Origin of the sequence: Stenotrophomonas sp. (genome assembly GCF_050737075.1) — a bacterium.
Taxonomy (GTDB): Bacteria; Pseudomonadota; Gammaproteobacteria; order Xanthomonadales; family Xanthomonadaceae; genus Stenotrophomonas.
In genome coordinates this window covers 1-46,091 of record NZ_JBOHXV010000030.1, presented here as the reverse complement: position 1 = coordinate 46,091, position 46,091 = coordinate 1, and the positions used below count along the sequence as shown (strand labels likewise).

Here is a 46,091-nt window from a genome sequence, read left to right as displayed (position 1 = left end):
CTCGATGCGGGCGCTGAGCGCGAACCCGCCGACCACGGCGGTGAGCAGGGCGATCAGCCACAGCACCAGCACCAGCGCGGCACCGCGCGTACGGCTCACGAACGCGCCCCGCGCGACTGGGTGAGTGCGGCCACCATCGGCGGCCACGCAACGCCCTGCTGCGGCGTGACGCGGATCTCCACCAGTGTCGGCAGCCGCCGCGTGTCATCCCACCGCGTCTGCCACTCGCCGAGCTGCCCGCTGCGCGGGTCCACGCCACGGTAGCGGAACGCCACCTCACGCAGGTCGTCGGCCAGCGGTTCCGGCGCGCGCGGCGGGGTTTCCTCGATTCGCTCGCCGTTCTGCACCAGAGTCAGCGCCACCTCCAGCCGCAGCGCTTTCCCGCTGCGCTGCACCTGCAATTCATGCACATACGGGCCACCACGACCGAGATAGCCCGGCAGTTCCGACACGAACAGCATGCGTTGCGGTTCACCGAGGAAGTGCACCGGCTCGCGGGTGGGATCGGGCGGTTCGGTGGCGGTGGGCAGCGCCATGCTCAAGCGCCGGCGCAGGAAACCCTCCACCGCGCGCATGCGTTCGTTCTGCGCGGCCACGCGCTCGCCGCGCTGGGCGATGTTCATGGCCGAGCGCACTGTCGCGAAGGCCAGCGCGAGGCCGCCGACCAGCAGCACGGTGGCCAGCAGCACTTCGATCAGGGTGAAGCCGCGCATGCGCTGCGGGTGCGTCATCGCGTCGCCTCCGCCACGGTGTTCGGCAGCAGGCGCAGGCTGCGCCACTGCAGGCGATCGCCCTCGCGTTCGCCCCAGGACACCTGCAGGGTCAGCTGGGCGAGGGTCGGGCCGCTGCTGGTGGCGGCCGGCGCCAGCGCCGTGGCGCGCGGCTCCACGTACGGCTCGACCTGCAGGTCCCAGCGGTAGCGGCCGTCCTCCCACTCGCCCTGCTCGCGCCCGACCTGCAGCGGCGCCTCCACGCCGGTGACCGCCAGCAGCGACTGCGCATGCAGTACCGCGCGCGTGCGCAGGTCGGCGGTGTGCACCTGCCGCGCCGCGCCGGACAGGCTGCCCAGCAACAGGGTAAGCGCCAACGCCAGCAGCGCGAAGGCGACGATCACTTCCAGCAGCGAATAGCCGCGCTGCCGTTTCATTGCGCGCCCCGCACCGGGCCCGAGCGCACTTCGCCGGTGACCCAGCCCACGTCGATGCGCCACACCGCGCCGCGCACGCTCAGCTCGATGGTGCCGCCGCTGGAACCGCCGTCGGGGTGGAACGCGATGCCGCCCTGGTCCGGCGCACTGGCCACCTGCGCGGCGCCGTGGAAACGGACGTCGAGCGTGTCGGGCAGGCTGCCATGGCGCCCGTTGGCGCCCTGCCACGTGCGTGCGCGGGGATCGATCAGGAAGCGCTGGCGTTCGCCGGTCGCAATGGCCTGGGTGCGCGTGTAGCGCAGCTGGCTGGCCACTTCCTTGCCGGCGTTGCGCAGGCGCATGCCGTCGATGCCTCCGTTCATCGCGTTGACGGTGATCAACCCGACGATGGCGATCAGGGCCACCACCAGCAGCATCTCCAGCAGCGAAACGCCGCGCACGCGCTGCCGTCGCGGCACGGCGCGAGGCGGCGGGGTGCGGCAGGACGCGGAGGGGGTGCGCAAGCGCGGTTACTCGTACTTGATGTCCGCGTCGTAGCTGCTGCCACCCACCTTGCCATCCTTGCCCAGGCTGATCAGGTCGAACGGCTGGCCTTCGCCCGGTGCGCGGTACTCGAGTGCGTTGCCCCACGGATCGTTGAGTTCGGCCGGCTTGGCATACGGACCCAGCCAGCCACTGCTGCCGCCGGGCTGGGTGACCAGGTCGTCCAGCTTGGCGGGCAGCTTGCCGGTGTCGAGCTGATAGTTCTCGATCTTGCCGGCCATGGTCTGTACCTGCGACTTGGCGATGTTGGCCTTGCCGCGATCGGCGCCGCCGAGCACGCGGCTGCCCACCAGGGTAAGCACCGCGCCGATCAGCACGATGACGATGATGATTTCCAGCAGGCTCATGCCCGACTGGTTGCGCGGCGAGGACAGGCGATACTGTTTGCGACGGTGGATCATGGAAGCTCCTTGCAACATGTCGGAAGGACGTGCGCCACGGCGGTCAGCCGATGGCATTGGTCAGGTCGTACAGCGGCACCAGCACCGAGATGATCACCAGGCCGACCACCGAGGCCAGCACCAGCGTGATCACCGGCACCAGCGCGGACAGCAGGCGGTCGATCGCGCGCGCGGTTTCCTGTTCGAAGGTGTCGGCGGTCTTGAGCAGCATCGCATCCAGCGCGCCGGACTCCTCGCCGACCTGGATCATCTGCAGCGCGAGGCGCGGGAAGCGTTTGCCACGTGCCAGCGACGCGGACAGCCCGTTGCCGTTCTTGACCTCGTCGCTGGCTGCGTCGACGTCGGCGGCCAGCGCGCGGTTGCCCAGCACATTGCGCGCAATGCCCAGCCCGGCCAGCAGCGGCACGCCATTGCGCAGCAGGGTGCCCAGCGTGCGCGCCAGCCGCGCGGTCTCCAGCTTGGCGATCAGGCCGCCGATGCCCTTTCGGCGCAGCAGCCAGGCGTCCATCGCCAGCCGGAAGGCGGGCTGGCGCAGCTTGCGCTCCAGCACCAGCAGCGCCAGCGAAGGCACCACGATCATGCCCAGCCAGCCCTCGCGCACCAGCAGCCCGGCGCCGAGCACCCACTGGGTGAACCACGGCAGCGCCACGTCCAGGCTCTCGTACATCAGCGCGAACTGCGGCACTACGTAGCCGAGCAGGAACATCAGCGCGCCCCCGACCACCGCCAGCAGGATGGCTGGATAGATCAGCGCGTTGATGACCCGGCCCTTCAGCTCGCGGCTGCGCTCCAGGTAATCGGCCAGCCGCTGCAGGGTGTCGTGCAGGCTGCCACCGGCTTCGCCGGCGCGCACCATGTTGATGTACAGCCGCGAGAACAGGCCATGCTGGCGTTCCAGCGCGGTGGACAGCGCCGCGCCGCCGCGCACCACGTCGCGGATGTCGGTGATCACCCGGCGGCTGCGCTCGTCTTCGGGCAGTTCCAGCAGGATGGTCAGCGCGCGGTCGAGCGGCTGCCCCGCCCCCAGCAGCGTGGCCAGCTGCTGGGTGAACTGCACCAGCGCGTTGCCGTCGAACGGCTTGCGCCGCAGCAACGCGGTCCACGAGGTTCCCCCGCTGCTGCCCTCGCTGGCCAACCGCGCCTCCATCGGCAGGCTGCCCTGGTCCTGCAGGCGCGCGGCCACGTCGGCTTCGCTGGCGGCCTCCATCTGGCCGTCGAACAGTTCGCCGTGTGCGTTGAGCGCCTTGTAGCGGTACAGCGGCATGCTCAGCGGCCTGCCTGCGAAGGTGCCGGGGCGAGGCGCATCAGCTGTCCTCCGTCACGCGCAGCACTTCTTCGATGGTGGTGTGGCCCAGCAGTGCCTTGCTCAGCCCGTCCTCGTACATGGTGCGCATGCCGGCGGCGCGTGCGATCTGCTCCACTTCGCCCATGCCCGCGCGGCGCATCACCGCGCGGCGCAGTTCGTCGTTCATCACCAGGAATTCCATGATGGTGGTCCGCCCCAGGTAGCCGGTCGGCGCCAGCGCGGACGGCTGCGCGCGGTACAGGAAGATCTCGCCCTCGGGCTGCAGCCGGCGCAGGCCGAACTTTTCGATCTCCTCCGGCGAGGCCGGATAGCGCAGCGCATGCTGCGGCTCCAGCCGGCGCACCAGGCGCTGGGCGAGGATGCCGTTGATGGTGGAGGTGAGCAGGTAGTCTTCCACGCCCATGTCGAGCAGGCGGGTGATGCCACCGGCGGCGTTGTTGGTGTGCAGGGTGGACAGCACCAGGTGGCCGGTCAGTGCCGACTGGATCGCGATGCGCGCGGTTTCCAGGTCGCGCATTTCGCCGATCATGATGATGTCCGGGTCCTGGCGCACGATGCTGCGCAGCGCGTTGGCGAAATCCAGCCCGATCTGCGGCCTGGCCTGGATCTGGTTGATGCCCTCGATCTGATACTCGACCGGGTCTTCGACGGTGATGATCTTGACGTCGGCGGTGTTGAGCTGGCTCAGCGCGGTATACAGCGTGGTGGTCTTGCCCGACCCGGTGGGACCGGTGACCAGCAGGATGCCGTGCGGCTGCTCCAGCACCTTGCGGAACTGCGGCAGGAAGGTGTCGGTAAATCCAAGGCGGTGGAAGTCGAACACCACCGTGTCGCGATCGAGCAGGCGCATGACCACGCTTTCGCCGTGCGCGGTGGGCATGCTGCTCACACGCAGGTCCAGCTCCTTGCCCTGCACGCGCAGCATGATGCGGCCATCCTGCGGCAGCCGGCGCTCGGCGATGTTGAGCCGCGCCATGATCTTGATGCGACTGATCACCGCGGCGGTGAGGTTGACCGGCGGGCTCTCGCCTTCGATCAGCACGCCGTCCACGCGGTAACGCACCTTGAGCCGGTTTTCGAACGGCTCGATGTGGATGTCCGACGCGCGCAGTTCCACCGCGCGCTGGATGACCAGATTGACCAGGCGGATCACCGGCGCTTCGGAGGCCAGGTCGCGCAGGTGTTCGATGTCGTCGACCACGCTGCCTTCGCCGTCGGCGGTTTCGATGATCGCGCCCATCGCGCTGCGGCCCTGGCCGAACCAGCGTTCGATCACGTCATCGATCTCCGACCGCAGGCCGACATGCAGGCGCAGCGGCACCGCCATCGCCAACCGTACCGCATCGGCGGCATAGGGCTCCTGCGGATCGCCCAGCCACAGGTCGAGCACGCCGTCGTGCAGCGCCAGCGGGCAGGCATGGAATTGTTTGAGAAAGCGCAGCGACAGCGGCAGCGCATCCAGCAGGGATTCGGGGGGCGCCTCGGCCACGGCCTTGCCTTCCAGCAACGGCAGCGCCAGCACGTCGGCACACGCCTGGGCATGGTCGCGTTCGGACACCAGGCCCAGCCGCACCAGCAACGGCAGCAGGCTGCCGCCGGCTTCGCGCTGCAGCGGGCGTGCACGGGCCAGGTCGGCGTCTTTCAACCTTCCGTTGCGCAGCAACAGCGCCACGATGCGGGATTCCGCATCCAGCGGGGCTTCTTCAGCAAGATGGTGGGCTACCGCATTCACGAAAGCTCTCCTGGCGACCCGGAGACTTTAGCAGTTCGCCGTGGTGCTACATGCAGTCGCCACCGTCTGAAAACGGGAGCCCGTCACATGACGGGCTCCCGCGGGTACGGCCAGACCGTTACTGGACGGCCTGGATGGTCACACTGTTGTATGCGGATTCACCCACCAGCTTGATGTAGTAGGTGCCCGCTACAGGTGCGGTGAAGCGCACGGTTTCACTGTTGCCGGGACGCGCCGACTTGGCACCGAAGTCCGTCGTGGTCGGCTCGGCGCCGGCCTTGACGTACAGCGACACGTTGCCGCTGCCACCATAGGTGAGGAAGCTCAGCGTCTTGCCGGCGGTCGCCTCGAAGCTGTACAGCACTTCATTGCCACCGGCGCCGCTCAGGCCACCCACGGCCACGCGGTTGGTGAGCGGGGTCGCATCGGGGGCGCAATCCACGGTGCACGGCTCTTCCAGGGCCTTGGCCAGCGCGGCCTTGGCGTCGACGATGCCGCTGCCGATCGGGGTGGCGGCCGGGATGGTCACCGGGAAGGTACGCGCGGTCTGCTTGAGCAGGGCTTCCAGCTGCGCCGGGGTCAGCGGGTCCTTGCCGGCCGAGGCCAGTGCACCCTGCACCAGCGCGGCCACGCCGGCCACGTGCGGCGAGGCCATCGAGGTGCCGCCCATGCCCATGTAGCTGTAGGCACCGGAGGTCGGCGTGGTCAAACCGTTGTAGCCGGCCTGCCAGACGTAGCCGCCCGGATTGCCGTCCACACTGCCACCGCCGCCCGGACCGGACAGATCCACCGCCGCGCCGAAGTTGGAGTAATAGGCGATGCCGCCGGTGATGCGGGTGGCACCCACGGCAACCACGTTGGCGCAGCTGGCCGGGCGGAAATTGGCCGCGTTGCCGGCCGAGTTGCCGGCCGCCACCACCACGGTGGTGCCACGCGACACGGCACCGTTGATCGCATCCTGGTAGGCCGCGTCGCACGCGCCGCCGCCGCCCAGGCTCATGTTGATCACTTCGGCCGGGTTCGCATTGGCCGGAATGCCGGCGACGGTGCCACCGGATGCCCAGGTGATCGCATCGGCGATATCGGACAGGTAGCCGCCGCACTTGCCGAGCACACGCACCGGAAGCACGCGTGCCTTGTAGGCTACGCCGGCCATGCCGACGCCATTGTTGGTCGCTTCGGCAATCGTGCCGGAGACGTGGGTGCCGTGCCAGGAGCTGTCATCGGCCAGCGAGCCGGCGTAGCACTCGTTGTCATTTTCAACCCAATCGCCGTAATCGAGCGCACCGGGTACGCGGGCATCGGTGGGACGGCGCGAGGTCTCGGCGTCGCTGATGAAGTCGTAGCCCTGAAGCAGGGTGCCGGCGGCGAAGTCCGGGTGCCCGGGCAGGATGCCGGTGTCGAGCACGGCCACCACCACGCCCTCGCCCTGGGCCACGTCCCACGCGGCCGGCGCGTTGACGCCCCCGGTGGCGCTGCTCAGGTGCCACTGGTACTGCGCGTACAGCGGGTCGTTCGGCACCAGCTGCGGGGTTTCCTTGGTGCGCACATCGGCGCGCTGCAGCTTGACGTCGGCTTCGGCGTACTGGACCGACGGATCGGCCTGGATTTCCTTCAGGACCTTCTGCAGTTCGGCCTGGCTGAGCTTGCCCTGCAGGCGGATCACGTCGGCACCGGTGCCAAGGCGACGCAGGTGCTGCGGGCTGGCCGCCGCGCTGCGCGCGGCCGGGGTGGCCAGGCTCGCGCGCGACACTGCCGAGGTCACTGCGGCCAGCTTGGCCGAGCGATCGGTGGCGGCGGCGGTGCCGGGGAGGTACTTGACGATGATGCGTTCGGAACCCTGTTGGGCAGTGCTGGCCTGCTGCGCGGGTTCCTTGACCGGCAAACCGGCGGCATAGGCGCTGGCGCCCACGGACAGCGACAGCACGGCGGCTGCCAGCACGTTGATGCGAAGGTTCTGCTTCTTGGTCACGGTGTAATCCTCTTCAAGGTCATGGATCAAACGACTGTTCAGGCCAACACTCCATGCGGAAACCCCGGCCGGCCCTGGCCAGGGTCTCCGTGACCCGCCCCCTCAGGCCTTGCATTGCATACGTGGGTTACCAGCCGAAGCCGGCACCCACGCCCACCGAGCTGTCATCGCTGCTGAACGCACCACCGACAGTGACGGTGGCGCGGTCGCTGATGGCGCGCTGATACCCCAGCGACAGCGCCGATTCGCCGCTCTGGAAGCCGACGCCGACGCCGACGCGGTTCTGCGTGCGGATGCCGGCGGCACTGGTGGCCATGTTGAGCATGGCCGCGTTCATCGCCCCCTGGCGGTCGATCCGACGGTCCTGGTGACGCAGGCGCTCGTCGATCTCGCCCTTGTAGATGTCGAAGGTGTCGGCCATCGCGCTGTAGCGCTGGTCGGTGTAGCTGTTGGCGGTAGCGATGCCACCGTCCAGCTGGCCCTTGTTGACCGCATCGGTGGCGGCGCTGCCGGCGGCGACATTGGTGACCTGCCGTTCGGCACCTGCGGCACCCACCGATACCGTGTCGGCGCGGTTGGCGACCGAGCCCTGGCCGAGCGCCACCGAGTTGGCGGCCGTGGCGCTGGCCCCCTGCCCGATCGCGGTGGCCGAGGCACCGCTGGCCACGGCACCATCGCCCATCGCCACCGAGGTGACCGGCGCCACCGCAGCCACCGGCTGCGCGGTGCCGACACTGGCGGCGGTCGGCGTGCCCTGTACCACCGGGGCGGCGCTGGCCACGCTGGCCGATGCGACGCTGCTGGCAGCCGGGGTCGCGGCGGTGTCGGCCGCGTCCGGTGCGGCCGCGACGCCGGCGCTGGAGACCGCCGCCGTCCGAGCCCGCGCCGTGCTGCCGCTGCCGCTGGCCACGCGCTGGTCGAGGTCGGTGACCTTGCGGTCAAGCGCGCCCAGTGCATCGCCCACGTTGTTGTACGTGCTGCCCTGGATCACGTAGTTCGGTGCGACGAACACGCCCTGCATGCCCACGCTGGCGCCACCGCCGAGGAAGCTGGCGGTGTCGGTCAGCGCCTGGAACAGCTGGCCGCCGTTGATGGCCTGGCGGCTGCCGCTGGCGATCGAACCGGTGGCGACGTTGTCCAGGGTGGTGCCCTGCAGACCCGACAACGTGAGCTTGTCGCGGCTGCTGTCGTCGTAGCTCACCGCATTGGCGGTGACGCTCTCCACCGAACCGATGCGGTCGTCGATGTCACCCACGCGGGTTTCGACCGCGCCGACACGCTGGTTGGTGGTGTTGAGCTGGCCACCGGTGACCGCATCGGTGCTGTTGGCGGCGATGCGACCGGCCGCGACGTTAACGATGCGCCGGGTGGCGGGCGCATCGGTGCCGTTGCCGCCACCGACCGAGACCACATTGGCTTCCACCGCGCGCGAGCCCGCACCCAGCGCCACCGAGTTGGCGCCGGACGCACCCGCGCTGGCGCCGATGGCGATACCGTTGGCACCGTTGCTGACGAAGGCGCCGTTGCCGACCGCCACGCCGTTGGTGGCATTGGTCGAGGCCAGGCGGCCGACGACGGTGCTGTTGTCGCCGCGTGCCGACGCATCGGCGCCGACGGCAGTGGCACCGGTCGCCGAGGCGGTTGCCGCGGTACCCAGCGCGCTGCTGCGGGTGCCGCTGGCGGTGGCGCCGGAACCGGCCGCCAGCGCATCGGTGCCGCTTGCGGTGGCTACACCACTGCCGCTGGCCTTGAAGCGCGCGCCCACCGCATCGGCGGTCGCCGCCACGCTGTCCAGCTGCGCCTTGTTCACCGCGTCGTTGGCATTCACTGCCGCGCCGACGTTGGTGATGCGGCGCGTGGCCGGACCGGTGGTGCCATTGCCGCCGCCGACCGACACCACGTTGGCTTCGGTGGCACGCGAGCCTGCGCCCAGTGCCACGCTGCCGGTGCCGTTGGCCCAGGCACTCTTGCCGAGCGCGGTGGCGTTGATGCCGCTGTAGGCGTAGCTGTCCTGGCCGATGGCGGTGGAGCCGGCCGAGGTCGCCCAGGCCAACTGGCCCACGGCGGTGGTCTGCGCCGCGGTGGCCCAGGCGCTGGCGCCGCCGGCGAAGCTGTTGGCGCCGCTGGCCTGCGCGCTGTTGCCGATGGCGATGCCATACGCGCCGGACGCGGTGCTGCCCCAGCCGAACGCCGAGGCGTAATCACCGCTGGCGTCGGCGCCGTAGCCGAGCGCGGTGGTGCGCACGCCGCTGGCGGCACTGAACGCACCCACGGCGGTGCTGTAGTCGCTGCCGGCTTCGGCGCTGTAGCCGAAGGCCGACGACTGCACACCGGCCGAGGTCGCGCCTGCACCGCTGGCGGTGCTGAACGCGCCGGTCGCCTGTGCACCGGCACCCAGTGCGGTGGCACCGGTACCGCTGGCAATGGTGGCCTTGTCGAGCAGCACGTTGCCGTTGGCATCTTCGTAGTACAGCGCACCGCCGACGGCTGTGGCCGAATCGGCGGTGGCCGACGCGTTGTAGCCGGACGCCGAGGCGTAGCGGCCCGACGCGAGCGAACCGCTGCCGTAGGCCGATGCGCCGGTGCCGAAGGCGTTGGACGCCTCGCCCGCTGCCGTGGCGTAGGTACCGTCGACGTAGCTGCCCACGTCGTCGCCGTTGCCGCTGCCGGAGGCCTTGAAGTAGCGGTTGGTTTCCTCGGCGGTATCGGCCACGGCGCTGAGCTGGTCGAGGTTGACCGCGTCGGTGCCTTCGGTACCCGCCGCCACGTTGGTGATCTGGCGCTGCGCATTGGCGGTGCCGACCGAGACGCTGTTGTCGCGGTCCGCGCTGGAACCGGCACCCAGTGCCACGCTGTTCACGCCGGTGGCGGTGGCGCTTTCACCCAGCGCGGTGGCGCTGGCCGCATCGGCCCACGAATTCCAGCCGATCGCGGTGGCGTAGTCGTCGGTCGCCCAGGCACCGGCGCCGAAGGCCGATGCACCGGTGCCCGATGCGCGCGCCGGGATGAAGCCGAAGAAGGTGCTGCCGCCGATGGCGACGCTTTCATCGCCGGTGGCCTCGCTGAACTCACCCACGGCCACCGAACTGGCGCCGGACGCGGTCGCTGCCGCGCCGACTGCCGTTGCATAGGCGTTGGACGCCACTGCCCCGTAGCCGAGTGCGGACGACAACTCGCCGGTCGCTTCGCTGTAGCCGCCGAAGGCCGACGCACCCGCTTCGGACGCGCTGGAGCGGAAGCCGTTCGCGGTGGCCTGCTGGCCCGACGCGATCGCCTCACTACCGTTGGCGGTGCTGTACGCACCCGAGGCCTGCGCACCGTTGCCGATGGCGCTGGCGCCGATCTCGCTGGCCGCCGCACCCGTGCCGACCGCCACGCTGTTTTCGCCGGTGGCCTGGGCATCGCTGCCCAGTGCCGCCGCGCCTTCGCCGGTGGCCAGTGCGTTGAAACCGATGGCCGTGGCGTTGTTGGCCAATGCATTCGCACCGCTGCCCAGCGCGCTGGCGCCATCGCCGATCGCGTTGGATGCTTCGCCGGCCGCCAGTGCGTTGTCGCCTTCCACATACGCGCCTGCGTCGCTGGCATCGCTGCCGCTGGCCTGGAAGTACTTGCTGGTGGTGGCCGCCGTTTCAGCCACCGCGTTGAGCTGGTTCACGTTGACCGCATCGGTGCCGTCGGTACCCGCGGCGACGTTGGTGATCTGCCGCTCGCTGCCGGCACTGCCCACCGACACGCTGTCGTCGCGGTCGGCAATCGAATCCGCACCCAGCGCCACGCTGTTCACCCCCGAAGAGGTGGCGGCGTTGCCCAGGGCCGTGCTGTTCAGGCCCGGCGACCATGCGCCGCCGCCCACGGCGGTGGAGTAGTTGCCCGACGCTTCGGTCGGCAGCAGGCCGAACAACGCACCGCCGATGGCCACGCTGTTGGTGCCGCTGGCCAGGCTGCCCTGGCCAGTGGCGGTGCTGTACGCGCCACTGGCTTCGGCGTCGCCACCCAGCGCGACACTGTTCGAGCCGGTGGCCTGGGCGAAGCTGCCCAATGCGGTGGCGTTGAAGGCCGTGGCAGCGGCGTAGCCGCCAATCGCGGTGGTGTAACCGGCGGTGGCTTCAGAGGCGAAGCCATAGCCGGCCGACAAGGTGCCGGTGACCACGCTTTCAGCGCCGACCGCGGTCGCGCCCGTGCCGCTGGCGGTGCTGTAGTAACCCAGCGCCACCGATTCCTCACCGGCGGCTTCGGACAACGCACCACCGGCCAGGCTACCCGCGCCCGAGGCGACGCTGGCCGCACCGGTGGCGGTGCTCTGCTCGCCCGAGGCCAGGCTTTCGGCACCGCTGGCAGTGGCGTATTCGGCCGTCGCCTGCGCATCGGCGCCGGTTGCCGTGGCGCTGCCCGCGCTGGCCAAGGCGTTGAGGCCGACCGCGGTAGCGGCATCGCCCAGGGCGAATGCGCCGCTGCCCACGGCCGATGCGCCGGTGCCGCTGGCGAAGCTGCTGGAACCGATCGCCGTGGCGTAGTCGCCGTCGGTGGCGGCGTTGGAACCGGCGGCCACGCTGTCCTCGCCACCGGCAACCGCGACGCCATCGCCCGTGGCCTGGAACGTGTCGGTGGCCGCGGTTAGCTGATCCACGTTCACCGCATCGGTGCCTTCGGTACCGGCGGCCACCTGGGTGATCTGGCGCTGCTGATCGTCATTGCCCACCGAGACGGTATACGCACGATCGGCGCGCGCGCCGGCGCCGAGCGCGACGGCATTGGACGCACTGGCATTGCTGCCCGCACCGATACCGATCGCGCTCTCACCGCCGGCCACCACATTGGTGCCGATGGCGATGGTGTTGATGCTGTTGCCCAGCGCCTGGTAGCCCACCGCGACGCTGTTGTCGCCGTAGCCGAACGCACCGCGGCCGAGCGCGGTGGAGCTGTTGCCACGCGCCCAGCTGTTGTAGCCGACCGAGGTGGCGCCGCTGCCATCGGCCCATGCGGCATAGCCCACGGCGGTGGCGTTGGCATCGGTGGCCCATGCGCTGGAGCCGAAGGCGGTGGCCCCGTCGCTGGTGGCCCACGCATACGCGCCGGTGGCGGTGCTTTCGCTGCCGCTGGCGAAGGCGTTGTCGCCCTGCGCCACGCTGTACTCGCCGGTGGCGCGCGACTTGTAACCCTGCGCCAGGCTGTTGTCGCCGGTGGCCTGTGCGCCGCTGCCGAAGGCATTGCTCACCGCGCCGGTGGCCTGTGCCCCTGCGCCCACGGCGACCGCATCCTGCGCGGCGGTGGTGCCCACCGTCACCGCGTTGCCGTCGGCATCCACGATCGGTGAGTTGTACTGGTCGTAGGCCTGGCCAACGCCGCCGATGGCGACGCTGCCAGTACCGCTGGCAGCCACGTTGCGGCCGACCGCGACGGTGTCGTCGCCCACCGCGGAGGCGCCGTTGCCCACGGCCACGGCACCGGCGCCGATGGCATTGCTGGCCTCGCCGGCCGCGACCGCACCATCACCATCGGCGAAGGCGCCCACGTCGCTGTCCTGCGAATCGTTGGCCTTGAAGCGGTAGGCGGTGCCGTCAGCGGTCTGCGCCACGGCGTCGAGCTGCGCCTTGTTGACCGCATCGGTGTCTTCGCTGCCGGCGGCCACGTGGGTGATCTGGCGTTCGTTGCCGACATCGCCGACCGACACGGTGTTGTCGCGCACCGCCGTCGAGTTGGCGCCCAGTGCAACGCTGTTGGCGCCGCGTGCGGTGCTGTAGAAACCCACCGCGGTGCTCAGGTCACCACTGGCCCAGCTTTCCGCGCCGAGTGCGGACGCGCCTTCGCCGGGTGCGTAGGCGAAGTAGCCCAGCGCGGTGGCTTCGGTGCCGGAGGCTTCGCTCAGCGTGCCGTTGGCCACGGCGTAATCGCCGCTGGCGATGGCGCCGGCGCCCACGGCCGTGGCGGCTTCGCCACTGGCCTGGGTCTGCACGAAGAAGCCCAGGCCCGGAATCAGGTCGGCCGGGCCGCCGATGGCGGTGCTGCTGGTGCCGGCGGCCACACTCTGGGTGCCGACGGCGGTGGCGTAGTCGCCGGTGGCATTGGCCACCGCGCCGAACGCAGAGGACTGTGCGCCGGCCGCATACGCGCCCACGCCATACGAAGAGGCGGCGAAGCCCGACGCTTCAGCGCTTGCGCCGACGGCGGTGCCGCCCACGCCGGCGCTGGTGGCGCCGGTGTCGACCGGCACGCCACCGTTGGTGATCAGCGGGTTGCCATCTTCGTCCACGGCGGCGCCGCCGACCGCGACACTGCCCGGGCCATTGGCCTGCGCATTGGTGCCGAACGCGGCGCTGTTCTGGCCGCTGGCCAGCGCGTTGTAGCCCACTGCGGTGGCGTTCTGCGCCACCGCGGTGGCGCCGCTGCCCAGCGCGGTCGCGCCGTTGCCGAGTGCGTTGCTGGCTTCGCCGATGGAGGTGGCGTTGTCGCCGTCCACGAACGCACCGGCGTCGCTGTCGGCGCTGCCGCTGGCCTGGAAGTATTTGCTGGTGGTCTGCGCGACATCACCGACCGCATCGAGCTGCGACTTGTTCACCGCATCACCGGCTTCGGTGCCGGCGGCGACGTTGGTGATCTGCCGCTGCAGGCCGTTGTTGTTGCCCACCGAGACGGTGTCGACGCGATCGGCGTAGGAGCCGGCGCCAAGCGCCACGCTGCCCACCGCCACCGCGGCGGAATTGGAGCCCAGTGCGGCGCTGAAATCGGCCACCGCTGTGCTGAAGGCACCCACTGCAATCGACGCTTCACCGCCGCTGCCTGCACCACGGCCGAGCGAGGTGCTGCCCGCACCAATCGCGAGTGCGCCACCACCGATGGCGGTTGCACCATCGGCACTGGCTTCGGCCAGGCCGCCAATGGCGGTGGCCGCGCCATTTTCGCTGGCGGCGAATGCGGAGGCGCCGAGTGCCACGTCGCCAAGCCCGAACGCCACTGCGCTCTGGCCCACTGCGACGGTGGCATCACCGATCGCCAGACTGTTCTGGCCGAAGGCGCTGCCGCCGAGGCCGGCGGCAATGGCATCGCTGCCGACCGCCGTGGTCGCGTTGGCCAGCGCCTGGCTGTTGTGGCCCAGTGCGCTGGCGCCGTCGCCATCGGCATTGGCACCGGCGCCGGCCGCGAGGGCGCCTTCACCGTCGATGCGTGCGGCGTCGCTGTTGTTGTTCGCGCCGTCCGCCTTGAAGTAGCGCGTCGCGCTGGCGGCGGTGGCGGCCACGGTGTCGAGCTGCGCCTTGTTCACCGCATCGGTGGCGGCAGTGCCGGCGGCGACGTTGGTCACCTGGCGTTCCTTGCCGGCATCGCCGACCGACACCGTGTTGGCGCGTGCGGCACGCGAGCCGGCGCCGAGCGCCACACTGTTGGCCGCCGAGGCGGTGCTGTTGCTTCCGATCGCCACGGCGTTCGCGCCCGATGCGGTCGCGTTGCCGTCCACCACGCAGCTGTCGATCACGTTGCTGTTCAGCACCACGCAATTGGCGTTGCCGCCCACTTCCACCGACTGCGCATGCGCGTCGGAGACTGCCCCGCCCATGCCCAATCCAAGCGTCAAGGCGATGGCGGCAGACAGCACGGCACCGCCGCGCGCGTCGGAAGACCGTCGCTGATCGATGACCACGCCCGGGGTCTGGCTGCTGGCCAGTTCGGAGGCAACGACCATCTGCCCCAGTGCTTTGTTCCAGACCTTGCGATAAATCCGATTCATCGATGCGACTCCTGGTTGGCTGGTTTTGGGCAAAGCGACGCCAACGCCAGGCCGCGTGGCCCAACGTCCCCTGGGGGCGTTTTTCGCTTGATTTACTGCGTTGTGCCGGATGGCGCGCTAACGGCGCGATCGACGAACAGAGAACTCGCCATCCTTGGGGTTACTTCCGAACTGAACACTTCCAAACTGAGAACTCAGTGTTAACGCAGGGTTTTCATGACGTCAAGACTTTGACAGTTCAAATTGCGCTAACGCGAGAGGCGTCACACATTCGACTATTCATGCAACCAAGTTGTTAGGTGCTTGTGAGGTTTTTTCATCACGCGTGAAACGCGCTGTAACTCATTGCCACGCATTGATTCGTGCGCACTGCACACGTGTATTTTTCACGTGACCTTCACCGAAATACGATGCGCAAGCGGTTTTTCCATACGCCTGCGTCGCGAAAAACGCGCACGCAGACGATTGCGCGCTGCGGCAGCGGCAACGTGTGATGTGAAGACGGAAATGCGCGAATAAAGGGGTGATTTGCGCGCGCGGGCGAACGGCCGAAGCGACCGTTTTCGGCGTTCCGCTGCGTTACCGGATGTTGATGTGGTGAGGGCCGTCGTCTGGCGACCGACGCTACCAGCGCCGATACCTTCGGAATGAAGTACCGCCGGCTGTCGCCGGCGGTTGGGTCGCATCCCAATGGACCGAACGCGGATTGCCCGCGTTCCACCCGTGCGTCAGTTGCACCACACCCGTGCGTTGCGGAACATGCGCAGCCACGGCGAGTCGCCGTTCCAGTCGGCCGGGCGCCAGCTCAGGTTCACCGCGCGCGGGGTGCGCTCCGGGTGCGGCATCATGATGGTCACGCGGCCGTCGGTGGTGGTCAGGCCGGTGATGCCGTCGGGCGAGCCGTTCGGGTTGAGCGGGTACTGCGTGGCCACGTTGCCGTCGCCATCGACGTAACGCAGCGACACGCGTGCGGCCGCCTGGTCCACCGCGCTGGCGAAGATGGCCTGGCCTTCGCCATGCGCCACCGCCACCGGCAGGCGCGAACCGGCCATGCCGCGCAGCAGGATCGACGGCGACTCCACCACTTCCAGAAGCGCGGTACGCGCCTCGAACTGCTCGCTGCGGTTGCGACGGAACTGCGGCCAGTGCTCGGCACCGGGAATGATGTCCTTGAGCTGGCTCATCATCTGGCAACCATTGCACACGCCCAGCGCGAAGCTGTCCTGGCGCGCGAAGAACGCGGCGAAGGCATCACGCAGCGCGCTGCGCTCCAGCACCGAGGTGGCCCAGCCGCGACCGGCACCCAGCACGTCGCCGTAGCTGAAGCCGCCACAGGCCGCCAGGCCGGTGAAGTCGGACAGGTCCACGCGGCCTGCAATCAGGTCGCTCATGTGCACGTCGTAGGCGCTGAAACCAGCTCGTTCGAAGATGTTGGCCATCTCGATCTGGCCGTTGACGCCCTGCTCGCGCAGCACCGCCACGCGCGGACGCGCGCCGGTGTTGATGAACGGCGCCGCCACGTCTTCGTTGAGGTCGAAGCTGAGCTTCGGCTTCAGGCCCGGCGCGTTGAAGTTGCGTGCGATCGCACGCTCCTGGTCCGCATTGTCCGGGTTGTCACGCAGCTTCTGCATGGCATGGGTGACCGACCACCAGGCGTCGAACAGCGCTTCCCAGCGCCACTCGACCAGGCTCTCGCCCTGCAGCGACACCCGCACCACCGGCGCGGTGGTCGGGCGGGCAATGCGCTGGGCGCATTCGGTGAGCGCATGGCGCTCGACCAGGTCGGCGAACGCGGCACGGTCTTCGCGGGCGATCTGCACAACCGCACCCAGTTCTTCGTTGAACAGGCTGCGGAACGGATCGTCACCCCAGGCATCGAGGGTGATGTCCAGGCCGAGGCGCGAGGCGAACGCCATTTCGCACAGCGCGGCAAACGCGCCGCCGTCGCTGCGGTCGTGGTAGGCCAGCAGCAGACCGGCCTGGCGCGCATCGCGGATCAGTTCGAAGAACGCGCGCAGGCGCTGGGCATCATCCAGATCCGGCACCGGACCGGCGAAGGCCGGCAGTGCGCTGTGGTCGGCGTGCACCTGGGCCAGGATCGAACCGCCCAGGCGCTGCTTGCCGGCGCCAAGGCCGATCAGCCACAGCTCGCTGTCGGTGTCGCGGTCCAGCAGCGGGGTCAGCTGGGTGGTGGCATCGGCCACCGGCGCGAAGGCCGAGATCACCAGCGAGACCGGCGAGACCGACTTGTGGGCCTGGCCGTTGTCATGCCACTGCGCCTGCATCGACAGCGAGTCCTTGCCGACCGGAATGCTCAGGTCCAGCTGCGGGCACAGTTCCATGCCAACCGCGCGGACCGCGTCATACAGCAGCGCGTCTTCGCCGTTATGGCCGGCCGCGGCCATCCAGTTGGCCGACAGCTTCACCGTCTCCAGCGCGTCCACCGGGGCGGCGCACAGGTTGGTGATCGCTTCGCCGACCGCCATGCGCGCCGACGCGGCGGCGTCGAGCAGGGCCAGCGGGGTGCGCTCGCCGATCGCCATCGCCTCACCGGCAACGGTATCGAAACCGGCCAGGGTGATGGCGACGTTGGCCAGCGGCAGCTGCCACGGGCCGATCATCTGTTCGCGTGCGGTCAGGCCGCCCACGCTGCGGTCGCCGATGGTGACCAGGAAGTTCTTGGACGCCACCGACGGGTGCGCGAGCACGCGCAGGCCAGCCTCGTGCAGGTCCAGCCCGTTGGTCTTCAGCGCCGGCCAGCGCGGTGCCGGCGGATGCGCGGTGTCGCGGTGCATCTTCGGCGCCTTGCCGAACAGCACGTCCATCGGCAGGTCGATCGGGGCATCGGCCGGGATGTTGCCGACGGTTGCGCCGTAGGCGACCACCAGGCGCTCCTCGGCCGTGGCCACACCGACCGCGGCAAACGGGCAGCGCTCGCGCGCGCACAGCGCGGCGAACTCGGCCAGGCGGTCCTGCGGCACGCCGAGCACATAGCGCTCCTGCGATTCGTTGCACCACAGCTGCATCGGCGACAACGACGGGTCGTCGGTGGGCACCTTACCCAGGTCGATCACGCCGCCCACGCCGGAGTCGTGCAGCAGCTCCGGAATCGCGTTGGACAGGCCACCGGCGCCGACGTCATGGAACCAGCGGATGGGGTTGTTCAGGCCGAGCGCGACGCAGCGGTCGATCACTTCCTGGCAGCGGCGCTCCATTTCCGGGTTGTCGCGCTGCACGCTGGCGAAGTCGAGGTCTTCGGCACTTTCGCCGGAGGCCACCGAACTGGCGGCACCGCCGCCGAGGCCGATCAGCATGGCCGGGCCGCCAAGCACGATGACCGCATCGCCCGGCTGCAGCTTGAGCTTTTCTACCTGGACCTGGTCGATCGCGCCGAGGCCACCGGCCAGCATGATCGGCTTGTCATAGGCGCGGGTCAGGCCCTCGCCCTCCGGCAGCTCGAAGCTGCGGAAGTAGCCCAGCAGGTTGGGGCGGCCGAACTCATTGTTGAAGGCGGCGCCGCCGAGCGGGCCCTCCAGCATGATGTCCAGCGCCGGCGCCATGCGCGGGTTCAGCGCGCGCGGCGCCTCCCACGGCTGCGGCAGGGTCGGAATGCGCAGGTGCGAGACCGAGAAGCCGGTCAGGCCGGCCTTCGGCTTGCCGCCACGACCCGTGGCGCCCTCATCGCGGATCTCGCCGCCGGCGCCGGTGGAGGCGCCCGGGAACGGCGCGATCGCGGTCGGGTGGTTATGGGTTTCCACCTTGATGCAGAACGCCGAGTTGACCACTGCTTCGCTGCGGTACTCCCCCGTGGCCGGGTCGGGCCGGTAACGCGAAGCCGGCAGGCCGGCCACCACCGCCGCGTTGTCGCTGTAGGCGCTCAACGTGTGCTGCGGGGTCTGCTGGTGGGTGTTCTTGATCATGCGGAACAGCGAGTTCGCCTGGTCGGCGCCGTCGATGGTCCAGCTGGCGTTGAAGATCTTGTGCCGGCAATGTTCGGAGTTCGCCTGGGCGAACATCATCAGTTCCACGTCCGACGGCTTGCGGCCCAGTTCGCCGAAGCGCTGGCGAAGGTAGTCGATCTCGTCCTGGGCCATGGCCAGGCCGAGGCGGCGGTTGGCGGCCTCCAGGTCATCCAGTGCCACGCGCTCCAGCTCGCCACGGGCCGGCGCGGTGAACAGCGCCTGGGCCTGCGCGGCATCGTCCAGCACGGACTGGGTCATCGGGTCGTGCAGCGCGCGGATCACCGCGTCGCGGGCGGCGGCGTCAGCCGGCCAGCCGGCCAGGTCGATGCGCAGGCCGCGTTCCACCCGGCGGATCGGCTGCCCGGCGCCACGCACCAGTTCGGTGGCCTTGCTCGACCACGGCGACAGCGTGCCCAGCCGCGGCACCACGAAGCGGGAGATGGCCCCGGCTTCCTGCGGCGCCAGCGCGGGCTGGGCTTCCAGGATCCGGCTCAGGATCGCCGGGTCCGGGGTCGCATCGCCCTCGGTCTGGATGAAGTAGACGTGCCAGGCACCGGTGATGCGCAGGTCGGCGGCCAGGGACTGCAGGCGGGATTCAAGACGTTCGCGGCGGAACGGCGAAAGGGCGGATGCGCCCTCGAGGACCATCATGTCCGGGGAACCGTGGTTGGAGACGGGGCCCACTATTGTACCGGTCCCCGCCGGCCGGTGGTCGCTGCCCGGGTCGGTTCCGGCCCGCCCGCCGCGGGCCCATCCGAAACCGCCGGGGCCCCGAACCTTGCGCTGGCGCACGGATTGGCCGGGAAAACCATGACAACGTTGCCACTACCCGCCCGGCGCCCTGCCAGGCGGGCCCTGCGTCCGCCCCCTCTGCTGTTGCCGGCCTCTCTCACCGGCCCCGGACCTGCTGCAACGCTGGCCGACACCCTGCCGCCCAGCGCCCATCACCTGATCGGAGTACGACCATGGCTGACCCGATTGCGCGCAGTACGGTGACATCGTTATCTCCCCGTCCCCCGGCCCGGCACCGCCGCTGGCTGCTGGCCGCGGCCCTGGCCTCGGCGACCCTCGCCCCGGGCCTGGCCCAGGCCGCCAGCTGTACCGGCGTACCGGAGTGGAACGGCAACGTGATCTACCTGTCCGGCTCCACCCTGCAGAAGGGCGGCGTGCTGTACCGGGCCAACCAGGACATCTGGAACGCCCCGCCCGACCATCCGGCCGGCGCGCCGTACTACACCAACCTCGGCGCCTGCGACAGCGGCGGCAGCAACCAGGCGCCCAGCGTCAGCCTCACCTCCCCCGCCAACGGCGCCAGCTTCGCCGCCGGCAGCACCATCACCGTCAGCGCCAATGCCAGCGACGCCGACGGCACGGTGAGCAAGGTCGAATTCTTCCGCGGCGGCACCTCGCTGGGCATCGACACCAGCGCGCCCTACAGCGTCACCTGGGCCAACGCGGCCGCCGGCAGTTACACCTTCAAGGCGGTAGCCACCGACAACAACAACGCGGTGACCTCCTCGGCGACCGTCAGCGTGACCGTCAACGCGGCCAGCAATGACACCACCCCGCCCAGCGTGCCCGGCGGCCTGGCCTCGCCGTCGAAAACCGCCAGCACGGTGAGCCTGGCCTGGAACGCGGCCAGCGACAACAGCGGCGGCAGCGGCGTGGCCGGCTACGACGTGTACCGCAACGGCAGCCTGGTCGGTTCGCCCAGCGCCACCACGTACACCGACGGCGGGCTCGCCGCCAGCACCGTCTACACCTACACCGTGCGTGCCCGCGACAACGCCGGCAATGCCTCGGCGCAGAGCGCGTCGATCAGCGTCACCACCGCGGCGGGCGGCGGCAGCGGCGGCAACAAGCGGGTCATCGGCTACTTCACCCAGTGGGGCATCTACGGGCGCAATTACCGGGTCAAGAACATCGACACCAGTGGTTCGGCGGCCAAGCTGACCCACATCAACTACGCCTTCGGCAACGTGCGCAACAACCGCTGCGAAGTGGGCATCACCCAGGCCTCCGACCCGAACACCGGGGTGGGCGGCGACGCGTTCGCCGATTACACCAAGGCCTTCCAGGCCGGCGAGAGCGTGAGCGGCAGCGCCGATACCTGGGACCAGCCGCTGCGCGGCAACTGGAACCAGCTCAAGCAGCTCAAGGCCAAGCACCCGAACGTGAAGGTGCTGATCTCGCTGGGTGGCTGGACCTGGTCGCGCGGCTTCTCCAGCGCGGCACAGCCGGCCAACCGCCAGGCCTTCGTGGCCTCGTGCGTCGATGCCTACATCAAGGGCAACCTGCCGGTGACCGACGGTGCCGGTGGCGTGGGCGCGGCGGCGGGCGTGTTCGATGGCATCGACATCGACTGGGAGTACCCGGTGGCCTGCGGGCTGAGCTGCGGGACCCCGGCCGACAACGCCAACTTCACCGCGTTGCTGGCCGAGTTCCGCCGCCAGCTGGATGCGGTGCGCCCGGGTCTGTTGCTGACCGTGGCGGTAGGCGCGGGCATCGACAAGATCCGCGTGACCGACCCGGCGACGTATCACGGCTATCTCGACTACATCAACGTGATGACGTACGACTTCCACGGCGCGTTCGATCCGATCACCGGGCACCACTCGGCGCTGTTCAATTCGCCGGCTGACCCGTCCACCGGCGATACCAAGCTGTACAACAGCAACGATGCGATGGAAGCCTTCATCGCCCGTGGCGTGCCGGCCAGCAAGCTCAACCTGGGCATCGGCTTCTACGGCCGCGGCTGGACCAACGTGCCCAACGTCAACAACGGCCTGTACCAGAGCGGCAGCGCCGCTGCGGGCACCTACGAGGCCGGCATCGAAGACTGGAAGGTGTTGAAGAACCTCAACCATCCGATCTACACCGATGCGAATGCGCGGGCCACCTGGAGCTACAACGGCACCACGTTCTGGAGCTTCGATACGCCGGCGCTGGTGACCGAGAAGATGGGCTACGTGAAGACCCAGGGACTGGGCGGCGCGTTCTTCTGGGAGTTCAGCGGCGATGACGCACAAGGCACCCTGGTAAACACCATCAGCACGGGCCTGAAGTAAGCACAAGGCGCCCGGGGCCGCACGGTCCCGGGCGTTGCGCGCCGCACAGCTTCTGATCAGGCGCTGCGCACGCTGGGATGAGCACAAACTGAAAGCGGGTTCGAACCCGTGCAGGCATTGTGGCGGCCTTGAACCGACACAGCTGCTCGCCCAGCACCCGAGGCCACCTTGCGGATACCTTCAGCCATCCTCAGCATTGGCGCCTTCTTCGGCAGCAGAAGCGCGAAAGCCGAGCTCTCCGCACGCCATGGCCTGCCCACCCTCATTCGGGTCCACAACCACAGCGCTTCCGGCATGCGGAGCAATGCCGATGCCAGCGTGCCTACGCGTTCCACTGTGTCGCGCCCGTGGTCGTGCGCTCCGGCGACCATCTCCAATGTTGGTCTCGTTGGCACGTCTCAATCGCTGAAGCCGCTCTGGGCCATCGAGAACTTCTTTGGCCAAACCAGCAACGTCCCGCCGTCATCGGCTGCGCCGACACCGTTGCTGGAAACATGCAATGCCACACTCATCGCGCACAGGTGCGCAGGGCCGACCGCCGTGCGTGACACGCGGGTGGGCGCCTCGGAAGCGACAACGGCAGAGCCGACGCCCCCTGTAACACCTGTCACCGACGACCTGATTTCAGCGTTCATCGGTGCACAGCCGATGACACCGTCCGAGATGCTGAAGGCAGCGCTGCACCTGCGCCGGGAGGGTGAAGACTACGCCTCGCTCAGCAAGCGTCTCGACCTGGTGCCCTACCACGAGCGCGTTGCTGTACCGATGCCTGGAGCAGCCTCACGATCAGCGCAGGTGGAATCGCTTCGGGCCTCGCTGAAGCTGGAAATGAACGCATTCGAAGAAGAACTCGATGCGGACCTTGGCCCGTGCACGATGGAATCGCCGGCGTCGACACCCTCGCTGATGGACGGCATCCGCAGCTTCAACCGTGAGACGGGATTGCGAAAGACTTCCACTGCCACCCCGGAAATCGACTCACCGGCAGCGCGGCGTCCGCCTGGACTTCCCGGCCTCTTCAGCAATGCAATTGACATGCTTGAGCGCCACCAGCTGGATGGCTCGCACACGCGTGGATCGATGGATGGCGAAAGCGAAACGGATTCCGGGCTGGGCAGCGCAGCCTGCAGTGAGCCCTCCGACTGGGACGACGACTGAAGGCAAAGAGCAGGGCTTTGGACGCAGCAATCGGGATGACGCGCAACGGCGCCGCCTGCAAGGGATGGTTGCGTCACCACCACCCAAGAGGCGAGCGTTTTGTGAAAGTCTGCCGGGGGATTGAAACAACAATGGTCAGGCACTTCTTTGATGCCCTTGGAACCACATGACCACACTCAGCATATCCAACGCGTTCCGTCACATCGCCGCCGCGTTCGGTAACGAACGCGCACAGCAGAAGCTCGCGCAGCAGAAGGAAGACCGGGCAGCCATCAGGTTTCTCAGCCACAAGCCCATCGACAGGGAACGTATGTACCCCGTCCCCGCAATCTCGCCGGTGCTCTCGGGGCGCACCCGCACGACCCCGCAGGAGGTGAAGAACCTGCTGGCGCCGGTATCCATACAGCTGCAGACCAAGGGGTCGACACCGCCGCGACCGCGCGTGACCGAGCGCTCACGTGACACGCCGGATCCCCGGCCGCGCAGCGCCCCGACACACGAGATCACGCGTGCGGCGGTGCCGCCGAGCCGCGTCGCCGCCCGGTCGACGCCTGCCAACAGGATCACCGCCGCATCCACGCAGCAGGGTGGCTGGCTGCATAACCACTGGAAGCCCAGCGCGGCAGGCGTTGCGGCGCGGGCGGGCCACCTCGACACCCCCGACGCGCCGAAGGCCTCACCCGCTGCGGCTACGTCCGCGAGCACCACCGCACGGGAGGAATCCGGCGCCGCCCGGACCTTTCCAGTCCCCGCCTGGACGCTCCGCTCAGCACTGACAACCACACCGTTCCGGATCCCCCGACCGACATTGACGATAATGGGGGCCGGCAAGGCGGCGACGCCTCCTGCGCCGCCCCAAAAGCAGAGGCTGGCCGCGAGAACCGACAAGGTCCTTCAGGACAAGGGCGTGCCGCAAAAGCGGCGGCAGGCACCGCGCATTCCCGTCGCCCCGCAGGAAACCATTCGTGTCGCGACGCACGCTGCCCTGGCGCCAGCTCAACAGAAGGCCCCTCCGACAGTGGTGGCACAGCCCGCGATGGTGACTACAACGAAGGTTCCGGATGCGCCGCCGCCACCGCCACCGCTGCCGCAGGACGTCAGCCCCAAGCGTGTTGTTGCCGGGTCAGGCGCAGTATTCGCAGAACTGAAGAGCCGCATGTTCGCAACCACCAAGTCGCTCGACGATAGCGCGACGGAGACGTTTGGGACCGGGTCGGAACGAACCGGAGATGCGGCAAAACGCGCCTCGTTGGACGCGGGTCGCCAAGGCGTCAACCCGGCCAAGGCCGCCGCGCAGAGCCTGCAGTCCGAGCTGGCCCTGGCGATGGAGAGGCGTCGCAAACAGCTTGGCGAGAAACCGGCAAAGACCAGGATCGCCTCTGAAGGACCTGCGGCCATCCGGCCTCAACCCAACGCTGCAGCCAAGGCTGACACGCTGATCAAGCCGAGGCCTGTGGCACTCGGTCCGCAGTTGATCAGCAAGCAACAGAAGGCGAACGTTTTCGAGGAACTCCAGAAAGCACTGGCTGCGCGCATCCCGCAACGCGCCATGTAAAACTGGCTTGGCAGGCCGGAGGCATTGCCTCCGGCCTGCACAATCACATCACTTGGCCTGGCGCTCCAGCGCCTTGGCAAGCTGGGCCGGCGTGAGATAGCCGCCCAGCTGGCTGCCGTCGGCGGCAAAGATCGCCGGCGTGCCGCTCACGCCTACCTGCTGGCCCAGCGCGTACTGCATCGCCACCGGGCTGGTGCAGTTCTTCGGCTTCACTGCCTGGCCACTCTTGGCGGCGGTCAGCGCCGCGCGCTTGTCCACGGCGCACCACACCGAGATCATGTCCACGAAGTCCTGGCTGGCCGGGCCCATGCGCGGGAACGCCAGGTATTCCACCGTGATGCCCTGGCGGTTGAGCTCGGGAAGGTCCTGGTGCAGCTTGCGGCAGTAGCCGCATTCGATATCGGTGAACACCGTGATGGTGTGCTTCGGGTTGGGCGCGGCAAACACGATGCGCTCGCTGCGCGGCACCTTGTCCAGCAGGGCCTTGCGGTAGGAAAGCAAGCCGGCGCTGCTGGCCGGGGTGCGGTTCTGGATGTCGTACGGCTGCGACTGCATCAGGTAGCGGCCATCATCGGACACATACAGCACCTGCCCGGACACCAGCACCTCGCGGAAACCCGGGAACGGTGCGGCGCCGACGTAATCGGGCTTGAACTTCGGGTCGAGGCTGATCAGCGCGGTGCGCACCGCCTGATCGGCAGTGGCATTGGACGCGGGGGCCGCGTTGGCACCCGGCTTGGCCGCCGGGGACGCGACCGGGGCGGCCGGCTGGGCGCAGGCAGTCAGGCTGAGCGCACCGAACAGGGCGACGGTAAGGACACGAAGCATCAGGTGTTCCACGGTGAGGGATAGCGCGATTCTCGCACAGCCACCGTGGCGAAGCCTGCACGCCCGCGGCGGGGTGAGCGAATGTTGAAAGCCGCCGTACACGCACGTGAGGAAGATGGTTGCCCCGAAGGGACTTCATTCCGACATGCGTATTTCCCCCGCGCTCCTCTGGCTCAAGGCCCACCTCACGGGTAGCGTGGCGGCACGGGTGAAACTGAGCATGCGCTCGCCCAGCGACGGGCTTCGCTTCAGCACGGCGGTGGTGGCGCTGCACAACCGTGAGACCCGCCTGACCAGCCAGTGGCGGCGGGGCGACCTCACCCTTGACCAGCTGATGGAGCGCAGCCGCCGCTTGACCGACCTGCGCCAGGCGCTGATCCATGTCAGCTCGCCCACAGCGTTCGCCCGTAGCCATGACAATCTGCTGGACCACGTCCGGGATCCGCATCCCCCGGCCGGCACGCGGGCGCTTGCGGGCTCGCTGGAGTCGCTGCTGTCGCCGGACCAGTGCCGCGAACGCGTCGTTTCGGTGCTGGCCGATGCGGTGTGGAGCGGCAGGCTGAACTCCCTCCACACGTTGCGCGCCGAAGTCCTTGCTGCGGCCAGGATCAGCGCCAGGGGCGAATCGCCCCCAACGCTGAGCGACGCCGTCGCCAACGTGTTCGATGCACTGCAGGCGCGTGCACCCTTGGGAGCTTGCCTGAGCGTGGAATGGGGCGTGGTGCGACACCTCAGGACAGAGATGCTCACCAACCGTGAGGGTCCAGACGGTCCCGTGGGAACCAACTGCCTGCCACTCCCGGCAGCCCTCCGCGATGCAGAGCGCTCCGGATCACTTCCCACGCGCCTATCACCGCTGACGCTGGATGGACCGCCCAAGCCGCGCCGGGCGACAAGCCTGAAACCACAATGGCGGCCCGGCGCATCCAGCTGCTGACGCCTGCACCCTATCCGCGTGGATGATGCCGGGCATGCAGTTTCTGCAGGTGCTCGCGCGCTACCAGCGTGTAGATCTGGGTGGTGGACAGCGAGCTGTGGCCGAGCAGCATCTGCAGCGCGCGCAGGTCGGCGCCACGGTTCAACAGGTGGGTGGCGAAGCTGTGGCGCAGCCCGTGCGGACTGATCCGGACCGGGTCGATGCCGGCCAGCACCGCGTACTTCTTCACCAGCACCCAGAACTGCTGGCGGCTCAGCCCGTGCAGTGAGGGCTCGAGAAACAGCGGCACCGCGCCATCGCGTGCGGCCGGCACGGCACGCTTGCCGGCCAGCTGCGGGCGCGCTTCGGCCAGGTAGCGTTCCAGCCAGTGCTGCGACTCCTCGCCCAGCGGCACCAGCCGCTCCTTGCTGCCCTTGCCGGTGACCCGCAACACGCCCTGGCGCAGGTTGACCGCATTGGCCGGCAGGTCGACCAGCTCGCTCACGCGCAGCCCGGCGGCATACATGAGCTCCAGCATGGCGCGGTCACGCAGCCCCAGCGGCTGCTCCACATCGGGCGCGGCCAGCAGTGCGTCGATCTGGCTCTCGGCCAACGCCTTGGGCAGCAGGCGCGGCAGACGCGGCGGATCGAGCAGCGCGCTGGGGTCTTCGGTGCGCTGGCCACGGCGCAGCGCGTCGGCGAAGAAGGCGCGCAGCGCCGACAGCAGCCGCGCGTTGCTGCGCTGCGACCAGCCATGCCGCGTGCGCCAGGCCAGGTAGTCGAACAAGCCGGCCCGGTCGATGCCGCCCAACCCGCCCGCCGCGCCATTGCGCCAGCGCGCCAGCCCTTCCAGGTCGCGCCGGTAGCTGTCCAGGCTGGCCCGGGCCAGGCCCTGTTCGGCCCAGATGGCGTCCAGGAAGCGCTGGATCAGCACATTGTCGCCATCGCGCAGTTCGGGCAGGTGCTGCACCAGTTGGCGACGCGCGGCGGGGGTGGGCGTTTCGGACATGCACACAGGATACGGAGCCGGGGCGGCGGCGGCCATCCAACGCGCGCCGGCGCAGGTATGCTCGGCGCATGAGCACGCCCACTGCCGCCGTTACCGACACCGCCCGCCCCGCCACGCTGCTGCTGTGGCGCCTGCTGGCACTGGTGTACGACTTCTTTCCTGCCCTCGCCCTGTGGATGCTGGTCGGCGCGCTGTTCACCGCCGGCTACGCGGCTGGCCACGCCTCGCGCGAGAACATCCACCCGTTCAGTGCCCTGCAGTGGGTGCTGTGGGGGTGCTGCTGGGGAGTGACCGGGCTGTATGCCGTCGAAAGCTGGCGGCGCGGCGGCCAGACACTGGGCATGCGGCCGTGGCGGTTGCAGGTGGTGGGTGCCGATGGCACCGCGCCCACCCGGCGCCAGCTGTGGTTGCGTTACGCAGTGGGCACGCTGTCCATCCTGCTCGGCGGCCTGGGCCTGTGGTGGGCATTGATCGACCGCCAACGCCTGACGTGGCATGACCGGGCGTCCAACACCCGTACCCGACGGTTGCCGAAGCCGGCGGGTTGACCCGGTTCCCGGGTCAGCCCGATTTGCGCCGGAACAACATGCCCGACACCACCAGCATCACGATCGGTGGCAACGCGTACGCGATGCGGTAGTCGAACTTCAGCGCGCCAGCCATGCGCCCGAAGAACAGCTGCAGCAACCAGAAGCCCAGCGCGAACAGGATGCCCAGGAACAGCCGCTTGCCCATGCCGCCACTGCGCAGCGAACCGAACGCGAACGGCACCGCCGCCAGGCACAGCGCCAGCACGTTGACCGGGTAGAACCAACGGCTCCAGTAGATGTCTTCGTAATCGCGGGCGTCCAGGCCATTGCGCTTGCGGTATTCGATGCTGGTGCGCAGTTCGCGCGCGGCCAGGTTGCGCGGTTTGGACATGCCGGTGGCCAGGGCGGCCGCGTCCAGCCGTGAATCCCACTTTTCCGATTCGGCCGTCGTGCGCGTTGCCGAGCGCTCACCGAAGGTATCCCGGCGCACCTTGCGCAGTGTCCAGCCGTCTGCACCGTGCTCGACCGTGCTCGCATGGGTCAGCGAGGCCACATGCCCGTCTTCGGCGATCTGGTACAGCCGCACGTCATTGAGGACCAACCGCGTACCGCCGCCTGGCAGCAACTGCTCGTCGCCACTGGTCGCACTGAGGAACGTGTCGCCCTCGCGCACCCAGATGCCCGAGTAGCGTGACGAGGCCAGGCTCTGACCCGACTTGGCACTGGCCCGGATGTTGTCCGACCGGTCCTGCGCCCACGGCGCCAGGGTCTCACCGTTGATCACCATCACCGCGGTCATCAGCGACAGCGCGATGGCCACCGAGGCGCTGAGCCGCTTGCGCGACAAGCCCAGCGCGCGCAGCGCGGTCAGCTCCGAGGTCGCCGCCAGCTGGCCCAGGCCCATCAGAGAGCCGATCACCGCCGCCGTCGGGAAGAACGTGTAGGCACGGCGCGGCACGGTGTAGAGCACCGAGGCCGCCGCATGGCCCAACGTGTAGGAACCCTTGCCGACGTCCTTGAACTCGCCGGAGAACGCCATGACCACGTCCAGGCCAACCAGCACGGCCCAGGTGAGCAGGACGGTGCCGAACACCGCCCGGCCCAGGTACAGATCAAACCGCATCGGGTGAAGCTTCATGCGGTCCTCCGCGGGCGCGACAGCTTGCCGTCACGCAGGTACATCCAGATGGCCAGCGCCAGCAACGGCAGGCTCAACCACCACAATCCCAGCGTCCCCGACACCTTGCCGTCGGCGATCCAGCGGGTACCAATGAACATCAGGTTCATGCCGACCATGTACGCCAGGAACGCGAACATCATCCGCCCGTAGCGCTGCTGGCGCGGCGAACTTCGGGCCAGCGGGAGGGTCATCAACGCGAACGCCAGCGCGATCAGCGGCGGCGTGATGCGCGAATGCAGCTGCGCCTGCGCCTCTGGCCGCGCGTCGCCGAACAGCTGGGTCGTCGGCATCAGCTCCGGATCGTTGGTGTCGCGGGTATCTGCGCCGTCGGGCAGCGCCACGTCGTTGCGGGCGAAGGTCATCAGCCGGTAGTCCAGCGCGCCGTTCAGCGGGCCTTCGATCTGGTGGCCGTCCTGCAGCTGCAGGTAGCGCTGGCGGTCGCCCTCGAAGAACATCTTGCCGCTGTCGGCCGACACCACTTCGACCCGGTCGCCGCGGACGCGCTGCAGGAAGACCCGGCCCAGCCCGCTGCCGTCGGCCGATATCGAGGACAGGTAGACCACCCCGCCATTGGGCAGCGCGGTGAACTTGCCCGACTCCAGCCCCGCCATGACCAGGCTGCGGTTGGCCTCCAGGATGAGCCGTTCACTGGTGCGGTCGGCCCAGGGGCCCAGCCACAGCGAGCACAGGGCGATCAGCCCCACCACCGGCAGCACCAGCATCAGCACCGGGCGCAGCAGGCGCTTGGGCCCGACCCCGATGGCGGTCAGCACCGCCATTTCCGAGTCCCGGTACAGCCGGGCGGTGGCCAGCAGCAGGCCCAGCATCAGCGCCAGCGGCAGGATCAGCGGCATGTAGACGATGAACTGCAGGCCCAGCTGGGAGAACAGCAGGCGGGCGGGCAGGCGGCCATCGGCGATGTTGCCGAGGATGTCCACCAGCACACCGCCGACACTCACCACCAGCAGGACAATGAGGGTGGCCAGGAAACTCTGGACGAAATCACGCAGGAGATAGCGATCGAGCTTCGACATGGGGTGGTGGTTTAAACTCTCGGATTCGTTCGCGGTGCTGCCCAGTCTACTGACGGGACGTAAACAGCTCGCGATTGTACGGATTTGCCAACGGAATCTGATCAATGGCCCTGGAATTCACCCTGAACCACGCAACCCCGGCCTCGGCCGAGGTCGACTGCATCATCGTCGGCGCCTACGCCGACCAGACCCTGAGCCCGGCGGCACAGGCCCTGGATGCCGCTTCGGGCGGCCGCCTGGGCGCCCTGGTCGCCCGCGGCGACGTCGGCGGCAAGACCGGCGCCACCACCCTGCTGCATGACGTTCCCGGCGTCGCCGCCCCGCGCGTGCTGGTGGTCGGGCTGGGCGAGCCGGCCAAGTTCGGCGTGCCGCAGTACCTCAAGGCCGTGGGCGATGCCAGCCGCGCACTGAAGAGCGGGATCAACCGCCACGCGCTGCTCACCCTGTCCGAGATCGAGGTCAAGGGCCGCGACGCTGCCTGGAACATCCGCCAGGCCGTGATCACCGCCGACCACGCCAGCTACCGCTACACCGCGACCCTGGGCACGAAGAAGCCCGAGGCCGCCGGCCTGCTCACTCTCGCCATCGCCGGCAGCGACGCCCAGGCCCTGACCCAGGGCCAGGCCATCGCGGCGGGCGTGCAGCATGCCCGCGAGCTGGGCAACCTGCCGCCGAACCTGTGCACCCCGGCCTACCTGGCCGAGTCCTCGGTGGCCTTCGCGCAGGCCCACGCCGGCGCCGAAGCGGAGATCCTGGACGAGACCCAGATGGAAGCGCTCGGCATGGGCTCGCTGCTGGCCGTGGCCCGCGGCTCGGCCAACCGCCCGCGCCTGGTGGTGCTGAAGTGGAACAACGGCGGCAACGCCAAGCCCTACGTGCTGGTCGGCAAGGGCATCACCTTCGACACCGGCGGCGTCAACCTGAAGACCCAGGGCGGCATCGAAGAGATGAAGTACGACATGTGCGGTGGCGCCAACGTCATCGGCACCTTCGTCGCGGCGGTCACCGCCAAGCTGCCGCTGAACCTGGTGGTGGTGGTGCCGGCGGTTGAAAACGCCATCGACGGCAATGCCTACCGCCCGTCCGACGTGATCACCTCGATGTCGGGCAAGACCATCGAAGTGGGCAACACCGACGCCGAAGGCCGCCTGATCCTGTGCGACGCCCTCACCTACGCGCAGCGCTTCGAGCCGGCCGCGCTGGTCGACGTGGCCACCCTGACCGGCGCCTGCCTGGTCGCCCTGGGCCACCAGACCGCCGGCCTGATGACCAAGCACGACGACCTGGCCAACGAACTGCTGGCCGCCGGCGAGCACGTGTTCGACCGCGCCTGGCGCCTGCCGCTGTGGGACGAATACCAGCCGATGCTGGATTCCAGCTTCGCCGACGTCTACAACATCGGCGGCCGCTGGGCCGGTGCGATTACCGCCGGCTGCTTCCTGTCGCGCTTCACCGAAGGCCAGCGCTGGGCGCACCTGGACATCGCCGGCGTGGCCAGCGACGAAGGCAAGCGTGGCATGGCCACCGGCCGCCCGGTCGGGCTGCTGAGCCAGTGGCTGCTGGACCAGGTCGACCGCGCCCATGTCACGGGCTGATTTCTACCTGATCGCCAAGCCGCGGTTCCTCACCGAGCCGCTGCGCCTGGTCTGCGAGCTGGCCCGCAAGGCCAACGACGCCGGGCTGTTCACCCTGGTGCTGGCGCGTGACCAGGCCCAGGCCGAGGAGCTGGACGAGCTGCTGTGGTCGTTCGACGCCGACGCCTATATCCCGCACCAGATCGCCGGTGAGGACATGGACGAGGAAGAGGCGCTGGTGCTCATTGCCGTGCCCGGCACCGAGGCCCCGGCCCGCCAGCTGGTGATCAACCTGCGCGACGACCCGTACCTGGCCAGCTGCGACCGCGTGCTGGAAGTGGTGCCGGCCGACCCGGAAGCGCGCGAACCGCTGCGCGAGCGCTGGCGCCAATACAAGGCGCTGGGCTTCGACCTGAACAAGTACGACATGTAACCCGCGCGGCGCCCATCCGGTCGCCGCCGCCCCCGGAGACCCTTGATGCGCCTGTTGATCGCCCTGATCTTTCCCTGGTTCGCCTTCTTCACCATCGGCCGCCCGATCGCAGGCATCCTCTGCCTGATCCTGCAGATCACGCTGATCGGCTGGCTGCCGGCCGCGATCTGGGCCGCCTACTCGGTCTCGCAGTTCCATACCGACCAGAAGATCCGCCGCGCCCTAGGGCGCTGAGCTTCCGGCACCCCACCTTCCGTATTCGATCCTGGTTCCCGCATGACCCAACTCGCCTCCAGCTACGACCCCAAGACCTTCGAAACGGAGCTGTATGACTCCTGGGAGAAGGCCGGGCACTTCAAGCCGTCCGGCAAGGGCGAGCCGTACACCATCCTGCTGCCGCCGCCGAACGTGACCGGCACGCTGCACATGGGCCATGCCTTCCAGCAGACCCTGATGGACGCGCTGGTGCGCTACCACCGCATGCGCGGCTACGACACGCTGTGGCAGGTGGGTACCGACCACGCCGGCATCGCCACCGAAATGGTGGTGTCGCGCAACCTGGCGCTGGCCGGCAACGGCGAGAGCCGCGATTCGCTGGGCCGCGACGGCTTCATCGAAAAGGTGTGGGAGTGGAAGGGGCAGTCGGGCGACATCATCGAGCGCCAGATGCGCCGCATGGGTACCTCGGCCGACTGGTCGCGCAGCACCTTCACCATGGACCCGCAGCCGTCCGAGGCGGTGCTCGAGGCGTTCCTGCGCTGGCATGAGCAGGGCCTGATCTATCGTGGCCAGCGCCTGGTCAACTGGGACCCGGTGCTGAAGACCGCCATTTCCGACCTGGAAGTGGAGAGCGTGGAAGAAGACGGCTTCATGTGGTCGATCAGCTACCCGCTGGCCGACGGCAGCGGCAGCCTCACCGTGGCCACGACCCGCCCGGAAACCATGCTGGGCGACACCGCGGTGATGGTGCACCCCGACGACGAGCGCTATGCGCACCTGATCGGCAAGAGGGTGAAGCTGCCGCTGACCGACCGCGAGATCCCGGTGATCGCCGACGATTACGTCGACCGCGAGTTCGGCACCGGCGTGGTCAAGGTCACCCCGGCGCACGACTTCAACGATTACCAGGTCGGCCTGCGCCACAACCTGCCGATGATCAACCTGTTCACCCCGGTGGCGGCGATCAACGACAACGCCCCGGAAAAGTACCGCGGGCTGGACCGCTACGAAGCCCGCAAGGTGATCCTGGCCGAGCTGGAAGAACTGGGCATCCTGGTCGAGACCAAGGCGCACAAGCTGCAGGTGCCGCGCGGCGACCGTACCCAGCAGGTGATCGAGCCGTACCTGACCGACCAGTGGTTCGTGAAGATGGACGTGCTGGCCAAGCGCGGCCTGGAGCTGGTCGAGAACGGTTCGATCCAGTTCGTTCCGGCCAACTGGATCAACACCTACCGCCACTGGATGGAGAACATCCAGGATTGGTGCATCAGCCGCCAGCTGTGGTGGGGTCACCGCATTCCGGCGTGGTTCGACGAAGCGGGCACCTGCTACGTCGGCCGCGACGAGGCCGACGCGCGCGCGCGCGCCAACCTGGGCGCCGATGTGGTGCTGCGCCAGGACAGCGACGTGCTGGAGACCTGGTTCTCCTCGCAGCTGTGGCCGTTCTCCACGCTGGGCTGGCCGAACGAGGCCGCCATGGCCGAGCGCGGCTTCGAGCGCTACCTGCCGTCGTCGGTGCTGATCACCGGCTTCGACATCATCTTCTTCTGGGTGGCCCGCATGATCATGGCCACCGACAGCTTCACCGGGAAGATTCCGTTCAAGGACGTCTACATCACCGGCCTGATCCGCGATGCGCAGGGCCAGAAGATGTCCAAGTCCAAGGGCAACGTGCTCGACCCGCTGGACATCATCGACGGCATCTCCATCGACGACCTGGTCGCCAAGCGCACCACCGGGCTGATGAAGCCCAAGGACGCGCCGAAGATCGAGAAGGCCACGCGCAAGGACTTCCCCGACGGCATCATCGCCCACGGTGCCGACGCGCTGCGCTTCACCATCGCCGCGCTGGCCACCCATGGCCGCGACATCAAGTTCGACATGAGCCGCGCCGAGGGCTACAAGAACTTCTGCAACAAGCTGTGGAACGCCAGCCGCTTCACCCTGATGAACACCGAGGGCGCGCAGTTCAACGGCGTGCCGCAGCCGCGTACCGATGCCGAGCGCTGGATCCTGGCGCGGCTGGCGGCGGTGTCGGCCGAGGCGCAGACGCACTACGCCAACTACCGGTTCGACCTGCTGGCGCAGGCGCTGTACGAATTCGCCTGGAATGAATTCTGCGACTGGTTCCTGGAACTGACCAAGCCGGCGCTCAACGGCGACAACGCCGCCGATGCGGCCAGTACCCGCCACACCCTGTTGTACGTGCTGGAGGCGCTGCTGCGCCTGCTGCACCCGCTCACCCCGTTCGTGACCGAGCAGCTGTGGCGCCAGGTGGCACCGCGCCTGGGGATCGCCGGCGACACCATTTCGCTGCGCGCCTACCCGACCGCCGAGGAATTCGCCGGCGATTACGTGCGCGCCGAAGCCGACGTGGAATGGTTGAAGTCGATGGTCAGCGCGCTGCGCCGCGTGCGCAGTGAACTGAACGTGCCGCCGGCCAAGCAGGTGGGCCTGCTGCTGCAGGGCGGCAGCGAAGACGACCGCAACCGCGTGGCGCGCTTCACCTCGTCGCTGTCGTTCCTGCTCAAGCTGGAGCGCATCGAGTGGCTGTCGGCCGATGCGGAAACCCCGCCGGCCGCGACGGCGATCGTGGGCGATCTCAAGCTGCTGGTGCCGCTGGAAGGCCTGGTTGATCTGGACGCCGAGCGTGCGCGCCTGGACAAGGAAATCGCGCGGGTGGAGGCGGAGAAGGAAAAGAGCGCCACCAAGCTGTCCAAGTTCACCGACAAGGTGCCGCCGGCCGTGATCGAACAGGAGCGCGTGCGCCTGGTCGAATGGACGGCCCAGCTGGACGGGTTGGTCGCGCAGCGCGGGAAGCTGTAACGCCGATTGTTGGTCGGCGTCCGGGCAGGCGACCAACAACGTTGGTCGCCGTAGCGCCGGGCTCTGCCCGGCCGCTCTTCGTCCTACAACGGCGGCATTGTCTGGATGTCGTCGTCGACCAGCTCGATCGCCATCACCAGCGCATCTTCGCGGCCATCACGTGCCGGGTAATAACGCGGCCGTCGGCCGATCTCGTTGAACCCCTCGCTGTGGTACAGCGCCACCGCCGGGGTGTTGGACGGGCGCACTTCCAGGAACACCCGCTGCGCGCCATGCTCGCGCGCCAACTGCACCAGCGCGCGGAACAGCATGCGGCCCATACCGCGGGTCTGGCAGCCCGGGTCCACGCAGACATTCAGCACATGCGCCTCGTCGGCGGCGATGCTCAACACCCCGTAACCCACCAGCACGCCATCGTCTTCCAGCGCCAGCGCCGGGTACCCCGCACGCAGGCAATCCACGAAGATGCCGCGCGTCCACGGGAACGGATAGCCGCGCAGCTCGATCTCCATCACCGCGTCCAGGTCGCCCTCGCGCAGCGCGCGCAGCGACAACGGGCGCGGCGAGCTGACCGCGCTCACGCCTGGCCCCGCTTGCGCAGTGCCCTCAGCTGCGGCCACAGGGCGCGCTTGGCGGCCGGATCGGCACGCAGCGCATCCAGATTCCAGCTGGCCATCAGCGCCTGTGTCTCGGCGGCGGCCGGGTTGCAGCCAGACGCCCGCAACAGGGCAATCTGCAGCCTATCCGGCATGCGCACCGCCGCGCGGCGGGTGCCGGAGCGGGCGGATGCAGGTGCGGCGGGATCTTCTGCCACCGGAGCGTTGCGACGTGGCGGCGCGGCGGTGCCCGACGGCGGCGCGACGGTGCCCGACGGTCGTAGCGCCGGGCTCTGCCCGGGTAGAGCCGGGCTCTGCCCGGGTAGAGCCGGGCTCTGCCCGGCTGAACCGGCGTCAGCTCCCCGGGCGTCGGCATCCAGCCGGGCAGGGCCCGGCTCTACCGGGATCGCGCGCAACTCGACCACCGGTTCCGGCGCCGCTTCCACATTGCCGTCCACGAACACCGTGTACCCCATCGCCTGCAGCCAGGACTGCTGCGCAGCGGACCACAGCGGCGGGTCGGCCGGCGTGCTCACGCGCCAGGCTCGGCCGTCTTGCGGGTGCGCTGCCACAGCCAGTAGCCGGGGCCCGACAGCGCATAGACGATGCCCACCGCGAACAGCACGCGCGGCAGGTCGATGACCATGATCGCAATCGCGATCGGTACCAGGGCCAGCGCGAGGAACGGCACGCGGTCTGCGCGCGGGCCCTTCTCACCGCTGCCCTTGAAGCTCCAGAAGCGGATCCGGCTGACCATCAGCAGCGCCGCCACCAGGGTCACGCCCAGCGCCACGTAGCGCAGCTGGTTGCCGTCCCAGCCCAGGTTGCCGTCGGCGAAGGCCCAGACGAAGGACATCATCAGGCCGGCGGCGGCCGGGCTGGCCAGGCCGATGAACCAGCGCTTGTCGACCACGCTGACCTGGGTATTGAAGCGCGCCAGGCGCAGCGCGGCACACGCGGCATACAGGAAGGCGACGGCCCAGCCGACGCGGCCCATCACCGGGTCGTCGAACTTCAGCCAGGACAGCGACCAGTGGTACATCACCAGCGCCGGGGCCATGCCGAAGCTGACCAGGTCGGCCAGCGAGTCGTACTGCACGCCGAATTCGCTGCTGGTGCCGGTCAGGCGCGCCACCCGGCCGTCCAGCCCGTCCATGACCGCGGCCACGAACACCGCAATGGCGGCATTGACGAAGTCGCCGTTGGCCGCCGCGATGATCGCGTAGAACCCGGCGAACAGGCCGGCGGTGGTGAACAGGTTGGGCAGCAGGTAAATGCTGCGCGAGCGCGGTGGGGGTTTCATCTGATCCATGCCGGCCAGTTTAGTGGCTGCGGCCCCCTTTTGGGGGGAGGCTTGCCAGCGCGGGGCGGGAATGCTGCAATCGCGCTCCAGTCCCCCGTTGCCCGGAGTTGCCATGCGTGCCCTGCCCCTCGTGTGCTGCCTGCTGCTGCTCGCCAGCGCTTCGGCCAGCGCCGGTACCGTCTACAAGTGGAAGGACGCCAACGGCGTGACCCAGTATTCGGAGAAGCCGCCCACCGGCCAGAAGGCCGAAGAGCGCCAGATCCAGAGCCGTGACCCGGCCAACCGGCCCGCGGCCGCCGCCGCGCCGGCCGAATCGGCCGACTGCACCACCGCCCGCAACAACCTGACCCTGCTCAACGGCAAGGGCGCCGTGCTGCAGGACACCAACGGCGACGGCAAGCCCGACACCCCGCTGGACGACACCCAGCGCCAGAGCCAGAAGGGCCTGGCCGAGGCGGGCATCAAGGCGTATTGCAAGCCGGCGGCCTGAGTGCCCTGACGGGCACACGACCAACGGTCGTGTGCTACCGGAGGTAGGATCGGTAGGTATCGACCGTTGGTCGATACGGCCGCCAAGCCCGGAATGGGCACGTTGGCGGCGAGGCTGGCAGAATATCTGCCTCTGCCGTTCAGCGAAGCCGACGATGCGCCTCTCCCAGTTCCACCTGCATACCACCAAGGAAACCCCCAGCGACGCGGAGCTCACCAGCCACCGCCTGATGCTGCGCGCGGGCATGATCCGCAAGCTGGCCTCGGGGCTGTACATCTGGTCGCCGCTGGGCCTGCGGGTGCTGCGCAAGGTCGAGCGCATCGTGCGCGAGGAAATGGAGCGCGCCGGTGCGGTGGAGTTCCAGGTGCCGACCATCCAGCCCAAGGAACTGTGGGAAATCACCGGGCGCTGGGAGAAGTTCGGCCCGCAGCTGCTCAAGATCAAGGACCGCAAGGAGCAGGTGTTCTGCTACAGCCCGACCGCCGAAGAAGCCGCGGCTGATTTCGCGCGCCAGGAGCTGTCCAGCTACAAGCAGCTGCCGGTCAACTTCTTCCAGATCCAGACCAAGTTCCGCGATGAGATCCGCCCGCGCTTCGGCGTGATGCGCGCGCGCGAGTTCCTGATGAAGGATGCCTATTCCTTCCATCTGGACGAAGCCTGCCTGGTCCGCGAATACGAGAACATGAAGGCGGCCTACGCCCGCGTGTTCACTCGCCTGGGCCTGGACTTCCGCATGGTGCAGGCCGATTCCGGCGCCATCGGCGGCGACGCGTCGCAGGAATTCCACGTGATCGCCGACTCCGGCGAAGACGCGCTGGTGTTCTCCACCGGTTCGGACTACGCGGCCAACATGGAGGCGGCCGTGGCCGCCGCCCCGGGCCCGCGCCCCGCCGCCAGCGAAGCGCTGCGCAAGGTGGACACGCCCACCCAGAAGACCTGCGAAGCGGTTGCCGCACTGCTGGGCCTGGGCCTGGAGCGCACCGTGAAGTCGATTGCGGTCATGACCGAGGCCGGCTTCGTGCTGGCGCTGGTGCGGGGCGACCACGACGTCAACGAGATCAAGCTGGGCAAGGTGCAGGGCCTGCAGGGCTACCGCATGGCCAGCGAAGCCGAGATCGCCGCCCACCTGGGCAGCGAACCGGGCTTCCTGGGTCCGCTCAATCCGGCGCAGCCGATCCGCATCGTCGCCGATCGCGACGTCGCAGCCATGGCCGATTTCGTCGTCGGCGCCAACGAAGCCGGTTTCCATATTGCCGGCGTCAACTGGGGCCGTGACCTGGCCGAGCCGGAAGTGGCCGATATCCGCAACGCGAAGGAAGGCGACCGCGCCGCCGACGGTGGCGAGCTGAAGGTCGCGCGCGGCATCGAAGTGGGCCACGTGTTCCAGTTGGGCCGCGTGTATGCGCAGGCAATGAATGCCACCGTGCTGGATGAAAACGGCAAGGCCGCCGTGATGGCGATGGGCTGCTATGGCATCGGCATTTCGCGCATCGTCGCCGCGGCGATCGAACAGAACCACGACGACGCCGGCATTATCTGGCCCGACGCGATGGCGCCGTGGCAGGTGGTGGTGTGCGTGATCAACCCGAAGAAGGACGAAAGCGTCAACGCCGCCGCCGCCGAACTGCTGGCCCAGCTGCAGGCTGCCGGGCTGGACGCCGCGCTGGATGATCGCGGCCTGCGTCCGGGCGCGATGTTCGCCGACATGGAGCTGATCGGCGTACCGCACCGGGTGGTGGTCTCCGAACGCGGCGTGGCCGCGGGCACCTACGAGTACCGCTCGCGCCGGGCGAGCGAAGCGGAGAATCTGGACCGCGACGCCCTCATGGCAATGCTGACCAAGTGATGACAGAGCCGGGTGAAATATCCCGGCTTTTTATTATCCCGTTTTCATTGATTTTTTCTGCTTGCTGTGCAGGCTTCAAATGAGAATGTATGCTGTTGGTGACGCCAAGGACTGGCTGACCCCCGTCCTTCATTTGATTCCGGAGCAGTTGATGAGTATTGACCTGAGCGGGTTGTCCGCCAAAGAGCTGGGCGCCCTGATCAAGAACGCCAAGAAACAGCAGACCATCGTCGCCAAGCGCCCCGCTGTGACCAAGGTGCGCGCGCAGTTGACCAAGCTGGCCAAGGCCCACGGTTACAGCGTCGAGGAAGTGTTCGGTATTGCCGCCCCCGCCCGCAGCCGCGCCAGCAAGGCCGCGCCGGCCAAGAAGGCCGTACGCAAGCTCGGCAAGGTGGCCCCGAAGTACCGCAACCCGGCGAATCCGAAGGAAACCTGGACCGGCCGTGGCAAGCAGCCGCGCTGGCTTGCCGCGCACACCGGCAAGGGCAAGAAGGTGGAAGATTTCCTGATCAAGAAGTAAGCGAGGCGCGATTCGCGCTCGTTTCCAAACGCCGGCCAGGATGCCGGCGTTTTTTTTGTTTCAGAAACTCTCAGAAACTCACAGATTCTTTCGTGCCGGTACCAGCAGGTTGCCGAACAATAATCCCGCCACCAGCGCCATTACTACGTTGAGAACCGTCATCAGCACGGTCTGGCCGGCGCTCATGTCCTGCTGCTGCACCAGGGTGAGCACCCCGCGCAGGCTGGTGCTGCCGGGCACCAGCATGATGATGCCGGGCAGGCGGATGATCGCGCCCGGGCGCTGCACGATGCGGCCGAACAGATTGCCGGCGGCGGTCATCACCATCGCCGACATGAAAATACCGGCCGGCAGCCCCCAGGCCTGCCCGGCGAACTTGGAAATGGCATAGCCGGCCACCGAGGCCGCCATCACCCACGGGTAATCGCGGCGGTTGGCCTTGAACAGCATCGCGAACGCGAACGACGCCAGCAGCAGCGCACTCCATTCCACCCAGTCGGCCTGCGGCCGCGAGGCGCGCACCAACGGGTCCAAGCCGATGATTCCCGACAGCGTCACCGCGATCACTGCGCCCACGGTGAGTTTCAGAATGGTGGTGATCGCGCCGGCGAAACGGGCCGTGCCCGATACCCAATGCTGGCTGGCCAGTTCGTTGACCGCATTGGTCAGCGACATACCCGGCAGCATCACCACCAGCGAGGCGATGATCACCGTGTTGAGGTTGAGCGGCCCGATGAACGAGGCGACCAGCGCCGCCACCGTGCCGGCCAGCAGGGCCGCAAGTGCCTCGCTGGCCTCGCGGCTGGCCGGGCGGCGGTCGGTCAGCAGGGTCATCAGCCCGATCAGCAGCCCGATCACCCCGGCCGTGGCGATATCCAGCCACGGCAGCTTCCACAGACCGGCCACGCCGGCGGCACCGAGGCTGTAGGACAGGATCATGCGGATCTTGCCGCGCCGGCCCGGATCCTTGTCCAGCTGGCGCAGGGCGGTGTGGCCCTGGGCGATGCTCATGGTGCCGTTGGCGACCGCATCGGTGATCTGGTCGGCAATGCTGAGTTTATGCAGGTCGTTCTCGCCCGGTGCGAGGCGGATCACGCGGGTGATGTCGGACGAGCCGATCGCCTTGGTCGGGTCGCTGAAACTCAGGATCAGCCCGGTCGGGTTGGACCACGGCTCGCAGTCCAGGTCCAGCCGCTGCGCCAACGCGACCACCGCCGCTTCCAGGCGCTGGGCGGTGGTGCCGTAGCTGTGCAGGCGCCCGGCGATCTCACAGACGAATGCCACACGCTGTGCGTAGGTGGCTGGGGGGGTGGCAATGGCGGGAGCGTCGGCAGACATGCGACGTAGTATTACCCGAAGCCTGCCCGGGCTGAACAACGATGTCGCACCGTGCACACACTTGGCCTCCACGCAGACAGGTTATGCTGCGCGCAGGACGCCCCATGACGCCAAATCAAGCCCCCCAACTCGAACAGGATCCACAGGACCCCGGCGTAATCCGGTTGTCCGGACAGTGGACGTTGCGTACCGCGCTCGACGCGGCCGAAGTGCTGCGCGCGGCACCCGACAAGGTGACCGGGATCGATGCCAGCGGCATCACCCAGCTCGATTCGGCCGGCGTGCTGCAGGTCCTGCGCGTGGCCCACCGTGCCGACCTGGCCGAGGACGCGCTGACCTTCCGCGAGGAACACCGCGCGCTGGTCTGCACCATCGAGGAGGTCGCCGACGACCGCCCCAAGCCCAAGCGCGACTTCGGTGTACTGGCCGCGCTGGAGCGGCTGGGCGTCAGCGTGCATGCCACCGGCCACAACATCGTGGCGCTGGCCAGCTTCCTCGGCGAAAACCTGGTCAAGGGCGGCCGCCTGCTGCGCGAACCGCGCCGGTTCCGTCTCACCGCCACCGTGCACCACATGGAGCAGGTGGGCCTGGACGCGGTGCCGTTGGTGGCGCTGCTGTCGTACCTGGTGGGCGCCGTGATCGCCTTCCTAGGCTCCACGATCCTGCGCGACTTCGGCGCGGAGATCTACGTGGTCGAACTGGTCAGCATCGCCTTCCTGCGCGAATTCGCGGTGCTGCTCACCGCCATCGTGCTGGCTGGCCGCACCGCCAGCGCGTTCACTGCGCAGATCGGCTCCATGAAGGCCCGCGAGGAGATCGACGCGATCCGGACGCTGGGCCTGGACCCCGTCGACCTGCTGGTGCTGCCGCGCATCATCGCCCTGCTCATCACCCTGCCGCTGCTGACCTTCGTGGCGATGATCGCCGGCCTGGCCGGCGGCGTCACCGTGGGCGCGTTCGACCTGGATATTCCGCCGCAGATGTACCTGGCGCGCCTGCACGACACCATTGAAGTGCGGCACATGCTGGTGGGCCTGTCCAAGGCGCCCATCTTCGCGGCGGTGATCGGCCTGATCGGCTGCCTGGAAGGCTTGAAGGTCGAAGGCACCGCGCAGTCGGTGGGCGAACGCACCACCTCCAGCGTGGTGCAGACCATCTCGCTGGTCATCATCATCGACGCGTTCGCCGCGTTGTGGTTCATGCACATGGATTGGTGATGAGCACAGCCACCGCGACCGACGAAGACACCCTCACCACGCTGGCCGACGACGCCGGCCTGGCGATCCGCGTGCGCGGGCTGACCAACCGCTTCGGCAGCCAGACCGTGCACGACAACCTCGACCTGGACGTGCGCCGCGGCGAGATCCTCGGCGTGGTCGGCGGCTCGGGTACCGGCAAGTCCGTGCTGATGCGCAGCATCCTGGGCCTGCGCACGCCCGATGCCGGGCAGATCGAGGTACTGGGCGTGGATGCGCGGTCGGAGAATCGCGCCGACCGCCTGCATATCGAACGCAATACCGGCGTGCTGTTCCAGGACGGCGCGCTGTTCTCGTCCATGACCGTCGGCGAAAACGTGCAGGTGCCGCTGAAGGAGCACCACGGCGAGCTGCCCGAGCGCTGGCACTACGAGCTGGCGTTGCTGAAGGTGAAGCTGGCGGGGCTGCCGGCCGACGCGATCAACAAGCTGCCCTCGCAGCTGTCCGGCGGCATGCGCAAGCGCGCCGGCCTGGCCCGTGCGCTCGCGCTGGACCCGCCGCTGCTGTTCCTGGACGAACCCACCGCCGGGTTGGACCCGATCGGTGCGGCCGCCTTCGACCGCCTGATCAAGACCCTGCAGGAAGCGCTGGGCCTGACCGTGCTGTTGATCACCCACGACCTGGACACGCTGTACGCGATCTGCGACCGGGTGGCCGTGCTGGCCGACCACAAGGTGATCGCCAACGCGCCGCTGCATGAGATCGAACAACTGGAGCATCCGTGGATCCAGGAATATTTCCACGGACCGCGCGCACGTGCCGCGCGCGCCGCAAAGCCTGAGAGCGAGTAAGCCATGGAAACCAAAGCCAATTACGTATTGATCGGCGCGTTCACCCTGATCGTGGGGCTGGCCCTGCTGGCCTTCGGTCTGTGGGCGGCCAAGTACTCCTCCGACCGCACCTGGACCGAATACCGGGTGGTGTTCCGCGAGGCGGTCACCGGCCTGTCGGTCGGCAGCCCGGTGCAGTACAACGGCATCGCGGTCGGCTCCATCACCGAGCTCAACCTGGTGCCGGACGACCCGCGCCAGGTGGTCGCGCGCATCCGCCTGAATTCCAATACCCCGGTCAAGACCGACACCCGCGCCAAGCTGGCCATCACCAGCCTCACCGGCCCGTCGATCATCCAGCTCAGCGGCGGCACCCCGCAGGCGCAAGCGCTGACCGCCGTGAACCGGGATCCGGCACCGATCATTCCCACCACACCCTCGGCGCTGCAGAACATCACCGACGTGGCCAACCGCATCGTCGAGCGCATGGACCAGGTGCTGAGCGACCGCAACGTGGCCAGCATCAACGCCACCCTGGCCAACCTGGAAACCATCAGCGGCGGCCTGGCCGACCGCGACCAGGGCACCCAAGCGCTGCTGCTCAGCGCGCGCGACGCCGCGCGCAGCCTGGACGTGACCCTCAAGACCACCAACGGCACCATCGAGCGGCTGGACAAGAACCTGGTGCAGCAGCTGCCGCCCATTCTGGACAAGCTGGAAACCACGCTCACCAAGCTCGATTCGGCGGCCGGCAATGCCGATTCGATCCTTGGTGAGAACCGCGCGGCCATCAACAGCTTCGCCAATGATGGCCTGGCCCAGCTGGGCCCGACGCTGACCGAGCTGCGCGGGCTGATCCGCGACCTGCGCCGGGTCAGCGACAAACTGGACAACAACCCGGCCCGCTACCTGCTGGGCCGTGACGCGCCGAAGGAGTTCGAACCCAAATGAGCCACATTCCTCTCCTGCCCGCTGCCCTGCCCCGCCTGCTGCTGCCGGCCGCCCTGATGGTCGCCCTGGGCGCGTGTTCGCTGCTGGGCAGCAACGAGCGCAGCGCGGTCACCATCTATTCGCCGGTGGTGCGCATCCAGCCGGACCAAAGCTGGCCGAAGGTGGACTGGCAGCTGGTGCTGGTCAAACCGACCGCCGCACGCGTGGTGGACAGCCCGCGCATCAACGTGCGCCCGAATCCGGGTGAGCTGGAGGTTTACAAGGGCGTGAGCTGGGCGCAGCCGGCCACCGACATGGTGGACGATGCGCTGGTGCGCGCGTTCGAGGATTCCGGCCGCATCGCCGGCGTGGCCCGTGCCACCACCGGCATCCGCGCGGACTACAAGCTGGCGCTGGATGTGCGCCGCTTCGAATCCGACTACCGCGGCCAGGCAACTCCGACGGCGGCGATCGAAATCAACGCCAAGCTGATCCACGTGGTCGACCAGCGCGTGGTGGCCGACCGCACCTTCCGCCAGGAACAGCCGGTGGGCAGTACCGCCACGGGCGACGTGGCCCAGGCATTCGAGAAGGGCCTGCAGGCGATCACCACCGAGCTGGTGGGCTGGACGCTGACAACCGGCCAGGCGGATTACGGGCAGGCCAAGGTCACGCCGACGCGGTTGCGTTGATGGACGAGCCACGCATGGCGTGGCTCTACGGAAAATGTCGGGTGCACGTAGTGCCACGCCATGCGTGGCAACCGCGCAAAGCGCGGCACAACCGCCCGAAGCCGTTCACCGCCAGCCACCCATTGCCGACCGACGTTTAACCCAAACCGAAGCCGCCCGTCAGATATCCGCGGCCTTCAAGCACCATTGATCCAACGGAACGTCAGGTTGATACGCTCCCCCAACGGCCGCGCGCTTTTCGGCAAAGCGTGCTGGTAGAAGGTCTGGGTGCGCCCGCCCATCACCAGCAGATCGCCGTGGCCCAGGGTGACTTCCGCCTTGCGCGCATGGTCGTCGCGCCGACGCAGCAGGAACCGCCGCGCCTCACCGAGGCTCAATGATGCAATCACCGGCGCTGGTCCAAGCTCCGGCTCGTTGTCGCTGTGCCAGCCCATGCCATCGTCGTTGTCGCGGTAGCAGTTGAGCAGCACGCTGTTGAAGGCCTGCCCGCAGAACACGGCCAGCGCATCACGCAGGGGCAGCAGCGCCGGGTGCCAGGCATGCGGCACGAAGTCTGTGCCCGAATAACGGTAACGCGCCGCCGGATCGCCCATCCAGCAACTCAACCGGGGCGAATCCACCTGCCTGCCGAACATCTGGATCTTATGCACTTCCCACGGCACCTCGCCGCGCAACTGGCGCTGCAACGCATCTGCAGCTGGAGCGGCCAGCCAATGGCGGTGCCAGTGCACCGAGGCGTCGGGAAGATGAAGGTCCATGGCGGAACGCTAGCACGCCGTCAGATGTTCATGCCGCTACCGGACGTGGAGAGTGCAATGGCGGCGGTGCTCTTCCGCGTCCTGCGGCCGCACCACTTGTGCATCCATGCACGTCGTCGATAGGGATGCGACCCTACCGGGCTCCGACCGGTAGGGTCGGTTACCTAACGACCGCCCGTAGCAGGACCGCGCCCGGTAACGCATGACCATCATCGACGCCGCGCAAATCGCGAGCGGAACAGCGCAGTCGATGTCATAAGCGCCATCAACGATTGCGTCGTGACCGCCTCAAAATGGCAGACAGCCCGCCAAACTGCTAACCACATCGCATTCTGCAGAGCCGATGCCCACCAACGGTTTCCAACCGCTGGCGGGCAAATCGCGTCATCACTATTGATGCCGTCAAGGCAACTTTATGCATCAACAGATACAACCAACTTCCGCTACCGTCTCAGCGTCCACATGGTGATGCCACGGAG

34 protein-coding genes and 2 pseudogenes are annotated in these 46,091 nt (G+C 68.5%); 17 read left to right on the top strand and 19 right to left on the bottom strand.

Annotated features, from left to right (window positions below):
* The 10 genes and pseudogenes from ACREPD_RS09650 to purL all read right to left on the bottom strand — a co-directional run.
* A pseudogene (locus ACREPD_RS09650) lies at nt 1–99 on the bottom strand (type II secretion system minor pseudopilin GspK); the annotation flags it as partial.
* Nucleotides 96–731 (bottom strand): type II secretion system protein J, encoded by a 636-nt coding sequence (locus ACREPD_RS09645; protein WP_431599123.1) that lies wholly within the window; start codon nt 729–731, stop codon nt 96–98. The gene ACREPD_RS09645 and the pseudogene ACREPD_RS09650, both read right to left, overlap by 4 nt.
* On the bottom strand, nt 728–1,147 hold the full coding sequence (gene xpsI, locus ACREPD_RS09640; RefSeq protein ID WP_431599122.1) for a type II secretion system protein XpsI: 420 nt from the start codon (nt 1,145–1,147) through the stop codon (nt 728–730). The genes ACREPD_RS09645 and xpsI overlap by 4 nt, the downstream gene beginning before the upstream one ends.
* Entirely contained in the window at nt 1,144–1,563 is a 420-nt protein-coding gene (gene xpsH, locus ACREPD_RS09635; RefSeq protein WP_431599124.1) for a type II secretion system protein XpsH, read from the bottom strand. Before xpsH ends, xpsI begins: the two co-directional genes overlap by 4 nt.
* Before the next feature lie 93 nt (nt 1,564–1,656).
* Nucleotides 1,657–2,091, bottom strand: a complete 435-nt coding sequence (gene gspG / locus ACREPD_RS09630) for a type II secretion system major pseudopilin GspG (protein ID WP_431599121.1) — start codon at nt 2,089–2,091, stop codon at nt 1,657–1,659.
* Nucleotides 2,092–2,134: 43 nt separating this feature from the next.
* Nucleotides 2,135–3,355 (bottom strand): type II secretion system protein XpsF, encoded by a 1,221-nt coding sequence (gene xpsF / locus ACREPD_RS09625; RefSeq protein WP_431599120.1) that lies wholly within the window; start codon nt 3,353–3,355, stop codon nt 2,135–2,137.
* Between the two features lie 40 nt (nt 3,356–3,395).
* On the bottom strand, nt 3,396–5,129 hold the full coding sequence (gene gspE / locus ACREPD_RS09620) for a type II secretion system ATPase GspE (RefSeq protein WP_431599119.1): 1,734 nt from the start codon (nt 5,127–5,129) through the stop codon (nt 3,396–3,398).
* Between the two features lie 118 nt (nt 5,130–5,247).
* The gene (locus ACREPD_RS09615) at nt 5,248–7,101 is read right to left on the bottom strand and encodes a S8 family peptidase (protein ID WP_431599118.1); all 1,854 of its coding nucleotides are present in this window, start codon (nt 7,099–7,101) and stop codon (nt 5,248–5,250) included.
* 127 nt (nt 7,102–7,228) lie between these two features.
* Nucleotides 7,229–14,821: an ESPR-type extended signal peptide-containing protein gene (locus ACREPD_RS09610; RefSeq protein WP_431599117.1), complete on the bottom strand. Its 7,593-nt coding sequence runs from the start codon at nt 14,819–14,821 to the stop codon at nt 7,229–7,231.
* A gap of 728 nt (nt 14,822–15,549) precedes the next feature.
* Entirely contained in the window at nt 15,550–19,434 is a 3,885-nt protein-coding gene (gene purL, locus ACREPD_RS09605; protein WP_431599116.1) for a phosphoribosylformylglycinamidine synthase, read from the bottom strand.
* 314 nt (nt 19,435–19,748) lie between these two features.
* Between purL and ACREPD_RS09600 the strand changes: the two genes are divergently transcribed.
* The 3 genes from ACREPD_RS09600 to ACREPD_RS09590 all read left to right on the top strand — a co-directional run bounded on the left by ACREPD_RS09600 (nt 19,749) and on the right by ACREPD_RS09590 (nt 24,564).
* Complete coding sequence (locus ACREPD_RS09600) at nt 19,749–21,851, top strand: glycosyl hydrolase family 18 protein (protein WP_431599115.1); 2,103 nt, start codon at nt 19,749–19,751, stop codon at nt 21,849–21,851.
* 168 nt (nt 21,852–22,019) lie between these two features.
* Nucleotides 22,020–23,009 (top strand): hypothetical protein, encoded by a 990-nt coding sequence (locus tag ACREPD_RS09595; RefSeq protein WP_431599114.1) that lies wholly within the window; start codon nt 22,020–22,022, stop codon nt 23,007–23,009.
* Nucleotides 23,010–23,175: 166 nt separating this feature from the next.
* Entirely contained in the window at nt 23,176–24,564 is a 1,389-nt protein-coding gene (locus ACREPD_RS09590; protein ID WP_431599113.1) for a hypothetical protein, read from the top strand.
* Nucleotides 24,565–24,612: 48 nt separating this feature from the next.
* Here the strand turns inward: ACREPD_RS09590 and ACREPD_RS09585 are convergent, their stop codons facing one another.
* Nucleotides 24,613–25,392, bottom strand: coding sequence for a thioredoxin fold domain-containing protein (locus tag ACREPD_RS09585; RefSeq protein ID WP_431599112.1), 780 nt, complete (start codon nt 25,390–25,392; stop codon nt 24,613–24,615).
* Nucleotides 25,393–25,537: 145 nt separating this feature from the next.
* Between ACREPD_RS09585 and ACREPD_RS09580 the strand changes: the two genes are divergently transcribed.
* Nucleotides 25,538–26,329, top strand: coding sequence for a hypothetical protein (locus tag ACREPD_RS09580; protein ID WP_431599111.1), 792 nt, complete (start codon nt 25,538–25,540; stop codon nt 26,327–26,329).
* A 10-nt stretch (nt 26,330–26,339) separates the two neighbouring features.
* On the opposite strand, the gene xerD is transcribed toward ACREPD_RS09580, so the two are convergent.
* On the bottom strand, nt 26,340–27,317 hold the full coding sequence (xerD, locus tag ACREPD_RS09575; protein WP_431599110.1) for a site-specific tyrosine recombinase XerD: 978 nt from the start codon (nt 27,315–27,317) through the stop codon (nt 26,340–26,342).
* A gap of 68 nt (nt 27,318–27,385) precedes the next feature.
* Between xerD and ACREPD_RS09570 the strand changes: the two genes are divergently transcribed.
* A complete protein-coding gene (locus tag ACREPD_RS09570) occupies nt 27,386–27,865 on the top strand; it encodes an RDD family protein (RefSeq protein ID WP_431599109.1) in 480 nt (159 codons plus the stop codon).
* Nucleotides 27,866–27,878: 13 nt separating this feature from the next.
* On the opposite strand, the gene lptG is transcribed toward ACREPD_RS09570, so the two are convergent.
* Nucleotides 27,879–28,985, bottom strand: a complete 1,107-nt coding sequence (lptG, locus tag ACREPD_RS09565; RefSeq protein WP_431599108.1) for an LPS export ABC transporter permease LptG — start codon at nt 28,983–28,985, stop codon at nt 27,879–27,881.
* Complete coding sequence (gene lptF / locus ACREPD_RS09560; RefSeq protein WP_431599107.1) at nt 28,982–30,061, bottom strand: LPS export ABC transporter permease LptF; 1,080 nt, start codon at nt 30,059–30,061, stop codon at nt 28,982–28,984. Before lptF ends, lptG begins: the two co-directional genes overlap by 4 nt.
* A gap of 104 nt (nt 30,062–30,165) precedes the next feature.
* On the opposite strand from lptF, the gene ACREPD_RS09555 reads away from it, so the two are divergent.
* The 4 genes from ACREPD_RS09555 to ACREPD_RS09540 are packed head-to-tail and all read left to right on the top strand — an operon-like array spanning nt 30,166 to nt 35,113.
* A complete protein-coding gene (locus ACREPD_RS09555) occupies nt 30,166–31,656 on the top strand; it encodes a leucyl aminopeptidase (RefSeq protein WP_431599106.1) in 1,491 nt (496 codons plus the stop codon).
* Complete coding sequence (locus tag ACREPD_RS09550) at nt 31,643–32,068, top strand: DNA polymerase III subunit chi (protein WP_431599105.1); 426 nt, start codon at nt 31,643–31,645, stop codon at nt 32,066–32,068. Before ACREPD_RS09555 ends, ACREPD_RS09550 begins: the two co-directional genes overlap by 14 nt.
* A 45-nt stretch (nt 32,069–32,113) precedes the next feature.
* Nucleotides 32,114–32,302, top strand: a complete 189-nt coding sequence (locus tag ACREPD_RS09545; RefSeq protein ID WP_431599104.1) for a YqaE/Pmp3 family membrane protein — start codon at nt 32,114–32,116, stop codon at nt 32,300–32,302.
* A gap of 42 nt (nt 32,303–32,344) precedes the next feature.
* Nucleotides 32,345–35,113, top strand: a complete 2,769-nt coding sequence (locus tag ACREPD_RS09540) for a valine--tRNA ligase (protein WP_431599103.1) — start codon at nt 32,345–32,347, stop codon at nt 35,111–35,113.
* Between the two features lie 83 nt (nt 35,114–35,196).
* Here ACREPD_RS09540 and rimI read toward each other — a convergent pair whose 3' ends face one another.
* The 3 genes from rimI to pssA are packed head-to-tail and all read right to left on the bottom strand — an operon-like array spanning nt 35,197 to nt 37,021.
* Entirely contained in the window at nt 35,197–35,694 is a 498-nt protein-coding gene (gene rimI / locus ACREPD_RS09535; protein ID WP_431599102.1) for a ribosomal protein S18-alanine N-acetyltransferase, read from the bottom strand.
* Complete coding sequence (locus ACREPD_RS09530; protein WP_431599101.1) at nt 35,691–36,245, bottom strand: hypothetical protein; 555 nt, start codon at nt 36,243–36,245, stop codon at nt 35,691–35,693. Before ACREPD_RS09530 ends, rimI begins: the two co-directional genes overlap by 4 nt.
* Nucleotides 36,242–37,021 (bottom strand): CDP-diacylglycerol--serine O-phosphatidyltransferase, encoded by a 780-nt coding sequence (gene pssA / locus ACREPD_RS09525; RefSeq protein ID WP_421569158.1) that lies wholly within the window; start codon nt 37,019–37,021, stop codon nt 36,242–36,244. The genes ACREPD_RS09530 and pssA overlap by 4 nt, the downstream gene beginning before the upstream one ends.
* A 103-nt stretch (nt 37,022–37,124) precedes the next feature.
* Here pssA and ACREPD_RS09520 point away from each other — a divergent pair, with 103 nt between their 5' ends.
* The 3 genes and pseudogenes from ACREPD_RS09520 to ACREPD_RS09510 form a co-directional block, all read left to right on the top strand.
* Complete coding sequence (locus tag ACREPD_RS09520; protein WP_431599100.1) at nt 37,125–37,502, top strand: DUF4124 domain-containing protein; 378 nt, start codon at nt 37,125–37,127, stop codon at nt 37,500–37,502.
* A gap of 154 nt (nt 37,503–37,656) precedes the next feature.
* A complete protein-coding gene (locus ACREPD_RS09515; protein WP_431599099.1) occupies nt 37,657–39,348 on the top strand; it encodes a proline--tRNA ligase in 1,692 nt (563 codons plus the stop codon).
* 151 nt (nt 39,349–39,499) lie between these two features.
* Nucleotides 39,500–39,865, top strand: a pseudogene (locus ACREPD_RS09510) (H-NS family nucleoid-associated regulatory protein); the annotation flags it as partial.
* A gap of 81 nt (nt 39,866–39,946) precedes the next feature.
* Here ACREPD_RS09510 and ACREPD_RS09505 read toward each other — a convergent pair.
* Nucleotides 39,947–41,206 carry a threonine/serine ThrE exporter family protein gene (locus ACREPD_RS09505; RefSeq protein WP_431599098.1) on the bottom strand — a complete coding sequence of 420 codons (1,260 nt, stop codon included), beginning with the start codon at nt 41,204–41,206 and terminating at the stop codon, nt 39,947–39,949.
* A gap of 104 nt (nt 41,207–41,310) precedes the next feature.
* On the opposite strand from ACREPD_RS09505, the gene ACREPD_RS09500 reads away from it, so the two are divergent.
* The 4 genes from ACREPD_RS09500 to ACREPD_RS09485 are packed head-to-tail and all read left to right on the top strand — an operon-like array spanning nt 41,311 to nt 44,854.
* Complete coding sequence (locus ACREPD_RS09500) at nt 41,311–42,423, top strand: MlaE family lipid ABC transporter permease subunit (protein ID WP_431599097.1); 1,113 nt, start codon at nt 41,311–41,313, stop codon at nt 42,421–42,423.
* Nucleotides 42,423–43,253, top strand: a complete 831-nt coding sequence (locus ACREPD_RS09495; RefSeq protein WP_431599096.1) for an ABC transporter ATP-binding protein — start codon at nt 42,423–42,425, stop codon at nt 43,251–43,253. The genes ACREPD_RS09500 and ACREPD_RS09495 overlap by 1 nt, the downstream gene beginning before the upstream one ends.
* A gap of 3 nt (nt 43,254–43,256) precedes the next feature.
* Entirely contained in the window at nt 43,257–44,183 is a 927-nt protein-coding gene (locus tag ACREPD_RS09490; RefSeq protein WP_313347862.1) for an MlaD family protein, read from the top strand.
* A complete protein-coding gene (locus ACREPD_RS09485) occupies nt 44,180–44,854 on the top strand; it encodes an ABC-type transport auxiliary lipoprotein family protein (RefSeq protein ID WP_431599095.1) in 675 nt (224 codons plus the stop codon). The genes ACREPD_RS09490 and ACREPD_RS09485 overlap by 4 nt, the downstream gene beginning before the upstream one ends.
* A gap of 176 nt (nt 44,855–45,030) precedes the next feature.
* Here the strand turns inward: ACREPD_RS09485 and ACREPD_RS09480 are convergent, their stop codons facing one another.
* Nucleotides 45,031–45,612: an alpha-ketoglutarate-dependent dioxygenase AlkB family protein gene (locus ACREPD_RS09480; protein ID WP_431599094.1), complete on the bottom strand. Its 582-nt coding sequence runs from the start codon at nt 45,610–45,612 to the stop codon at nt 45,031–45,033.
* Between the two features lie 279 nt (nt 45,613–45,891).
* Between ACREPD_RS09480 and ACREPD_RS09475 the strand changes: the two genes are divergently transcribed.
* On the top strand, nt 45,892–46,091 hold a 200-nt coding region (locus tag ACREPD_RS09475), incomplete at its 3' end, for a hypothetical protein (RefSeq protein WP_431599093.1).

Excerpts from the sequence above, each read along its gene's own strand:
- ACREPD_RS09645 (WP_431599123.1), bottom strand. The coding sequence starts at position 731 with ATGACGCACCCGCAGCGCATGCGCGGCTTCACCCTGATCGAAGTGCTG.
- xpsI (WP_431599122.1), bottom strand. The coding sequence starts at position 1,147 with ATGAAACGGCAGCGCGGCTATTCGCTGCTGGAAGTGATCGTCGCCTTC.
- xpsH (WP_431599124.1), bottom strand. The coding sequence starts at position 1,563 with ATGCTGCTGGTGGTGGCCCTGATCGCCATCGTCGGGTTGATCACCGTC.
- gspG (WP_431599121.1), bottom strand. The coding sequence starts at position 2,091 with ATGATCCACCGTCGCAAACAGTATCGCCTGTCCTCGCCGCGCAACCAG.
- xpsF (WP_431599120.1), bottom strand. The coding sequence starts at position 3,355 with ATGCCGCTGTACCGCTACAAGGCGCTCAACGCACACGGCGAACTGTTC.
- ACREPD_RS09610 (WP_431599117.1), bottom strand. The coding sequence starts at position 14,821 with ATGAATCGGATTTATCGCAAGGTCTGGAACAAAGCACTGGGGCAGATG.
- purL (WP_431599116.1), bottom strand. The coding sequence starts at position 19,434 with ATGATGGTCCTCGAGGGCGCATCCGCCCTTTCGCCGTTCCGCCGCGAA.
- ACREPD_RS09600 (WP_431599115.1), top strand. The coding sequence starts at position 19,749 with ATGGCTGACCCGATTGCGCGCAGTACGGTGACATCGTTATCTCCCCGT.
- ACREPD_RS09590 (WP_431599113.1), top strand. The coding sequence starts at position 23,176 with ATGACCACACTCAGCATATCCAACGCGTTCCGTCACATCGCCGCCGCG.
- ACREPD_RS09585 (WP_431599112.1), bottom strand. The coding sequence starts at position 25,392 with ATGCTTCGTGTCCTTACCGTCGCCCTGTTCGGTGCGCTCAGCCTGACT.
- ACREPD_RS09580 (WP_431599111.1), top strand. The coding sequence starts at position 25,538 with ATGCGTATTTCCCCCGCGCTCCTCTGGCTCAAGGCCCACCTCACGGGT.
- xerD (WP_431599110.1), bottom strand. The coding sequence starts at position 27,317 with ATGTCCGAAACGCCCACCCCCGCCGCGCGTCGCCAACTGGTGCAGCAC.
- ACREPD_RS09570 (WP_431599109.1), top strand. The coding sequence starts at position 27,386 with ATGAGCACGCCCACTGCCGCCGTTACCGACACCGCCCGCCCCGCCACG.
- lptG (WP_431599108.1), bottom strand. The coding sequence starts at position 28,985 with ATGAAGCTTCACCCGATGCGGTTTGATCTGTACCTGGGCCGGGCGGTG.
- lptF (WP_431599107.1), bottom strand. The coding sequence starts at position 30,061 with ATGTCGAAGCTCGATCGCTATCTCCTGCGTGATTTCGTCCAGAGTTTC.
- ACREPD_RS09555 (WP_431599106.1), top strand. The coding sequence starts at position 30,166 with ATGGCCCTGGAATTCACCCTGAACCACGCAACCCCGGCCTCGGCCGAG.
- ACREPD_RS09550 (WP_431599105.1), top strand. The coding sequence starts at position 31,643 with ATGTCACGGGCTGATTTCTACCTGATCGCCAAGCCGCGGTTCCTCACC.
- ACREPD_RS09545 (WP_431599104.1), top strand. The coding sequence starts at position 32,114 with ATGCGCCTGTTGATCGCCCTGATCTTTCCCTGGTTCGCCTTCTTCACC.
- ACREPD_RS09540 (WP_431599103.1), top strand. The coding sequence starts at position 32,345 with ATGACCCAACTCGCCTCCAGCTACGACCCCAAGACCTTCGAAACGGAG.
- pssA (WP_421569158.1), bottom strand. The coding sequence starts at position 37,021 with ATGGATCAGATGAAACCCCCACCGCGCTCGCGCAGCATTTACCTGCTG.
- ACREPD_RS09520 (WP_431599100.1), top strand. The coding sequence starts at position 37,125 with ATGCGTGCCCTGCCCCTCGTGTGCTGCCTGCTGCTGCTCGCCAGCGCT.
- ACREPD_RS09515 (WP_431599099.1), top strand. The coding sequence starts at position 37,657 with ATGCGCCTCTCCCAGTTCCACCTGCATACCACCAAGGAAACCCCCAGC.
- ACREPD_RS09505 (WP_431599098.1), bottom strand. The coding sequence starts at position 41,206 with ATGTCTGCCGACGCTCCCGCCATTGCCACCCCCCCAGCCACCTACGCA.
- ACREPD_RS09500 (WP_431599097.1), top strand. The coding sequence starts at position 41,311 with ATGACGCCAAATCAAGCCCCCCAACTCGAACAGGATCCACAGGACCCC.
- ACREPD_RS09495 (WP_431599096.1), top strand. The coding sequence starts at position 42,423 with ATGAGCACAGCCACCGCGACCGACGAAGACACCCTCACCACGCTGGCC.
- ACREPD_RS09490 (WP_313347862.1), top strand. The coding sequence starts at position 43,257 with ATGGAAACCAAAGCCAATTACGTATTGATCGGCGCGTTCACCCTGATC.
- ACREPD_RS09485 (WP_431599095.1), top strand. The coding sequence starts at position 44,180 with ATGAGCCACATTCCTCTCCTGCCCGCTGCCCTGCCCCGCCTGCTGCTG.
- ACREPD_RS09480 (WP_431599094.1), bottom strand. The coding sequence starts at position 45,612 with ATGGACCTTCATCTTCCCGACGCCTCGGTGCACTGGCACCGCCATTGG.